The sequence below is a fragment of the Paucibacter sp. KCTC 42545 genome, from assembly GCF_001477625.1.
In the GTDB taxonomy this organism is placed as follows: Bacteria; Pseudomonadota; Gammaproteobacteria; order Burkholderiales; family Burkholderiaceae_C; genus Paucibacter_A.
The window spans coordinates 2054329-2111999 of record NZ_CP013692.1 but is presented as its reverse complement, the minus strand read 5'-3'; the positions used below and the strand labels follow the sequence as shown (position 1 = coordinate 2111999).

The window sequence follows — 57671 nt, the reverse complement described above, 5'->3', positions numbered from 1 at the left end:
CCATGAGCATCGCCCTCAGCGCAGCACCAGCCGACACGCAAACGGAGTCGGTCTTTCATCAGATCATTCAGGCCATCGGTCAGAAAAACCCGTTGCAGAAGAAGATGATTGCCGGCGTGATGGCCAATGCCGATCCGCTTTTCCATGCGCGCGTGGCCAGCTTCTCGGAGAACTTCGGCCGCCTGCTGCAAGCGCACGCGATTCCTGTCGAGAAGGTGGCGGACTGCTACACCAAGCTCTGCAAAGACATGCTGCTGGAGCAGATCAAGTTCCGCAAGACCGGACGCTACAGCTCGACCTCGTTTGCCGAGGTGGCTCAGCGCGTCTATCACTCGGAATCGGAGATGGAGGCCATGGTCTACGGCCTGGCTATCTCGCAATTCCTGTGGCGCAATCATTACGGCTTGTTTGATTTCTTCATCGACACCATCGCCCGCCTGGAAGCCAGCAAACCGGTGAACAGCTATCTGGAGATCGGACCCGGCCATGGCCTGCATCTGGTCGAGTCTCTGCGCTGCTTTAAGTCGGCCCACTTCGATGTGGTGGACATCAGCGCGATTTCACTGGCCCTGAGCCAAAAAGTGGTGCAGCAGTTTGCGCCGGGGCATGCCGTTAGCTTTCACCAGAAAGATGTCTGCGAATTCAGTGGCGCCAATGCCTACGATTTGGTCGTGATCAATGAGGTGCTGGAGCATCTGGAAGACCCGCTGGCCATGATGCGCACGATTGCCGGCTTGATCGGCGATGAAGGCCATGTCTTCCTGACCACCTGCGCCAACGCGCCCTCTGTGGATCACATCTTTTTGTACGACTCGGTCGAGGCCATGCAGGCCCAGATCGCCGAGGCTGGCCTGACCATCGTGGCAGAGAAGATCCTGCCGGTGGAAGACAAGTTCCCGCGTGAGCAGTGGAAGGAACTCAAGGTCGAGGTGAATTACGCGGCGCTGTGCAAGAAGACCCCAGCCGCGCCCCTAGGAGCCGCCCGTGTTTGAAGTCCTGCGCGAGCGGATGGAAGAAAACGCCGAGCGCATAGCCATCGTCTCGGACGGGCGGGAGTACAGCTATCGCATGCTGGCCGATGCGGTGCGCGCTGAAGAAGCGCGTTTGGCCGCAGCGAACATCGGCCCTGGCCATGTGGTGGCCTTGATTGGTGAGTTCTCTTTTGCCGCGCTGGCCTGCATGCTGGCCTTGTTTTTCCGCAAGGCCACGGTCGTGCCGCTGACGCGCGAGGCGCATGCCAAGCTGGGCAAGTATGTGGAGCAGTTGGGTGTTGATTTTCTGATCGACACCTATGCGCCGGCCGAGGCGGCGATACAGCCGGCTGCCGCCCAAGAAACGAAGGGCGCTCAGGCTAGCTCGGACTGGCGCAGCATCCTGCCTGGCGACACCGGCGGCCTGATTGTCTTCACCTCGGGCAGCACCGGCGTGCCCAAGGCTATCGTGCACAACATCGATTCGCTGTGCTATCGCTATCTGGACAAGAAGGAGCCGCTCAGCTCCATCTGCTTCCTGCTCTTCGACCATATGGGCGGCATCAACACGGTGTTGTTCCTGCTCTTCCGTGGCGGCACGGCGGTCAATGTGGCGGAGCGTCAGGTGGACATCGTCTGCCAGGCGGTGCAAAAGTACCGCTGCCAGTTGCTGCCAACCACGCCCAGCTTTTTGTCCCAACTGCTGATGTCGCGTGCCTATGCCAGCTACGACTTGTCTTCACTGCAAGTGGTCAGTTATGGCACCGAGGTGATGAGCGAGGCCGTGCTCAAGAAGATGAACGAGGTGCTGCCGGGCTGTGTGTTCAAGCAGACCTATGGCTTGTCGGAAACCGGCGTGCTGCAGATCAAGTCGCGCTCCAACGACACGCTGTGGTTCAAATTCATCGATGCCGGCGTGCAGTCCAAGGTTGAGGACCATATTCTCTGGATCAAGACTCAGTCCAATTTGCTGGGCAAGGTGCTGTTCACCGAGCAGGGTCTGAAGCTGGAGGAGAACAGCCATGAGTGGTTCTGCACCAATGATCTGGTGGAGACCGATGGTGAGTACCTGATGATTCTGGGTCGCCAGACCGACATCATCAATGTGGGTGGGCTCAAGGTCTACCCCAGCGAGGTGGAGAACTGCATCCACGAGTTGCCCTTTGTCGACGATGTCTTCGTCAAGGCCAAGAAGCACCCCATGCTGGGCCAGATCGTGGTGGCCTACATCCTGCAAAACGGCACGCTTGAAAAGGCCGAGGCCGAGCGCTTGATCAAGCGCCACTGCCTGGCTCGCATGGAAAAGTTCAAGGTGCCCAGCCAGTTCATCTTCAACTGGGAAAACTTCGTCAACGACCGGTTCAAGAAGGTGCGCAGTCCATGAAACGCACCTCGTTGGATGATCTGGGTGCTGGACTTGCGCGCCTGGGCTTGCCGCGCAACCATGTCGTCATCGTGCACAGCTCTCTGCTGACCTTTGGGCTGATCGAAGGTGGCTTGCCCGGCGTGATGCGAGTCCTGAACGAGGTGCTAGGCGAACAGACCACGCTGCTGATGCCGGCCTTCACATTTGCCTATGGCGCCAGCCGGGTCTGGGACAGCCGTACAACGCCCGCCGAGACTGGCGCATTGACCGAGTACTTCCGCAAGCGGCCCGGCGTGCTGCGCACGCTGCATCCCTTTCACTCCCTGAGCGTCAGCGGGCCGCAGGCGCAGGCCTTTGCCTGTTGCAAGCATCTGTCCTCCTTTGGCCCGGGCTCGCCTTTTGAGCAACTGGTCGAGATGGAGGCGGTCAATCTGGCGCTGGGTACCGAGTTTGTGGGCGGGGCCACCTTTTTGCATCACACCGAAGAAGTCGCAGCCGTGCCCTATCGCTTCTACAAGGAGTTTCCGGGCCAAGTTCTGGACGCCCAGGGGCAGGCGCAGCCGGATAACTTCCGCATGTACGTCCGTGAGATCACGGATGCGTATGAATACGACAACGACTGGGCCCCGGTTTGGGACCTTTTCGTCAGCCAAGGCCTGGTGCGCCAGCAGAATCTGGCCGGGGCGAATATTTTCGCCATGGACATCAAGCCTGCGCATGCGTGCTTCTTAAGCGAGCTGCAGGACCAGCCCTACTATTGCGCTATCAAGAACATCAAAGAAAGAGGATGAACAGCATGAATGAAGCCGAACTGATCGACGTGATCCTGGCCGAGCTGAAGGTAATTTGCGAAGAGAACGAAATCGATGCCGGCCCCGTGGACCGCGAAACCGTGCTCTTTGGCAGCGGTAGCATCATCGACTCGCTGGCCCTGGTGGGCCTAATCATCAAGGTGGAAGAGTTCATTTTTGAGCGCACCGGCAAGGAAGTGCAGGTGATCGACGAAGACGCCATCATCACCGAAGGCAAGACACCGTTCAGGAATGCCAGCACCCTGGCCGCCCTGGCCATCGCGAAGTCGAACTCAGCGAATGCGGCATAAAACGATTCTGATCACCGGCGCGACGCGCGGCCTGGGGTTGGCGCTAGCGCAGCATTGGGCGGCGGAGAACACCGTCATCGCCGTGGCCCGCAAGTCCTCGGAGGCTTTTGATGCCTTGGCGGCAGCAAGCTCCTCGGTGCACTTTCATGCCTGTGATTTGGCCGACGAGGCGGCAACCGTGTCGACCTTTCAGCAGATCTGCCGCTCAATGCCGCAGATCGATGTGCTGATCAATAACGCTGCCATCCTGACCTCCTTGCCTCTGGGCATCATGAAAGCCAGCGACATCGCCGGCATGATTGATGTGAACCTGAAGGCGCCGATCCTGGCCAGCAAGACGGTGTTTCGCAAAATGGTCGGCGCCAAGCGCGGCCAGATCGTCAACATCCTGTCCATGGCGCCCAAGCTCTGCGTGGTGGGCGACTCCGTCTACGCGGCCACCAAGAGCGGGCTGGAAGCGTTTTCCCGCGTGCTCAACAAGGAAGGCCATCCCTTCGGTGTGCACGTCAACAATATCGGCCTGTCCGCCTTCCCCAGCGGCATGTTGGATCAGATCGTGGGTGAGAACACCGACAAGGTGCTGGATCTGATTCCGCACAAGCAGTTCGCGCCGCTGATGGAAATCATCAATGCGATTGAGTTCTTTGAGGCCAATGGGCGCGACATCGGCGGCCAAACCTTGTACTTCGGCGGAGTCTGAGTCGTGATCATTTATCAAGCGGGCGCGCTGAGCATCCACCGCCTGCTGCTCAACGAACTCAAGACCAACTGCTACATCCTGCAGCAAGGGGATCAGGCCATTCTGGTTGATCCCACCGATCAGCCGGAGCAGATTCTGGCCTATCTGCAAGAGCACAAGCTCAAGCTGCAGTTCATGTTGAGCACCCATGCTCACTTTGACCACATCTCCGCCGCGGCCGGCATGATTGATAGCGGCTTGGTCGATACCTTGTACTTGCACGAGTTGGACCTGGACGAAGCCAAGCGCGCCCAGTCTTACTCACTGATGCTGCTCAAGCGCAAAATGCGCCCGGCCAAGGCGGCAGCCTTCAGCGAAGTGCTGATTGCGCTGCTGCTGGATTGGGGGCTGGCCATCCAGCATGTGGGCGCGCATACCAAGGGCAGTTGCATCCTTCACAGCCTGAGCCGTGACTTCATCATCACCGGCGACCTGGCCCTGCATCACAAACTGAAGATCACCTTGTTTGACAGCCGCGAAAACAAGGCCGAGTTTCTCCACTTCCTGCAAAGCACCATTCCCCAGTTTCGCCCGGATACTGTCATCCTGCCTGGGCATGGTGATCGCAGCACGGTCGAGGCAGAACTCGCCCACAACAAGAAGTGGGCGCATATTTTGCAAAGGCAGGGACATGGCAGTTAGGATTGTTGGCACCGGGAAGTACATCCCCCCGGGCTTTGAGACCACCGCCACGGTGGCCGAGCGTTTGGGCCTGTCGACCGAGGACATCCTCCACAAGACGGGTATTGAGAAGCGCCATCTTGCCGGCGATGAATCAGCCTCTTCGATGGCGCACAAGGCGCTGGAGTCCGCCATCACCAAGTCCGGAATCGCCAAGGACGAGATCGACGGCGTCATCGTCGCCACCTTCACCGGCGACTATCTCTACCCCAGCACAGCCCTCAAACTGGTGCAGACCTTGGGGCTCAAAGCCGGCATCGCCTTTGATCTGATGGCCAATTGCGCCGGCATGCAAGTGGCGATGGAGAACGCCCGCTGCCTGCTGCAGGGCAACCCATCGCTGCGCGTGATCGCTGTGGTGGGACTGGCCAAACAGTCGCCTTTTGTGGATCCGTTTGACGAAAACAGCGCCTACTTTTTTGGCGATGCGGCTTCGGTTGTGCTGCTCAGGCGCAGTGAAGCCGAGGCTGAGGCTGGTGGCTTAATGCCCAGTTACTTCACCAGCAACACCAAGAATTATGAGGTGGTGCGTTTGCGCGGCGGTGGCTCCAGCTTCCCCCACAGCCCGGCCTTGTTCGAGCAAGACAGCAAGGCGCTGTACTACGAGCACACGGGGCTGGGCGTCTGGAAAGAGGTGGTGGTGGAGCTGCCAAAAATCATCCGTCGCGCCATGGATGATTTGGGTTGGACGGTGAACGATCTGGATCTGATCCTCTTTCACCAAGCCAATCTGCGCCTGATCGAATACTGCATGGCCCGCCTGCGCGTGCCCATGAGCAAGACCATCAACAATGTGCAGCAGATCGGCAACACGGCCGAGGCCTCGCTGGGCACGGTGATGGACGAGGCTTTCGACGCGGGCTGGTTTGCGCCGGGCAAGAAGGTGTTGCTGGCCTCGGTCGGCGCCGGCTTTGTCTACACCGCCACGCCGTACTACATTCCTTGATGTTTAAGTGCTGGCCTAGTTGGCCAGCAACCAATGTCGCAAGGGCTGTGCGCCGTGCTGGCTGGCCAAGCCGGCCTCGTGTTGCCGCTGGGCGAAGGCCTGGAACTCAGCCGGGTTGCTGTGCATAAAGCCCAGTCGCTCCAAGCCCTCGCTCATGGCATAACGCGGCACGATGCGCGCGTCGATGATGCTCCACTCCAGGCGTGACAGTGGCCGGCGGTCGATCTGCAAGCTGGGAACGCCCTCGCGGATCAGATCCTGCAGGCCCGAGGTCGGCGAGTCATACCCCACGCAGACATCGCAGCCGCGGGCAAAGTCCAGCAAGCTGCCTTGGGCATGCTGCAGCAGTTCTTGCGCGGGAATGTTCAGCCGCTCGCCCACCAGGCCTATCGGTGTTTCGGCGGCGCGTACCCGTAGCTTGAACTGAATGCCGCGCGCCTTGGCCCAGCTGCGGATGTGGTCGATATCGGCGATGTACTGATTGAAGTCGACCACGCAAACCCCGTTGCCGCTGATGCCGTTGAGGATCAGGCCTAGGGTTTGAAAGGGCTTGGCCTCGACTTGAGCCAGCACCTGTGGCGCTTGCCAGGTGCCTGGGTAGCTCAGGCGGCGCGAGGGCAGCACCCGCTCCGACAAGTCCAGCACCGGGCCATCTTGCATGCCGTGGTGCAGGCAAACCGGCTTGAGCCCATCGGTCTTGAGCAAGGAGTTGTGCACCCGGGAATGCGGGATGACGGTGATCTTCATGCCGTGGTTCTGGGCAAAGCTCATCAGAGCGCCATGCACCGTGGCGTCGTGATTGGAGATCAGCAGCTGCGCCGGTGGCTTGGCGCCCAGGCGCTGCTCCAACCAGAGGTAGAACAGGCCTTGCAGGGCCAAGACTTCCCATAACGAATCGATCTGCTTGAGCAGAAAGCTGCGCTGCAGGATGTGGGGCCGCAGATGGCTGAGCAAGACTTCTTTGATCTCGACTTCCAGCGCATCGATCCGGGCCCGTCCTTCCGCACCGAGTTCAGCGGCCACGGTGGACAGGTCGATCAGACCGGTGGCCGTGTGGCCGGGCAAGGCCACGTCGTAGCGCTGCGAGCTGAGGATGCCGCAGCGCAGGCCGCTGGCATGCAGCTCTTCGCCGAAGTAGGCGGCGTCGTGGAAGCAGGTCGGCAGATGGCAGAGCAGATCAATCTCAGCCGGCAACTGGCGCAAATCCGGTAAGACAAAAGCGTCGGCACCGGGGCAGTCATAGCCATAGGCGGTATGCGGTATGCCGGCCGCCTGCAGGGCATCCACCAGGGTCAGGCCCGGCAGAAAGGAGTGCACGCCGTAGTCATGCGGGTTGCTGGGCAGCAGCACATGCCAGCTGCGCTGGGCATGGGCGGGGACCACATGTTTCCAGATGTCCCGGTAGCAGAACAGGGTGGAGAACATCTGCAGCGTGCGGTGGCTGGACCAGGCCGCGGCGCCGGCGTTGGGCGCCCAGCGGTCTAGCAAAGGTGCCAGCGCGCGGTTGAGTTGCAAGGCGGCTTGTTCGGCCTGCCTGAAAGCGCGCAGGTAGGCGTGTGCATCCAAGCCAGGTTCCAGCAGCGGCGCGGCCATGCCTTGGGCCTGGGCGTGGTTTTGCAACAAGGGGTCAGCGACCAGCACTTGCGCATCCCGCTGACTCAATAAAGTGGCCGCAATCGGCAGGTCGAATCGATTGACGACGACGACGATCTCGCTCAAATTCAGTCTCCAAAAGTGGGCGCTAAGGCCGGCTAGCAAAGCCCGCATGGGGCAGCGTCGTAGGCTGAGAACTTTTGTAGCGAGCGGCTGTCAGGCTAGGCGGACGGAGCGCAGAAACCGGAACGTACTTCCTGTACGTGAGGATTTCGAGCACCGCCCAACGACGCATGGCGGCCGCGCAGTAAAAAGTTCTCAGCCGTTCAACCGATGCAGTCCCAGGCCAAGGGCGTGCCCGGGCTCAGGTCGCGGCTGGCGCGTTTGCCGAGCACGGTGTCGTAGAACTTGGGCGCCAGGCCAAAGCCGGGGCGCACGATGCGCAGGTGCTCAGCCTGCAAGGCCTCGCCGGCCTTCACAGGCACAGCCACATAGATGGAGCGGCGGAAGGCCTTGGACTTCTCCTCGGCCTGGCTGCCGCCGTAGTTGGTTTGGCCCAGGGCAGCCCAGGCGCGTTCGGTTTCGCAGCGCAGCAGCTTGAACTCTTCGGGCTCCATCGAAAAGGCCGAGTCCACGCCGCCATCGGCACGCCGCAGGGTGAAGTGCTTTTCGATCAAGCTGGCACCCAGGGCCACGGCAGCCACGGCCGCGCCCACGCCCATGGTGTGGTCCGATAGACCGACCTCGCAGCCGAAGGTGGCGCGCATATTGGGCAGGGTGCGCAAATGGCTGTTCTCAGGCGTGGCGGGATAGGTGCTGGTGCACTTGAGCAAAATCAGGTCCTTGGCGCCGGCCCCGCGTGCGGTGCGCACGGCCTCATCGATCTCCGCCACCGAGGCCATGCCGGTGGACATGATCATGGGCTTGCCGGTGCTGGCCACCTTGGCGATCAGGGGCAGATCGGTCAGCTCGAAGGAGGCAATCTTGTAGGCGGGCACGCCCAGCTCTTCCAGAAAGTCGACCGAGGTCTCGTCAAAAGGCGTGCTGAAGCAGTGCATGCCCAGCTCCTTGGCTCTTTGCATGATGGGGCCATGCCAGTCCCAAGGCGTGTGGGCCTCGTCGTAGAGCTCATGCAGATGCCGGCCGGCCCACAGGCTGTTCTTGTCCTGGATGACGAAGTCTGGTGCGTCGACCTTCAAGGTCATGGTGTCGGCGGTATAGGTCTGCAGCTTGATCGCGTCAGCACCCGAGGCTGCGGCGGCCTCAACGATCTGCAAAGCCCTTTGCAGCGATTGATTGTGATTGCCCGACATCTCGGCAATCAGATAGGGCCTTTGGGTTTGATCAATGAGGCGTTGCGAAATCTGCATGGTGGGCCTGTGGCAATTGGCTTTCGGTTGCGCATGCTCGCACAGCTAGGTGCTCGCTCAAGAGTGAAATAGGGGGCGGGAGCCGGCCCAATACAGGCGTCCGCAAAGATAGGCGGTTTGAGCCCGGATACTCCGAACCTCGGCCATGCTTGGCCTGCCATAGGATGGCCCAGGGCGAACGCTTAAGTGGGCTCGCTTTGCCGCGACGTGGGTATTGGATGTAGGAATTGGGAACTATGAATCTTGAACTGGGTCAGCAGATGCACGCGCTTTGCCGCGAGCTGTTTCCTATCTGTCGCTCACTCACCGGCGCAGGCTTTCGCAGCTCCATGGACATCTTGCGGCGCGAACTGCCGGCTCTGACTATGCATGCGGTGCCCAGCGGCACCCAGGCCTTCGATTGGACCGTGCCGCTGGAGTGGAATATCCGCTCCGCCTGGATTGAGACACCCGACGGCAGCCGCATCTGCGATTTGGCCCAACACAATCTGCATGTGATGGGCTACTCCGAGCCGGTGGAGGCCGAGCTGTCGCTGGAGGATTTGCAGCCGCATCTGTATTCCTTGCCCGAGCAGCCGGACGCGATTCCCTACATCACCTCCTACTACAGCCGCCGCTGGGGTTTTTGCCTGACGCACAAGCAGCGAATGGCCTTGCAGCCAGGGCGCTACCGCGTGCATATCGACGCCAGCCTGGAGCCCGGCGTCTTGAACTATGGCGAGGCCTTGATCCGAGGCGAGACCGAGGAAGAGGTGCTGCTGTCCAGCTATCTCTGCCATCCCTCCATGGCCAATAACGAGCTCAGCGGCCCGGTGGTCGGCACCTATCTGGCCCGCTGGCTGCAAAGCCTGCCTCGCCGCCGCTATAGCTACCGCCTGCTCATCGTGCCTGAGACGATTGGCGCCATCACCTACCTGAGCCGCCATCTCGACGCCATGAAGAAGAATGTGGTGGCGGGCTATGTCTTGAGCTGCATGGGGGATGAGCGGGCCTATTCCTTCCTGCCCTCTCGGCGGGGCACGACCTTGGCCGACCGGGCGGCGCGCCATGTGCTGTCGCATCTGGCACCGGGCTATGCCAGCTATTCTTTCTTGGACCGAGGCAGCGATGAGCGCCAGTACTGCAGCCCCGGCGTGGACCTGCCCGTGGCCTCGGTGATGCGCAGCAAATACGCCTGCTACCCCGAGTACCACACCTCTTTGGATGATCTTGAGCTGGTGACCCCGGCCGGCCTTGCTGGTGGCTTCACCGCCGTGCAGCGCTGCATCGAGGCCATCGAAGCCGACGAGACCCTCAGCTGCAGCACTCTGTGTGAACCGCAGCTGGGCAAGCGCGGGCTCTACCCCTCGATCAGTACCAAGGAAAGTGGCAAACAGGTGGAGGCCATGATGAATCTGCTGGCTTACTGTGACGGTAGCGAGAGCCTGCTGGATGTGGCCGAGCGCATTGGCCGCCCGATTTGGGAGTTAGGCCCCGTTGTCAGCCAACTCAAACAGCATGGCTTGCTGGTCAGCGCCTGAGCCTTGCGAGCATGCCCATGCCTGAAATGAAGCAAATGCTTGAGCCTGCTGCCTTGCAGGCCTTGTTGAATGACAGCCGCCTGGACGCCAGCCTGGCACATCAGCAGCCCCAGGCTTGGGCGCAGGTGTGGGAGGGCCTAACCTATCGCTCGGTCAGCTATGCGCCAAGCTCGCTGGCTTATCAGCAAGCCTATCTGGAGGACGCCGGCTGGCAGTTGCAGGACATCAGCCTGATCCTGCAAACCGATGGCCGGCCCTGCGGCATCTTCCCGCTCGCCTTGGGTGGCCCGCCGGCTAGCGTGAGTTTGAGCGGCTTTGGCGGGCCCTTGATGGCGCCGCTGTTTGTGCAGGGCTTGTCGCCCAACACCGTCAAGAAGATCTGCGCACGTCTGCTGGAGCTGCTGCAAATGCTGGCGCAGCGCCTGGGCCAGAACAGCCTGAACCTGCAACAGGCTGTGCTGCCTGATCAAACTGCGCTGGGCTTGAGTGAGTGGTCTCAACAGCTGCTGGCGGCCGGTGCCTCGGTCACGGTCAAACATGATTTGTTTGTGGATCTGAGCCCCTCCTTGGACGAGATCCGCGCTGGCTTTCGCAAGAGCTTTCGCCCCCTGATCAACGCTGGCCTGCGCCATTGGCAGGTGGACTTGATGGACGCGGCAGCGGCAGATGTAGCGGTATGGGAGGAACTCAAGGCCTTGCATTTGGACGTGGCCGGTCGCAAGACCCGTAGCGACGACAGCTGGCAGCGCCAGTTCGCCATGATTCAGGCGGGCGAGGCCTTTATGGTCACCTTGCGCGATCCGGAGACTCACCGGCTGGTGGGTGCAGGCGTGTTCCAGATCAACCGGGATGAAGGCTTGTACGGCGTGGGGGCCTATGACCGCGCCCTGTTCGACAAGCCTCTGGGCCATGTGGTGCAACAGGTGGCGATTGAGTACCTCAAGCGCCAGGGCACCCGTTGGTATCGCCTGGGCGAGCGGCAGTTCGCCCAGGATCAGCCCACGCCCAGCGCCAAGCAGCTGTCGATCTCAGCCTTCAAGCAGGGCTTTGCCAGCCATGTGTTTGCACGGCCAGAGTTTGTCTGGCCTATGGCTTCAGGCGTTTGATGAAGCGCAGCGGCGTGGCCCCAGGGCCGTAATCGGCGCCGCGGAACAAGGCCAGGGAACTCTCATTACCGGGCAAGACCTCGGCATGGATGTTCAAGGCAATATCCGCATGCATCGCGGCCATGGCCGCTTCACCGGCTTGCAGCAGGGCGCGTCCCAGCCCCAGGCCTTGCAGCTGGGGATCCAAATAGAGCGAGACCTCGAAGGCGGGGTCCGTATCCGACGTGGGCAAGGGATCGAAGCGAATCACGCCGACCGCAAGCGAGCCCCGATAGGCCAGAAAGAGTCGACTCTGCCCGGCCGCCAGCAGGCGCTCCAGCCAGCCGCGGTGGGTGTCCAGCGGAATTTCCTCCTGTGAGCGTGAGACTTGCCGTGTGCTGGGGTGATTGCGCCAGCGCCACATGAATTCGGCATCGCTCAGCTCGGCCGCACGCAGTTGCAGCGGCGCCTGGGCTAGCATCAGCAAGCCCATCGCCACCTTGCGTGCGCCTTGGCCATCGACCAGGGCGCGGCTATTCGTCGCCAGCGTCTGGCGCAAGCTCGCATCGTCCAGCAAGCGGCGCAGGCCCTGGGCCAGTGCTGGGGCATCCAGGCCGGTGGCGGCCAGCACCGCCTGGCGGCGTTCCAACTCGGGCAGCACGGCGCGTTGGTTGTCGGCCAGGCAAAGCGTCAAGGAGGGCACACCGACGGCACAGCGCTCCCAGGCTGCACCTCCTGCGGCGCCGATTTGCACATCATGGCGGGCGTAGAAGGCGCTGAGCTCGGGCAAATCGAGGCTCAGCTGGGTTTGTGCGTCTGCGCGCACGGCTTCGCGCAAGGCGGCGAGATGGGGGTTGGCGTGGGTGGAAACGATCTCGATCGGCCCTTGGAAACCTACGCCGCTTCGGCAGGCTTGCAGGGCCGTGGGGCTGAGGTTCAGTGGGTCGGTGCCGCCCAGAAATATGCCGATGCTGCGCACCTCGGCCGCCGGCACATGGGCTTGCAGTTCGGCATAGCTTTCACCCAGCAGGGCAAAGCCGGGTCCGCAAAACCAGCGCGCGGGCGGGCGGCGTAGCCAGGGGGCATAACGGGCTTGATGGCTGGACTCGACGCAGAGGTTTTGGTCGATCAAGGCATCAGCGCTCAAGGGCCTGTCGGCCAAATCGTCGATCACTGCGATGCGGCAGCCCAAGGCTTGGCGCAGAGCCTCGTGCCAGTCGGCCGCGATACCGTAGTGGTCAACGATGAGAAGGGCGGGCGCCTCGTGCTTGAGGACTTCGATGCAGGCTTGGGCATCGGCTGCCGCGTCGGCCAAAGCGCCCGGCTGAATGACGGCCGGCAGCTGCGCCAGCAGTCGGCTTTCGATGCCGGCCGAGGCCAGCAAGGCCTGCGCGTCAACATCGCTGGCTCGGCAAAGAAACAGCGTTTGTGCCCCCAGACGCTGCAAGGCCTGGGCGAGCGAGAGGCACCGGCGCAGATGACCCAGCCCGATCTGGGAAGAGCCATCGGCGCGGAAGGCGATGCGCATCAGCGCAGCTTGAACAAGGGCACCAGGGGGGCGCAGCGCAAGAGTTCCGGCACCCGGCCGTCGCTGGCGGCTTCACCCACCATGGGCAACAGCTCGCGGTACATGGCCAGGACCTGCTCGATGTCGCCGCTGCTGTGAGCGTGGCTGAGGTTGTGGGTGCCCAGACCCAGCACGCCGCGCTGATGCTGCTCTTGCGCCAGCAGGGTTTTGATGTCGAAGATGTTGGCGCCGCGCGCTTCGCGCACGTTCAGGAAGGTCCAGCTCGGATGGCCGCTGACCGAGAACAAATCGTTCAAGTTCTGTTCATCCAGCAAGCGGCGCAAACCGGTTTGCAGCTGTTCGCCCTTGGCCGCGATGCCGGCCAAAACAGGCTCGCGCTTAAGCTTGCTCAGCGTGGCCTTGGCGGCAGCCAGGGACAGGGCTTCGCCGCCGAAGGTGAAGGAGAAGAAGATCTCCTCCATCAGCTGCATCACATCGGCGCGGCCGGCGATGGCAGAGACCGGGAAGCCATTGGCCAAGCCCTTGCCGAAAGTGGCCAGATCGGGGGTGACGCCGAACAGCTCCTGCGCGCCGCCGTTGGCGAAACGGAAGCCGGTGATGGTTTCATCAAACACAAGCAAGGCGCCATGCTTGTGGGCCAGGGCCTTGACGCCTTCCAGAAAGCCGGGCTGTGGCGCCGCCACATTCATGGGTTCCAGAATCACCGCGGCCAACTGCTCGGGGAACTGCTGGAACAAGGCCTCCAGCGAGTTCAGCTCGTTGTAGGCAAAGGCATGGGTGAGGGCGCGGGTGGCCTCGGGCACGCCGCGATGGCGGGCGGTGCTGCCGATATACCAGTCCTGCCAGCCGTGGTAGCCGCAAACCGCAATGTGGTCGCGGCCGGTGAAGGCGCGGGCCAGGCGCACGGCGCCGGAGGTGGCGTCAGAGCCGTTCTTGCCGAAGCGCACTTTCTCGGCGCAAGGCACCATGTCCACGATCAGCTCGGCCACCTCGCATTCCAGGCGGTGCGGCAGGCTGAAGATGACGCCGGAGTCCTGCAGCTGGCGGCTGACGGCGCTGTTGACCTCTGCGTCTTGATAGCCCAGGGTGACCGAGGCCAGGCTCATCACCAGGTCCAGATACTCATTGCCGTCCACATCCCAAACGCGCGCACCCTGGCCACGTTCGATGAAGAAGGGCGAGACGCCCTTGGGGTATTGGGTGCGGCTCTTGCTGAAGGTTTGGCTGCCCAGGGGGATGACGCGCTCGGCGCGCTCCAGCATGGCTTCGGAAGCGGTGAATGTACGCATGATGGCAGTCTCTTTGGAAATAGGTGTTCGGAGTCAGAGCTGGGCGGCAGCGGCTTGCAGCGCGTCATTGCGCAGGCTCTTGGCATAGCCCTCATTGCGCTGGTGCGGGTTGAGCCGCAGCAGTTCGGGCCGGGCATCCAGCAAGCGCAGAAAGTCAAACAGATCGGCGCGCAGGGCGGCACCTGCGCCGGCTTGCGCGTCCAAGGCGTCGACCAGGGCGCGCACCAGGTGCAAATCATCCAGATGGTCTACGGTCCAGCGCAGCTGGGCCAATGGAATCACGCTGCTCAGGCTGCCAATGCGCAGCTTCTGGGCTTGCGCGCGCAGCCAGGGGGTGACGTGCTCACGCTCGCTGGGCAAGCGGGCGTGTTCTGCGGCTTGCAGCAAGGCTTGGCGGGTGAAGACTTCGACATCCAGGCCATCGGGGTAGCTGGCGGGCTCGCTATTGGTGCAGTAGTCCAGCTTCTGCGCGCAGAGCTGGCTGATGACGCGGTCGATCAGGGCCGGGTCGATCAGGGGGCAGTCGCCTGTCAGGCGCACGATCAGTTCGGCGTCGCTGGCCTGGGCGGCGCCGGCAAAGCGGGTCAGCACATCGTCCAGCGGGCCACGATGAACCGCATAACCGGCTTCGCGCACGGCGGCCGCCAGCGCGTCATCGCTGGGGTCGGTGCTGGTGGCCAGCACGATCTGGTCGATGAGCGTGGCGCGTTTGACGCGCTCCAGCATGAACAAAATCATCGGCATGCCGGCTAGCGGCATCAAGACCTTGCCAGGCAGGCGGCTGCTGGACAGACGGGCTTGCACAATCGCCAGGCATGAAGGGCGCGGATTCATTGAACTCATGGTTTGGGCCACAGGCGGGGGTCGTAGGCTTCGGGCAGGGCGCAGGCCAGGTGAGGGCGATGCAGGGGCCGGGCTTGCTGCCAGGCGCCGGCGATGTCTTGCCATTGCGCCAAGCTCTCTACGCCGACCACGCAGCTGTGCACCTGGGGCAGGGCCTTCACGAGGCCTAGCGCGGCCACGGTGGGAGATAGGTCTTGGGCTTGGCAGTCGTTTTGCCAGGCATGCAGAAATGGCGCGGCGGCCGGTACGCGTTGGGCCCCGCGTTCAGGCGCCAGCAGCAGGCCTTGCAAAAAGGCTGAGCGCACATGCAGCTCAACGCCCTTCAGCTGCTCGGCCTGCGGGCCTTGCAGGGTTTGCTGAAGGCGTTGATCGAGGGCATTGGCCGGCAGCTGGGCGATGCTGATGTCGTGGCGCTGACGTAGCGTCAGCAACTCTTCCGGTCCGTAGCAGGAGACACCAAGGCGAATGCCGCTGCCCTTGAGCTGCTGCTCGGCCTGTTCCCAAAGTGCTGGGCCGCCTGCGGCCAAAAGGTCAGCGGCGCTGTGGAACAGCAGGGCATTCAGGCGTTCGCCCAGGCGTTGGCGGGATTGCTCAATGCTCATCTGCACGGCAGCCAAAGCTTGGGCTTGCGAGAGCCCGCTCAGCGGCCTGATCTTGCTGATGATGCGAAAGTCCAGCGTGCCGCACAGGCGGGCCAGCCGGGCTTCGATATCGCCGTAAGCCGCGGCCGTGTCCAGCGTGCGCACGCCTTGCTGCCAGGCGGCGGCCAAGATGCGTTCGACCTCAGCCTCAGCCACGGTCTGGCCGCTGCCGACCGCGCCATAGGCGAGGCCAAATTGCACAGTACCTAGTGCCAGTTCCATGGCCTGACTCATCGCGCCAGCAAATGACGCAGCGTGGCGACGACGCGATCCTGATCAGCCTCCGTCATGGCAGGGAACAGGGGCAGGGAGATGCAGTGGGCGTAATAGGCCTCGGCCAGCGGGAAGTCGCCCGGCTTGAAACCCAGGGCTTGGTAATAGGGCTGGGTGTGGATGGGGATGTAGTGCACCTGCACGCCAAAGCCTTGCTCGCGCAGGGCAGCAAAGAGCTGAGCCCGCGTGATGGGGCAGCGCTGGGCATCCAGCTCGACGGCATACAAATGCCAGGCCGATTGCCGGTCGGCAAAGCGTGGTGGCAGGCGCAGCGGCAAATCCTTGAGCAACAGGTCATAGCGTGCCGCCAAGGCTTCGCGTGCGGCTTGCATCTGGGGCAGGCGGCGCAGTTGTGAGCGGCCGAGGGCAGCTTGCAACTCCGTCATGCGGTAGTTGTAGCCCAGCGCCTGCTGCTCATAAAGCCAGGCGCCTTCGGGCGGCTGGGTCATGGCGGCGGCTTCGCGCACCATGCCGTGCGAACGCAGGCCTTGCAGGGCCTGGGCCAGCTGTGGGTCACGGCAGGTGAGCATGCCGCCTTCGGCCGTGGTCACTACCTTGACGGCGTGAAAGCTGAAGACCGAGATATCGGCCCAGTCCGAACCCATGGGCCGGCCGTGCTGGCTGGCGCCGGTGGCGTGGGAGGCGTCTTGCAGCAGCTTGAAGCCGTAGCGATCAGCCAGGGCCCGCAGGGCTGGCCAGTCGCAAGGCAGGCCGGCAAAGTCCACCGGGATCACCACATCGGGCAGGCGGCCAGCAATCTGGGCTTGGGCCAGCTTGCTGCTCAGGGCTTCGATGCCCATTTGGCGGCTGAAGGGGTCGATGTCGACGAAGTCAACACTGGCGCCACAGTACCGTGCGCAATTGGCCGAGGCCAAAAAGCTGTTCGGTGTCGTCCAGACCAAGGACTGCGGGCCCACCCCCAACGCAAGGCAGGCAATGTGCAGGCCGGCGGTGGCATTGCTAACGGCAATGGCGTCCGGCACTTGGTGCACGGCGGCGAATTCGGCCTCGAAGGCGGGCAGCTCTGGGCCTTGCGTCAGGAAGTCGGAGCGCAGCACCGCGCAGACCGCGGCGATGTCTTCTTCGCTGATCTGCTGGCGGCTGTAAGGGATGGAAACTGTCATGGCCGAATTTAGATCAAGCGAGCTTCGGGCACATGCTCCATGATCAGCTCACGCAACTGGGCCACGCTGAGGAAATCGGGGTTGCTGCCGCTGTCATAGGCAAAGCCGGCGGGCACGCGCTCGGCGCCGGTCTTCTTGCAGTACTGCTCAATGCTGTACTCGCAGTTGGAGGGCAGGATGGCGTAGTAACGGCCCAGATCAACGGTTTGATAGCTGTCGCTGCCGGTGATCATCTCTTCGTGGATCTTCTCGCCGGGGCGAATGCCCACAATCTCCTGGCGGCAGTCGGGCGCCACGGCGGTGGCCACATCGCCAATGCGATAAGAAGGAATCTTGGGCACAAAGATCTCGCCGCCTTCGGCGTTCTGCAAGGCCCACAAGACCATCTCCACCCCGTCTTGCAAGGAGATATTGAAGCGGGTCATATTGGGGTCGGTGATGGGCAAGACGCCGCTGGCGCGCTTATCCACGAAGAAAGGGATCACCGAACCCCGGCTGCCCATCACATTGCCGTAGCGCACGACCGAGTAGCGGGTGGGGCGATGGCCGCGGATATTGTTGGCGGCGATGAAGAGCTTGTCCGAGCACAGCTTGGTGGCGCCGTAGAGATTGATGGGCGCAGCGGCCTTGTCGGTGGACAGGGCGACGACCCGCTCGACGTTTTGGTCCATGCAGGCTTCGATCAAATTCTGCGCACCCAGGATATTGGTCTTGATGCACTCAAAGGGGTTGTACTCAGCCGCCGGCACCTGCTTGAGCGCAGCGGCGTGGATGACGATGTCAATGCCTTCAAGCGCGCGGCGCAGCCGGGACTCGTCACGCACATCACCCAGGAAATAGCGAATGCTGGGGAACTCCCGCTCGCTGAAGCGCTGGGCCATCTCAAACTGCTTGAGCTCGTCGCGCGAGAACACCACCACCCTCCGGACATCGGGATAGCGCTTGAACACCGTGTCGACAAATGCCTTGCCGAAGGAACCGGTAGCGCCGGTGATGAGGATGGATTTGCCGTTGAGCATGGTGTGCCGAAGGTTGGTTGAAGGGTGCCCAGGGTGAACCACAGGCTTGTTGTGACTTTCGCCGCACTTGAGGGTGCTTGATCCCTGAAAAAAGCGCAGGCGGGTGGTCTATTTTGCAGCCCAGGGAACTTGGGGCAGAGTGGCCTTGCAAGGGGCGTGGCCCAGCAAAGAATTGCAGGGCAGGGATTGCCCCGGAATTCTGGCCATCGCAGGGCGCCCGCAGCTGTTAGCGTTCAGGCATTCTTGTTTTCAAGTCCAAGCCATGCCGTCGACCTCCTCTTGCTCCATCCATGCCCATGCCCTGGTCGAGAGCCCGCATATCGGCGCGGGGACACGGGTCTGGGCCTTTGTGCACATCCTGCCGGGCGCGCGCATCGGGCGGGACGCCAATATCTGTGACCATGTCTTCATCGAGAACGATGTGGAGGTGGGCGACCGGGTGACGATCAAGTGCGGCGTGCAACTCTGGGACGGGGTGCGCATCGAGGACGATGTCTTCATCGGCCCCAATGTGACCTTCAGCAACGATGCCTTCCCGCGCAGCAAGCAGCGGCCCGAGCAGTTTGTGCAGACCCGCGTGCGCAAGGGGGCCAGCTTGGGCTCCAATGCGACCGTGAGGCCAGGTGTCACCATTGGCGCTCATGCCATGGTGCAGGACGGCGCGGTGGTGACTCGTGATGTGCCGGCCAATGCCATCGTGGCGGGTAATCCCGCTCATGTCATCGGTTATGTGGATACCTTGCATCCGGCGGTGCAAGCCACGCAGCCCTCGGCAACACGGCCTGGCCAGGTGCCTGAGCGCTTGCAGGTGGCGGGCGCCTCGCTGGTGCAACTGCCGCAAGCGGTGGACATGCGAGGCTCGCTTTGCGTGGGGGAGATCGGCAAGCAACTGCCCTTCACGCCGCAGCGCTTTTTCATGGTCTATGACGTGCCCAGCCGCGAGGTGCGGGGCGAGCATGCGCACAAGCTCTGCCATCAGTTCCTGGTTTGTGTGAAGGGCAGCCTCAGCGTGGTGCTGGACGATGGCGAGCGCCGCGACGAGTTGCTGCTGGACAACCCCCGCCTGGGCTTACACATCCCGCCCATGGTCTGGGGCATACAGTACCGCTTCAGCGCCGACGCCGTCCTGCTGGTGCTGGCCTCGGACCCCTATGACGCTCAAGATTACATCCGCAGCTATGACGACTACCTCGCCGCCATTCAACGTGCCTGAAGCTGCAGTGCCTGAAGCTGCCGTGGCCGAGGCGCCCATCCCCTTCCTGAATTTGCAGCCCGCTTACCAAGTCGCGCAGGCCGAGATTGATGCCGCACTGCTGCGGGTAGCCCGTAGCGGCTGGTTCTTGTTGGGGCGGGAATTGCAGAGCTTCGAGGCGGCCTATGCGCAAAGCGTGGGCGCGGAAGGCTGTGTGGGCGTGGCCAATGGTCTGGATGCGCTGGCTTTGGCCCTGCAAGCCCTGGGCGTTGGGCCAGGCGATGAGGTCATCGTGCCCGCCAATACCTATATCGCCACCTGGTTGGCGGTCAGCCAATGTGGCGCCCGCCCGGTGCCAGTGGAGCCTGACCCGCTCAGCTACAACATCGACCCCGCCCGTATCGAGGCGGCCATCACGCCGCGCAGCAAGGTCATCCTGCCGGTGCATCTCTACGGCTTGCCAGCCGAGATGGATGAGATCTTGCAGATCGCCCGGCGCCATGGCCTCAAGGTGCTGGACGATTGCGCCCAAGCCCATGGGGCGATGGTTCGGGGCCGCGCCGTTGGCAGCCTGGCGGATTTGTCGGCCTGGAGCTTTTATCCTGGCAAAAACCTCGGGGCTTTTGGTGACGGTGGCGGTGTGACCGGCGCGGACCCGGCCTTGCTGGATCAGATCCGGGTGCTGCGCAACTACGGCTCGCGGGTCAAGTATCACAACGAGGTCAAGGGCCGTAACTCGCGGCTGGACGAAATCCAGGCCGCCGTGCTGTCTGCCAAGCTGCCGCATCTGCAGGCTCAGACCGAAGAGCGGCGCCGCATTGCTACACGTTTGCTCGATGGCTTGGCGGGTCTGCCCCTGCAACTGCCAACACCACCGGCCGCGCATCTGGAGTCGGCCTGGCATTTGTTTGTCGTCAGGCATGAGGCACGCGACCGCCTGCAGGCCGAACTCGCCCGCCAAGGTGTGGGCAGCCTGATTCACTACCCGGTGCCGCCGCATCTGCAGCCGGCCTATGCCGAACTAGGCTATGCCGCGGGTGACTTCCCCATCAGCGAGGCCATGCACCGTGAGGTGTTGAGCTTGCCGCTGTGGCCCGGCATGAGCGAGGCGCAGATCGATCGCGTGATTCGCGTCGTACGGGCCAGCGTTTAAGCCTCTTCGCTTTTCACCCAAGGTGCCGGCGCCGGGCCCCGGCTGCGCGCCGGATTGCCCACCCAAAGCTCGCCCGGCGGCACATCGCGTGTGACCACGCTACCGGCGCCAATCATGGCGCCAGCCCCGATACGCACCCCGCCCAGAATGGTGGCATTGGCCCCGATGGAGGCGCCACGCTCCAGCGTGATGGTTTGAAACTCGGCCGGGTACTGGCGTGAGCGCGGTGTGCGGTCATTGGTGAAAGTGGCGTTGGGGCCGATGAAGACATCGTCCTCCACCCGCAGGCCGTCCCATAACTGCACGCCGCTCTTGACGGTGACCCGATCCCCGATCACGACCTCGTTTTCAATCAACACCTGCGCGTTGATATTGCAGTCCGCGCCGATGCGGGCACCTGCCAGCACCACGCAAAACTGCCAGATGCGGGTGCGCGGGCCGATATGGGGGCTGGCCACATCGGCCAGGGCGTGAATCTTGGGGGCGTCGTTCTGTTCGCTCATATGGCTAGCATACCCATGCCTGCCTGCATTTCCGGCGAAGCCTGTGTTGCGCTTAGATCAGCGGCAACCAGGGGTCGCCATCTTCATGGGCGGGTCGGCGGTGTGCAAGCGCCTGACGCAGAAGGGTGTCTGGATCCGCCGCCTGGGCCTGCGCGGTCGGGGCCGCCTGGCTCAGTGAGGCCGGCAGGCTTTGATCGGCAGCCACCAATAGATCCTGCAGATTGGGCAGCGGGGTGTTTGCGTTGGCCGCCCCAGGCTGGGCGGCATCGTGCTCGCCATGAGTGGCGATCTCCTGGGCCAGCGGCACATCCCCGGGCGTGTTTTTGGCGAACCAGACATCGGCCATGAGCTTCTGGCTGCCGTCGGCCAAGGTGTAGCCGGACACCAGGCCGATCAGATTGCCCGCATCCATTTGGCTACTCTTTTGGGCATGCAAGTCCAGCGAGACGATGTTCAGCTCAGACAGGTTGAGCAGCTCTGCCGCTGCGCTCAAGCCATCGCGGTTGCGGTCTACCCAGACGCGCAGGTCGGCGAAGGCCGCGTCGTGTGTGTCCAGCACTCCGTCACCATTGCTGTCCAGGCTGCGCATGGCGGCATAGCCGTCGCCCGCGCGTTTGCCATCGGCCAAATGCACGCCGCTGCCGAAGAGCTCGGCGCCGTTGTCGATCTGCCCGTTGTGGTTGCGGTCCATCACCAACAAACCGTCCTTGCCATCGGTCCAGCCCCATTGCTGGCTCTTGCCGGTGGCATTGAGGTCGAACTGCACGCCTTGGGCGGCGGCGGTGGTGTGAACGCCATTGCCGTCCAGATCCAAGACGATGGGTGTGGCCGCAAACAAGGCGTCCACCTGGTTGGCGCTCATGGCCGCGATTTGCTCGGTGCTGAAGGCGTGCACCTGCTGCATATTCAGGCTGGCGATGTCCTGCGATTCCAGGCCCTGGATCTGCTCCGTCAGCAGTGCGTGAATCTGAGCCGTGCTCCAGGCGCGCAGCTGGGCCGAGCTGAGGGCGGCGATGTCCTCGGTTTCCAGCGCGCGGATTTGATCGGTGCTCAGCGCGGCGATGCTGCGGGAATTCAGCCCGGCGATCTGCCAAGTCTGCAAGGCGGCTATGTCTTCGGTCTCCAGGGAGCGAATTTGCTTGCTGCTGAGGCCGTTCAACTGCTGGGTCAGCAGGGCGCCGAACTGATCCGTGGTGAAGGCATTGAGTTGGTTGGTGCTGAGTGACTGCAAGACGGAGGTGCTCAGCGCCACGATGTCTTCGGTCTCGATGGCGGCCAATTGGGCGAGCTTGAATCCGCCCGCTTGGCGGCTGCTCAGGGCACTCATCTGCGCCTGACTCAGCTCAGCAATGGCTTCGGTGCTGAAGGCGCCGAGTTGCAAGCTGCTGAAGGCGCGCAGGGATTCGCTCAGCATGGCGTGCATATCGCTGCCTGCCAGCAAAGAGATGTTTTCGGTGCTCAGGCGCGCCAGTTGCGCGCTGCTGAGGGCGGCAATTTGCTCGGAGCCCAAGGCATCAAAGGCCTCGGTGCTCAAGCCGTTGAGGGCCAGGGAGGACAGTGAGCGAATCTGCAGCGTGCTCAGGCCCTCGACCTGCGCGCCGCTCAAGCTGGCGATTTGCACGGTGCTCATGCCAGCAAGCGCGCCGGTGCTTAAGGCCTGCAGCTGCAAGGGGCTCAGTGCCGTGATGTCCTCGCTGGCGAGGCCGCGAATTTGTGCGCTGCTCAGCAGACTCAGCTGTTCGCTGGCCAGCAGGGCAAATTGCTCGCTGGCCAGCATGCTGAGTTGGCGCGAACCCAGGCCGCGAATCTGGTCGGATTCCAAACTGTGGAGTTGTTGCTGGGAAAACAGCTGCAGCTCCTCGCTGCTAAGGGCGCGCAGCTGAGCCGTGCTCAAGGCCGCGATCTGCTCCGTGGCCAGTGCCAGCACCGCCTCGCTGGACAAATTGCCCACCGCCAAGGTGCTGATGGCGCGGATCTGTTCGCTGCTCAGGGCCTGGACCTGCGCGCCATTAAGTGCATGCACCTGGCTGCTGTTCAAGGCCTGGATGGACTTGCTGCTGAGCAAGCCCATGCCTTCCGCCGACAGCAGGGCGATGTCGGCGCTGTTCAGCCCGGCCATCTGATTGGCCTGCAAAACACCCACTTGTTGCGCCGTGAGGGTGGCCACCTGATCACTTTGCAAGGCATCCAATCCGGCGGTGGACCAGCCGCGCAAGGCATTGCTGCTGATGGCGGCAATGTCCACGAGTTCAATGCTGGCGATCTGGGCCGAACTCAAACCATTGAGCTGGGTCGAGCCCATCACCGCCCATTGCGCTTCGGTCAGCGCCACCAAGTCATTGGTTTCCAGGCTGCGCAGCTGCTCGCTATTGAGTGATTGCAGTTGCTGGCTGTTGAGTGAGGCGAACTGCTCGCTATTGAGCTGGCGCAGCTGGACGCTGCTCAAGCCGCGCAAGGCCTGGCTGCTGATGGCGGCCAGGCCATCTGCGCTGATGGCTGTCAGTTGTGCGCTGTCGAGAAAGCGCAGCTGATCGGCGTTCAGGGCGGCGAATTGCTGGGGCAGCAGCTGGGCGATCTCATCCGTGCTGATGGCAGCCAGCTGCACCGAGCCCAGCGTGGCGAGCTGGGCACTGTTGAGCTGCACCAGTTCCGCCGCGCCAAAGGCCGCGAACTGAGCGGTTGACAGAGCGCGCAAGGCGGCCGTGGACATGGCGGCCAGATCGTCGGCCACGATGGCCATGATTTGATCCGAACTGAGCAGGGCGAGTTGTGAGGTGCCCAGGCCCGCGACCTGCGCGCTGTTGAGCCCGGTCAGCTGATCCAGCGTCATGGCGGCAAGTTGCTTCGCCGACAGGGCTCGCACGCCGCGCGCCCCCAGGGCGGCCACATCGGCCAGCTCCATGGCGGCGACTTGTTGGGTGCTCAGGCCCATCAGCTGCTTATCACTCAAGACGCTGAATTGCTCGCTCAGCATGACCTGGATGGCGTCGGTGCTGAGTTGGCCCAGCTGCTGGCTGCTCAGCGCAGCAATTTGGGCGGTAGTCAGGGTCGCCGCCTGGCTCAGGTCGATATTGGCCAGTTGGCTGGAGGTGAGTCCCCGGATGGCGGCGGTGCTGATGGCCAACAAGGCATCAACCGGCAGGGCCCACATCTCGTCGGTACCCACCTTGGCCAATTGCTGTGAGCTCATCAAGGCCATCTGGCGCGAGCTGATGGCACCCCATTGGTCAACGGTCAAGGCATCGACCTGGGCGGCCGACAAAGCTCGCAGCCCGGCGCTGCTCAAGGCATTGAGGGACTGCATGCTCAGCTCGTCAATGCGCTCAGGGCTCAGGCCTGCCACCTGCTGTGAACCCAGGGCCGCCCATTGCTCGGTACCCAGGGCGATGAGCTGATCGATGCGCAGCGCTGCGATTTGCTCCGAACTCAGCGCCATCAACTGGCGTGAACTCAGCATTTGCACCTGAGCCTCGGTCAACTGGTGCAGCTGGGTGGCTTGCAAGCCTCGAATAGCACCACTGCTGAAGGCCTGCAAGGCTTCGCTGCCGATCTGCACGAACTGCTCGGAGCTCAGTCCAGCAATCTGGGCCGAGCTCAGAATCGCAGCTTGGCTGCTGCTCAGCACGCGCAAGAGATTAGGATCCAGCGAATGCAGTTGCTCCCCGGTGAGCGACTTGAAAGCGGCGGTTGACAGCGCGGCAAAGTCGTCGGTCTCCAGATGGGCCAGTTGATTGGCGCTGAGCGCTTGCAATTGCTTGGAGCTGAGCGCAGCCATCTGCAAGGTGCTCATCAGATTGAGCTGCTCGGTACTGAGCCACTGAATTTGATCGGTGCTCAGTGATCGAATTTGTACGGTGGACAGGCTTTGCCACTGATCGCTGCTCAGTGCGCTCAGCTGGGTGCTGCGCAAGGATTGCAGGGCCGTCGTGCTCAGGCTGCGCAGATCCTCGGTCTCCATCAGGCTCAGCTGCTTGCTGCTCAGCGCGGAGACTTGGGCCGAACTCAATGCCGCGATCTGGGCGGTGACCAGGGCCTGCAGCTGATCGCTGGCCAAGGCATTGAGTGTATTGCCGCTGAGTGCGCGTATGCCGGCGCTGCTGATGGCGGCCACGTCTTCGGTTTCCAGGGCGCCGATCTGACGGCTGCTCAGGGCCACGAGCTGGGCGGAGCTGAGGCTGCGGAACTGCTGGGTGCTCATGGCCATCAGGTCCGCGCTGTCCAGCACCGCAAACTGACGGGAGCTGAATGAGGCGATCTGGCGGGTGGCCAGCGAGCCTACTTGATCGCTGACCAGGCCTTGCAAGGCACTGAGCGTCAGGCCACGGATCGCGCCGGTGGACAAGCCGGGCAAGGCATCGCTGGTCAGCATTTGCAGCTGATCCGACTTGAGCCCCATGGCTTGGGCGGAGGTCAGCACGCCGAGTTGGGCGCCGCTGAGCCCGCCGAGCTGGTCCGACTGCAGCACGCCCAGCTGCTTGGCGCTAAAGCCCTGCAAGGCCTTGGTGCCCAGCTGCTCAAAATCGCTGGTGGTGAGCACGCCCAGTTGGCTGGTGCTGAGGCTTTTGAGTTGCGCCGTGCTCAGGGCAGGGATTTGATCGCTGCTCAGGGCGTCGATGCCAGCGCTACCCAGGCTGCTGATCTGACCGGTGCTCAGGGCTCGAATTTGGCCGCTGGCGAAGGTCTGCAGCAGCTCAGCCGGCAGTTCGCGCAAGGTGGCGCCGCTGATGGCTCGGATGGCCGCGGAGGACAGGTTTTGCAAGGCTTCCGGCGCCAAGGTGGCGAGCAGTGTCGCCTTCAGCGCACTGCCGTGGCTGCCGTTGAGACTGCCGATTTGGTCCACCGTCAAGGCGGTGATTTGTTCGGGCGCCAGGGAGCTCAGTTGGCCACCGGAGAGGCTGGAAATGAACTTGGTGCTCAGTTCGCTGAGCTCGTTGGGTGCGATTACCGCCAACAGGCTGGTGGACATGCCCTTGAGCTGAGCGGGATTGAGCTGCACCAACTGGTCCACGCCCAAGACCTCAAATTGCTCGGCACGTATGCCCGGAAATTGTTTGGACTGCAGGCTGCCGACCTGCTCGGGCAGCAGCTGAGAAAACTGGTCCAGGGTCAATGCGCCCAACTGGGCCGTATTGAGCGCCTTGAAGACGGTGGGGGTGAGGGCTTGCAGCTGTTCGACTGAAAAGGCCGACATCAAGCTGGCGGGCAAAGATTTGAACGCCCCCGCCTTCAAGGACAGGGCCTGCTCATAACTCAGCGCCGCAATATGGTCAGGGGTGAACTGCGCCCACACAGCCGGACTGAGCTTGGCGAGGGCCTGCGTGCTCATTTGAGCAAGCTCTTCGGGGCTCGGTGGTGTGGGGACGGAGGTGGCCATGGCTGTTCTGCTTGATCAGGCTGGAGCCGGCAGCAGCATTGCAAAAGGACAAGGGTTCAAACCCAGCGGCGCGCTCGCCCTGGGGTAGGCGCGACGCTTGGCTGGGATATTAGGTGGCGGCGCTTGGCTCTCGTTCAAACAGGGCCTCACAAAGTGGACAAACCGGATGCATCGTTCACGATGCATCCGGATTTGTCGTCGATCAAACTCAGATCAGAGGCAGGTGGCGACTCAGGTCGTCGTCATCGCCTGGGTTCTTGTGCTTGATCAGCGCTGGGCCGTCGATGGCCTGATGCGTCAGCTTGTCGGCACTTGGCGCTCCTGGCAGTGGCACCTCGGCGGGCGGCACCAGCACATCGCTGAGCTGCAGCTTGGCTCCGTCGCTGCCCGTCACGGCCGTGGGCGCCGTGGTCGTGGCCGCTTGGCTGGAGTCGCGGCTGAACCAGACGTCGGCCATATCGTGCGTCTTGCCATCCGTCGCCTGATAACCCGAGACCAGGCCCACCAGATTGCCGTTGTTGACCGCCGTCGAGGTCTGGGCATGCAGATCCAGGTTGGCAATATGCAGGGAGTCCAGGGACTTCAGCTCGCCGGCCTGGGTGATGCCGTCGTGGTTGCCATCCACCCAAACCTGCAGCTGGGCAAAGTCCTTGTCCTTGGCATCCAGCTTGCCGTCATGGTTGCTGTCCATCGCGGCCATCGCGGCGTAGCCATCCTTGGCGTGTGAGCCATCGGCCAGGCGGGTGCCTTCGCCGAAGAGCTCGCGGCCGTCATTGATCTTGCCGTCGCCGTTGATATCGCGCACCAGCAGGCCGTCATTGCCGCCCACCCAGCCCCACTTCTGCCAGACACCCATGCCCAAGAGGTCGTAAGTAACGCCCTTGTCGGCAGAGATGGTCTCCACACCGTTGCCGTCCAGGTCAAGGATGATGGGCGAGACCTGGGCCGCGACCAGTGCATTGAGCTGATCGCTGCTCATGGCGTTGATCGCCTCGGTGGCGAAGGAGGTCGCCTGCGTCATCGAGAGCTTGCTGATATCCGACGCATCCAGTCCGGCAATCTGCTCGCTGATCAGCGAGTGGATCTGCTCCGTCGTGAAGGTAGAGAACTGGGCCGAGGTCAAGGCCTTGATGTCATCAGTTTGCAGAGCCTGGATCTGGTCGCTGGTGAAGCCACGCAGAGCCGCTGTGCTGAAGTAGCTGATGTCGCTGCTGTCGAAGGCGCGAATCTCTTCCGAGCTCAGCGTGTGCAGTTGCTCAGAGTTGATCGCGGCCAGCTGTGCGCTGCTCATCGCCGTCAGCTGATCCGAGTGCAGGGCGGAGAACTGGTCGGTGGCGATGGCGCGGATTTGTGCCGTGCTCAAGGCCTGCACGTCCTCCGATTCCATGACCCGGAAGTGTTCACTCGTCATGCCGCGGATTTGCGTGGTGCTCAGAGACGCAATTTGTGCAGTGCTGAGGCCCTCGATCTGATCGGTGATGAAGGCGGCCAGCTGGTCCGATCCGAATCCGCGCAGGGCACTGGTGCTCAGCTGGCTCAGGTCTGCGGTTTCCAGCGCTCGCACCTGGTCGGAGCCAAGTACAGACAGTTGGGCCGAGCTGAGTAGCTTGAACTGGTCGGTGGCCAGTGCCTTCAGGTCAGCCGTTTCCATACCGGCAAACTGAGCCGTGCTGAGCGCTTGGATCTGCGCCGAGGTCAGCTGGCCGATCTGGTCGGAGGCCAGAGCATTCAACTGATCGGTACCCAGTGAGCGGATCTGAGCCGTCGTCAGGGCACGCAGGTCGGCGGTTTCCAAGCTGGCAAGCTGATCAGTGCCCAGGCCCTTCAGTTGCTGAGTGGTCAGCGACTGGATCTGGTTCGAGCCCAAGGCGTTGATCTGGTCAGACACCAGGGCACGGATGCCGTCCGAACCCAGGCCACGCAGGGCGGCCGTGCTCAGCAGGGCAAAGTCTTCGGTCTCCAGCTTGTTGAGCTGATCCGAGGCCAGGGCGCCGATCTGAGCGGAGCTAAGGATCTTGGCCTGATCGGTGGTCAGGGCCTTCAGGTCGGCCGACTCCATACCAGCGAACTGGGCCGTCGTCAGGGCTTGCACCTGCAGCGTGGTCAGCTGAGCGATCTGGTCCGTGCCCAAAGCATTGAACTGATCGGTGGCCAAGGAGCGGATCTGCGCCGTGGTCAAGGCACGCAGATCAGCGGTTTCCAGCGAGGCGACTTGATCGGTGCCCAGCCCCTTGAGTTGCTGAGTGGTCAGCGACTGGATCTGGTTCGAGCCCAGGGCGTTGATCTGGTCAGACACCAGGGCACGGATGCCGTCCGAACCCAAGCCACGCAAGGCGGCCGTGCTCAGCAAGGCGAAGTCTTCGGTCTCCAGCTTGTTGAGCTGATCCGATGCCAGGGCGCCGATTTGAGCGGAGCTGAGGATCTTGGCCTGGTCGGTGGCCAGGGCCTTCAGGTCGGCCGATTCCATCCCGGCCATCTGGGCCGTCGTCAGGGACTGGATCTGAGCTGTGGTCAGCTGGCTGATCTGATCGGTGCCCATGGCGTTGAGCTGCTCGGTGGCCAGGGAACGGATCTGTGCCGTGGTCAAGGCGCGCAGATCGGCGGTTTCCATCGCAGCGACCTGATCGGTGCCCAGGCCATTGAGTTGCTGGGTCGTCAGCGACTGGATCTGGGCCGAGCCCAAGGCATTGATCTGGTCAGACACCAGGGCACGGATGCCGTCGGACGTCAGGCCACGCAGGGCTGCCGTGGTCAGCAGGGCAAAGTCTTCGGTCTCCAGCTTGTTGAGCTGATCCGAAGCCAGGGCGCCGATTTGAGCCGAGCTGAGCAGCTTGGCTTGGTCGGTGGCCAGGGCCTTCAGGTCGGCCGACTCCATGCCGGCAAACTGAGCCGTCGTCAGGGCTTGGATCTGCACACTGGTGAGCTGTGCTATCTGATCGGTGCCCAGGGCATTGATTTGATCCGTGCCGAGGGAGCGCAGCTGTGCCGTGGTCAGGGCGCGCAGATCGGCCGTTTCCATCGAGGCGATCTGATCGGTGCCCAAGCCGTTGAGTTGCTGGGTTGTCAGCGACTGGATCTGTGCTGTGCCCAGAGCATTGATTTGGTCAGACACCAGGGCACGGATGCCGTCGGAGGTCAGGCCACGCAGGGCTGCCGTGGTCAGCAGGGCAAAGTCTTCGGTCTCCAGCTTGTTGAGCTGATCCGAGGCCAGTGCGCCGATCTGAGCGGAGCTGAGGATCTTGGCATGGTCGGTGGCCAGGGCCTTCAGGTCGGCCGACTCCATGCCAGCGAACTGGGCCGTCGTCAGGGCTTGCACCTGCAGGGTGGTCAGCTGAGCGATTTGATCAGTGCCCAAGGCATTGAATTGATCGGTGGCCAAGGAGCGGATCTGAGCCGTCGTCAGGGCACGCAAATCAGCGGTTTCCAAGGAGGCGACCTGATCGGTCCCCAGACCCTTGAGTTGCTGAGTGGTCAGCGACTGGATCTGGTTCGAGCCCAGGGCATTGATCTGATCAGACACCAGGGCGCGGATGCCGTCGGAGGTCAGGCCACGCAGGGCGGCTGTGCTCAGCAGGGCGAAGTCTTCGGTCTCCAGCTTGTTGAGCTGATCCGAGGCCAGGGCGCCGATCTGAGCGGAGCTGAGGATCTTGGCCTGGTCGGTGGCCAGGGCCTTCAGGTCGGCCGACTCCATGCCGGCCATCTGTGCGGTCGTCAGGGACTGGATCTGAGCGGTGGTCAGCTGGCTGATCTGGTCGGTGCCCAGGGCGTTGAGTTGGTCGGTGCCGAGGGAGCGGATCTGCGCCGTGGTCAAAGCGCGCAGATCGGCGGTCTCCATCGAGGCGATCTGATCGGTGCCCAGACCCTTGAGTTGCTGAGTGGTCAGCGACTGGATCTGGTTCGAACCCAGGGCATTGATCTGATCAGACACCAGGGCACGGATGCCGTCCGAACCCAGGCCACGCAGGGCGGCCGTGGTCAGCAGGGCAAAGTCTTCAGTCTCCAGCTTGTTGAGCTGATCCGAGGCCAGGGCGCCGATCTGAGCCGAGCTGAGCAGCTTGGCTTGGTCGGTGGCCAGGGCCTTCAGATCGGCCGACTCCATGCCGGCGAACTGAGCCGTCGTCAGGGCTTGGATCTGCGCACTGGTCAGCTGAGCAATTTGATCGGTGCCCAGGGCGTTGATCTGGTCGGTGCCCAGGGAGCGGATCTGCGCCGTGGTCAAGGCGCGCAGATCGGCGGTTTCCATTGCGGCGATCTGATCGGTGCCCAGACCGTCGAGTTGCCGGGTCGTCAGCGACTGGATCTGAGCTGAGCCCAGGGCATTGATCTGGTCGGACACCAGGGCACGGATGCCGTCCGAACCCAAGCCACGCAGGGCGGCGGTGGTCAGCAGGGCAAAGTCTTCGGTCTCCAGCTTGTTGAGCTGATCCGAGGCCAGGGCGCCGATCTGAGCGGAGCTGAGGATCTTGGCATGGTCGGTGGCCAGAGCCTTCAGGTCGGCCGACTCCATGCCAGCGAACTGGGCGGTCGTCAGGGCTTGCACCTGCAGGGTGGTCAGCTGAGCGATCTGGTCCGTGCCCAAGGCATTGAACTGATCGGTGGCCAAGGAGCGGATCTGTGCCGTCGTCAATGCACGCAGATCAGCGGTTTCCAGCGAGGCGACTTGATCAGTCCCCAGACCCTTGAGTTGCTGAGTGGTCAGCGCCTGGATCTGGTTCGAGCCCAAGGCATTGATCTGGTCAGACACCAGGGCACGGATGCCGTCCGAACCCAGGCCACGCAGGGCGGCGGTGCTCAGCAGGGCGAAGTCTTCGGTTTCCAGCTTGTTGAGCTGATCCGACGCCAAGGCGCCGATCTGAGCGGAGCTGAGGATCTTGGCCTGGTCGGTGGCCAGAGCCTTCAGGTCGGCCGACTCCATACCAGCGAACTGGGCCGTTGTCAGGGCTTGCACCTGCAGGGTGGTCAGCTGAGCGATCTGATCAGTGCCCAAGGCATTGAACTGATCGGTGGCCAGGGAGCGGATCTGCGCCGTGGTCAAGGCACGCAGATCAGCGGTTTCCAGTGAGGCGACCTGATCGGTGCCCAGACCCTTGAGTTGCTGAGTGGTCAGCGACTGGATCTGGTTCGAGCCCAGGGCATTGATCTGATCAGACACCAAGGCACGGATGCCGTCCGAACCCAGACCACGCAAGGCGGCGGTGGTCAGCAGGGCGAAGTCTTCGGTCTCCAGCTTGTTGAGCTGATCCGAGGCCAGGGCGCCGATTTGAGCGGAGCTGAGGATCTTGGCCTGGTCGGTGGCCAGGGCCTTCAGGTCGGCCGACTCCATGCCGGCGAACTGAGCCGTCGTCAGGGCTTGGATCTGCGCACTGGTGAGCTGAGCAATCTGGTCGGTGCCCAGTGCGTTGATCTGGTCGGTACCCAGGGAGCGGATCTGCGCCGTGGTCAAGGCGCGCAGATCGGCGGTTTCCATCGCGGCGATCTGATCGGTGCCCAGGCCGTCGAGTTGCCGGGTCGTCAGCGACTGGATCTGGTTCGAGCCCAAAGCATTGATCTGGTCAGACACCAGGGCACGGATGCCGTCCGAACCCAAGCCACGCAGGGCGGCCGTGGTCAGCAGGGCGAAGTCTTCGGTCTCCAGCTTGTTGAGCTGATCCGAAGCCAGGGCGCCGATCTGAGCGGAGCTGAGGATCTTGGCATGGTCGGTAGCCAAGGCCTTCAGGTCGGCTGACTCCATGCCAGCGAACTGGGCCGTCGTCAGGGCTTGCACTTGCAGGGTGGTCAGCTGAGCGATCTGGTCAGTGCCCAAGGCATTGAACTGATCGGTGGCCAGGGAGCGGATCTGCGCCGTGGTCAAGGCACGCAGATCAGCGGTCTCCAGCGAGGCGGCCTGATCGGTCCCCAGACCCTTGAGTTGCTGAGTGGTCAGCGACTGGATCTGGTTCGAGCCCAGGGCATTGATCTGATCAGACACCAGGGCACGGATGCCGTCCGAACCCAGGCCACGCAGGGCGGCCGTGGTCAGCAATGCGAAGTCCTCGGTCTCCATCTTGCTGAGCTGGTCAGAAGCCAGTGCGGCGATTTGGGCCGAACTCAGCACCTTGGCCTGTTCAGTGGTCAGGGCACGGATATCGGTGGTTTCGATTCCGGCGGCCTGTGTTGTCGTGATGGCCTGGATCTGAGTGGTCGTCAGTTGGCCGATCTGGTCGGTGCCCAAGGCATTGAGTTGGTCGGTGCCCAAGGAGCGCAGCTGACCCGTGGTCAGCGCACGCAGATCGGCGCTTTCCATCGAGGCGATCTGATCGGTGCCCAGACCGTCGAGTTGACGGGTTGTCAGTGACTGGATCTGGTTCGAGCCCAGGGCATTGATCTGATCAGACACCAGGGCACGGATGCCGTCGGACGTCAGGCCCCGCAATGCAGCGGTGCTCAGCAGGGCGAAGTCTTCGGTCTCCAGCTTGTTGAGCTGGTCGGAAGCCAGGGCGCCGATCTGAGCGGAGCTGAGGATCTTGGCCTGGTCGGTGGCCAGGGCCTTCAGGTCGGCCGACTCCATGCCGGCCATTTGTGCGGTCGTCAGGGCCTGGATCTGAGCTGTGGTCAGCTGGCTGATCTGGTCGGTGCCCAGGGCGTTGATCTGGTCGGTGCCGAGGGAACGGATCTGCGCCGTGGTCAAAGCGCGCAGATCGGCGGTTTCCATCGCGGCGATCTGGTCGGTGCCCAGACCCTTGAGTTGCTGAGTGGTCAGCGACTGGATCTGCGCTGAGCCCAGGGCATTGATCTGGTCAGACACCAAAGCACGGATGCCGTCGGAGCTCAGGCCTCGCAGGGCGGCCGTGGTCAGCAGCGCGAAGTCTTCGGTCTCCAGCTTGTTGAGCTGATCCGAGGCCAGGGCGCCGATCTGAGCGGAGCTGAGCAGCTTGGCTTGGTCGGTGGCCAGGGCCTTCAGGTCGGCCGACTCCATGCCGGCGACCTGGGCGGTCGTCAGGGCTTGGATCTGCGCACTGGTCAGCTGAGCAATTTGATCGGTGCCCAGGGCGTTGATCTGGTCGGTACCCAGGGAGCGAATCTGTACCGTGGTCAAGGCGCGCAGATCGGCGGTCTCCATCGCGGCGATCTGATCGGTGCCCAGGCCGTCGAGTTGCCGGGTTGTCAGGGACTGGATCTGAGCTGAGCCCAAAGCATTGATCTGGTCAGACACCAGGGCACGGATACCGTCCGAACCCAAGCCACGCAGGGCGGCCGTGGTCAGCAGGGCGAAGTCTTCGGTCTCCAGCTTGTTGAGCTGATCCGAAGCCAGGGCGCCGATCTGAGCGGAGCTGAGGATCTTGGCGTGATCGGTGGCCAAGGCCTTCAGGTCGGCCGATTCCATGCCGGCGAACTGGGCCGTCGTCAGGGCTTGCACCTGCAGGGTGGTCAGCTGACCGATCTGGTCAGTGCCCAGGGCATTGAATTGGTCGGTCGCCAAAGAGCGGATCTGTGCCGTGGTCAACGCGCGCAGATCGGCGGTTTCCATCGAGCCGACCTGATCGGTTCCCAAGCCCTTGAGTTGCTGGGTCGTCAGCGACTGGATCTGGTTCGAGCCCAGGGAGTTGATCTGGTCAGACACCAGGGCACGGATACCGTCGGAAGTCAGGCCACGCAGGGCGGCCGTGCTCAGCAGGGCGAAGTCTTCGGTCTCCAGCTTGTTGAGCTGATCCGAGGCCAGCGCGCCGATCTGAGCGGAGCTGAGCAGCTTGGCTTGATCGGTGGCCAGGGCCTTCAGGTCGGCCGATTCCATGCCGGCGAGTTGAGCCGTCGTCAGGGATTGGATCTGTGCGTTGGTCAGCTGGCCAATCTGATCGGTGCCCAGCGCATTGAACTGATCGGTGCCGAGGGAGCGCAGCTGCACGGTGGTCAGCGCGCGCAGATCGGCGGTTTCCATCGAGGCAACTTGATCGGTACCCAGACCCTTGAGCTGCTGGGTCGTCAGGGATTGGATCTGAGCCGAGCCCAAAGCGTTGATCTGGTCAGACACCAGGGCACGGATGCCGTCGGACGTCAGGCCACGCAGGGCGGCCGTGCTCAGCAGGGCAAAGTCTTCGGTCTCCAGCTTGTTGAGTTGGTCCGAAGCCAGGGCGCCGACTTGCGCGGAACTGAGGATCTTGGCTTGGTCGGTGGCCAGGGCTTTCAGGTCGGCCGACTCCATGCCAGCGAGCTGGGTGGTGTTAAGCGACTGGACCTGTGTCGTGGTCAACTGGGCGATCTGGTCGGTGCCCAGTGCGTTGAATTGATCGGTGGCCAAGGACCGAATCTGCGCCGTCGTCAGGGCACGCAAATCCTCGGTTTCCAGTTTGGCAACCTGGTCGGTTCCCATGCCCTTGAGCTGTTGGGTCGTGAGGGCTTGAATCTGATTGGTCAGCAGGGCGTTGATCTGGTCGGTGCCAAATGCGCCCAGGGAATCACTGGTGACGCCTCGCAGTGCTGAGGTGCTCAGCTTGGCGACGTCTTCGGTCTCGATCTTTGAAAGCTGATCCGAGGTCAGGGCGCCGAGCTGCTTGGAGTTGATGACCTTGAAAACCTCGGTCCCCAAGGCTTTCAGGTCCTGCGACTCCAAAGCGGCCATGTGTTCAGTGACAAAGGCACTGACCTGCTTAGTGGTCAGTGCCTGTGCTTGCTCACTGGTCATGCCCTTGATCTGATTCGCGCTGAAGGCCTGTATGGCCGCCGTGCTGAATTTAGCGAAATCCTCGGTCTCGAAGAAGCTGATCTGCTCCGAGCTGAGTGACTTGATCGCCAAGGTGGACAAGCTGGCCGTCTGCTCGGTCGTCAGCGCTTTCAGCTGATCAGACGTAAATGCTGCCCAGTCTTCTGAAGTCAGCTTGCGCAGAGTCGCCGTGGTCAGACCATCAATTTGGTCGGTGGAAAGGCTTGTGATGATCGAGGGCATGAGCTTTACCTCAGGTGGGCGTGACTGTTCGGGGCTGGTGAATTCAAGACTGAACTTGGAGGCTCACCGGATCGTTTCGCTACAGTCACGTGAATGCTTTGGGCTTGGCGCTCGGCGTCGAAACGAAGGGCGCCACGCTCAGGTACAGAACTGAAAACTGTCTGTGGTTCCAGGGTTTGGGCTCAATATGGGCTTGGGCTCTGGGGCGATATCTGCAAACTTCGGCACAAGGCTGCCAATCTTTAGCAACCATGGCTTCACATGCAGGGCTTTCGCTCAGACATGTGCTGATTGGGTACTTTTTGCTTAAAGCCTGGTTCTGGTCGCATAACTTCAAAATGACACAGTCAGGCATCTCAGCAAATCTCTGTCGGCATGCTAGGTGTCTGGCAAGCAGGCATTGGATGGAAAAGCTGCCCAAACGTGCAGCTTTTGGCAGGATGGCTGGGCGCGAGTTCTCGCTGTAATGCTCAATATCGGCGTCAAGCCTGTTGGGCACACTCGCCATGCAAGTCACCACCCTGATTCCTGCTTACAAGACCAAGTACATCGTTGAGTTGTTGACGGGGCTGATGACGCAGACGCTCAAGCCGCAAAAAGTCATCGTTTCGGACGACAGCCCGGATGGCGTATTCGGTGCCTTGTTGCAGTCACCGCAAATGGAGTTGGCGCGGCGCAAGCTGCAGATCGAAGTGCATACCGGCCCGCGCGCCGGTGCCTACGAAAACTTCAAGCACTTGCTGCGCTTGTGGGACGGGTCGACCGAGCTGGTCCACCTCTTGTTGGACGACGACATCCTCTACCCCGACTTCTATCTGCGCCACCTGATGGCGCACGCCAGTTGCCGCAGCCCCAGCAGCATCAGTGCCCGCTGGTGCACCAATGAGCGAGGCCAGCCGGTGGAGGGCATGCCCATCCCGAAGAATGTCTGGTTTTCTAACGACCGTATCGTCTTGTTGGAAGCGTCCTTGCTGTTCTCCAGCACCTTGCCCGATTGCACCAATTGGTTGGGGGAGTTCTCCAACTGCGTGATGCGCAAGGAGGCTGCCGATTTGCTTTTCAGCCCGCAATTTGCAGGCGTCTCCTATGAAGGCCTGTGGGATTTGGGTGCATTTTTGGCGGCCAGCCTGATCGGGCCGGTGGCCTATATCCAAGACCGGTTGGGTGCGTTCCGGGCGGGCGGCGAGGGCCACTCCGCGCAGTTGCTGGGCAAGCATATGAAAGCCGCTCATCTGGCCTACGCAGCCTTGAGCCTGGGGGCGGTGCGGCTGGAGCGGCTCAGCCCTGACAGCGCGCGCAAGGGTTACGCCGGCCTGCATCAGGCGCTGCTGGACCGTTACACCGCCGAGCCCGATGTGGCGCCCTTCATCCCGGTGCTGGGGCGCCTGGCTGCGGGCGAAGCTGAGGCCGAGGCGGAGTTCTTGCTCCTGTGGGAGCAATTCCTGCGCAGCCACAAGTTTTGATTCAGCGCCCAGCGTTCGAGAACTATTCGCCAGAAAGCCAGCCATGAGTCTTGTTGCCTCTGAAGCCCAAACCCTGCCGGTGGTGGTGGTGTCCTACAACAGCGTGGACTTGCTGCGCAATCTATTGAGCTCCTTTCGGAGCTTCTATCCCAATCCGGTCCATGTGGTGGATGGCTCAGAGCCTGGCCCGCTGGCCGACATTCGCACCATGCTGGTCGAGTTTGAGGGCGTGACTCTGCATGCGCAGGAGTTCAACATCCACCATGGCCCGGGCATGGCCTGGGCCATCAGTCAGTTGGACCTGGGCCCCCGCGCCTTGTTTCTGGATAGCGATATCGTGGTCCTGAAACCGGGCTTTATTGAGGACTTGCTGTCCCATCTGCAGCCCGAGGACTATGGCGTGGGCGGCGTGGCCTATGTCAATCGCGAGGGTTTTGATATTCCCTATGCCTACGGGGCAGTGCCTTATCTGCACCCGCCGTGCATGCTGTGCAATATCGAGGTGATGAAACAGTGGCCGCTGCCCATCAAGCATGGCGCGCCCATGGTGGCGCCCATGTTGGCCTTGCATGATGCGGGGCGCTCGCATCTGCTGCGGCATCTGGACTGGACGTTCAACGACGTCACCCCCGATACCCGCAAGCTCTATTTGGATCACATCGGCCGTGGCACGGTCACCGCTACCCAGGGCTACCACTTGGAAGAGTGGATGGCTGAAGCGCAGGCGCGAGCCCAGCAAAAGCTGGCACAAGCTCAAGGCGCCGCGCCAACCGGCTACAACCCCGATTTGCTACCCATGATTCCGGCCGGCGCGCGGCGCATTTTGGAGGTGGGTTGCAGCACCGGTGCGCTGGCGCATGCCCTGAAATTGCAAAGGCCGGATGTGCACATCCTTGGCTTGGAGCTTGATCCCAAGGCGGCCCAAGTGGCACGTGGGCATTGCAACGAGGTCTTGAATTTGGACATCGAAGCCGCCGATGAGGCCTTGTTCCGCGACTTCGCTGACCGCGACTGCTGGATTTTTGGCGATGTGCTGGAGCATTTGCGTGACCCCTGGCGAGTGCTGAGCCAGATTCGCAAGGTCATGCCGGCGGGCGCTTGCGTGGTGGCGAGCATTCCCAATGTGCAGCATTGGAGCCTGCAAGGGCGCCTAGCCGTGGGGGATTTTCGTTATGAGGCTGATGGTTTACTGGACCGCACCCATTTGCGCTGGTTCACCCGCATCACCTTGTTTGAGCTGTTTCAGTCGGCTGGTTTGAGGGTGGAGGCCGGCGTGCCGCGCATTTTCAATGAGCCGGGGCGGGAGCCTGTGCTGGCGGCCATCCGGCAGATGGCCTTGGCCATGGGCCGTGACCCGGAAGGGGCAGTGCGGGATGCGCTGCCCTTGCAATACGTGGTGCGTGCCGTCGCAATCTGAAGTTAGTCGCCCGCGCCTGATGCGGGCGTGCCGTGGGTGGCTGCGGCGAGGCCGTTGTCGAAATGCATGCGCATGAGTCGCGCCGCGTCCTCGCTGCGGCGTTCGACCAGTGCGGCGATCAGCATTTCGTGCTCCTGCAGCGAATCTTGGATTCGCCCTTGCTTGAACAAGGAGTGATGGCGGTTGAGCTTCATCACTCGGCGCAGGTCGGTGACGATTTGCTGGCGCCAGCGATTGCCTTCAATTTCTAGGATGCGCAGGTGAAAGCGCTCATTGGTCGCGAAAAAGGCCTCGTGATGCTCTGCTTGGTCCACCAGGGTTTTGTGCAGGGCCTGTAGCTCTTGCATTTGCTCCGCGCTCGCCAGTTGGCAAACGCGTGCCGTGGCATCGCTTTCCAGCAGGGCCAGCAACTGGTAGGCCTCGCGCACATCGCGCTCTGACATTTCGGTCACATAGGCGCCGCGCCGCACCTTCATCGTCACCAGGCCTTCAGCCGCCAAGACTTTCAGGGCTTCGCGCAGCGGTGTTCGGCTGATGCCGAGGTCGCGGCAAATCTTGAGTTCATCAATCCAATGGCCGGGCTCGAGTTCGCGGCTGAAGATTTGCGCGCGCAGGCGTTCGGCCACCTCTTGGTAGAGGGCTCGCGGTGCCAGAGCTTGGGGTGTGGCCATTGGATTTGTCAGAGTTCAGTCATTTTTGAATTTATAATTATGAATGAAAGTTCGACAGCGTAGTTGAACGACCGGAGCCTCCCATGTCAGATTCACGTTCATCAGTTCCCGCCTCAGCTGCAGCAGCGCCCAAGTCAACGGCGCCCGTCAACTCGCCTTCGGCGGCTGGCGAATTTGCTGCAGCCGATCTGGCGCAGTGGCACAAGGCCGCTGCCAAGTCGGCCCCCGGCGGCAATGTGGATGCTTTGAACTGGCATACGCCGGAAGGCTTGGTGGTCAAGCCCCTGTACACGGCCGAGGACACGGCGGAACTACCCCACGCCAATACCTTGCCCGGCTTCGAGCCCTTTTTGCGCGGCCCGCAAGCCACCATGTATGCGGTGCGCCCCTGGACCATCCGCCAGTACGCCGGTTTCTCTACTGCGGAGGAAAGCAATGCCTTCTACCGCAAGGCCTTGGCGGCGGGCGGGCAGGGCGTGTCGGTGGCCTTCGACTTGGCGACCCACCGCGGCTACGACAGCGATCACCCGCGCGTGACCGGTGACGTCGGCAAGGCCGGCGTGGCGATTGATTCGGCCGAAGACATGAAGATCTTGTTCGACGGCATTCCGCTCGACAAGGTTTCGGTGTCCATGACCATGAATGGCGCCGTGCTGCCAGTGTTGGCCGGCTATGTGGTGGCGGCCGAGGAGCAGGGCGTTTCGCAAGATCAGCTGAGTGGCACGATCCAGAACGACATCCTCAAGGAGTTCATGGTTCGCAACACTTATATCTACCCGCCCGAGCCGTCGATGAAGATCATCGGCGACATCATCGAGTACACGGCCCAGCACATGCCGAAGTTCAACTCGATCTCGATCTCGGGCTATCACATGCAAGAGGCGGGCGCCAATCAAGCTTTGGAGCTGGCCTTCACCCTGGCCGATGGCAAGGAATATGTGAAGACCGCTATTGCCAAGGGCATGGATGTGGATGACTTTGCCGGCCGCCTGAGCTTCTTCTGGGCCGTGGGCATGAACTTCTATCTGGAGATCGCAAAGATGCGGGCCGCGCGCCTGCTGTGGTGCCGAATCATGAAGGGCTTTGATGCCAAGAAGCCCAAGAGCCTGATGCTGCGCACCCACAGCCAGACTTCGGGCTGGTCGCTGACCGAGCAAGACCCCTACAACAATGTGGTGCGCACCACCATCGAGGCGATGGCTGCGGTGTTTGGCGGCACGCAATCGCTGCACACCAATTCGCTGGACGAAGCGATTGCGCTGCCCACCGAGTTTTCCTCGCGCATCGCCCGCAACACCCAGCTGATCATCCAGGAAGAAACGCACATCACCAGCGTCATCGACCCCTGGGCCGGTAGCTACATGATGGAGAAGCTGACGCAGGACATGGCCGACAAGGCCTGGTCCATCATCGAAGAGGTCGAGGCCATGGGCGGCATGGTCAAGGCGGTGGACAGCGGCTGGGCCAAGCTCAAGATCGAGGCCAGCGCGGCGGAGAAGCAAGCTCGCATCGACTCCGGCAAAGACGTGATTGTTGGCGTCAACAAATACAAGCTGGCCAAGGAAGATCCGATCGAAATTCTTGATGTGGACAATGTGCGCGTGCGCGATGGCCAGATCACCCGCCTGAAGCAGATTCGCGCCACCCGCGATGCGGCGGCGGTGCAGGCCGCCTTGGCGGCGCTGACGGAGTCGGCCCGCACCGGCCAAGGCAATCTGCTGGACTTGGCCATCAAGGCCACGCGATTGCGCGCCACCGTGGGTGAGATCAGCGATGCGCTGGAAGCCGAGTTCGGCCGCCACCGCGCGGATACTCAGAAGGTCAGTGGTGTCTATGCCGCCGCTTACGACTCGGCCGAAGGTTGGGCCAAGCTGCAAGACGAGATCAAGGCTTTTGCTGAAGGCCAAGGCCGCCGCCCCCGCGTGATGATTGCCAAGCTGGGCCAGGACGGCCATGACCGCGGCGCCAAGGTGGTGGCCAGTGCCTATGCCGACCTGGGCTTCGATGTGGACATCGGCCCGCTGTTCCAGACGCCCGAGGAATGCGCCCGCCAAGCGATCGAGAATGATGTGCACGCCGTTGGCGTGTCGACCTTGGCGGCAGGGCACAAGACCTTGGTGCCCGCCATCATCGCGGCGCTGAAAGAGCAGGGCGCGGACGACATCATCGTCTTCGTTGGCGGCGTCATCCCGGCGCAGGATTACGAGTTCTTGTACCAGTCCGGCGTCAAGGGCATTTACGGCCCGGGCACGCCCATCCCGGCGAGTGCCAAAGACGTGCTGGAGCAAATTCGCCAGGCGGTGGCCGCTTGAGCCCTGCGCCAGCATCGCTGAAATGGCGGCTGGAGCCGGTGGTCGAGGCCGACTTTGAGTCGCTGCTGGCCCTGCGCATCGCCGCCTTGCAGGAAAGCCTGGAACGGCTGGGCCGCTTTGACCCGGCGCGGGCGCGGGCGCGCTTCCAGGCCGGCTTCGAGCCCGCTTTCATGCAGCACATCGTCAGTGCCGAGTCCGGTCAGAGGCTGGGCTTCTTCACCGTCAAGCCGCGCCCCGAGGGTCAGGTCTTGCGTTTGGAACATCTCTACCTCAGTCCAGCAGCTCAAGGACATGGCGCCGGTAGCTGGGTGATGGAACAAATCAAGCGCCAAGCGCGCCTGAGCGCTTGTGAGATCAGCCTTGGCGCACTCAAGCTGAGCCGCGCGAATGACTTCTACCAGGCCCACGGCTTTCAGCAAGTGGCCGAGCAGGAGTTCGATGTGGAGTACCGCTGGAACCCGGCCATGGAGTTGCGCGCATGAATCTGGCGGCGGACTTGCAATCAGCCTCAAACCCGGTCCAGCGCCGTGCCATGGCCAAGGCCATCACCTTGCTGGAGTCGACCCGCGCGGACCATCGCTTGCAGGCCGATGCCTTGCTGACCGAGATCTTGCCGCTCACCGGCCGCGCCTTCCGCCTGGGCATTTCCGGCGTGCCGGGTGTGGGCAAAAGCACCTTCATCGAAGCGCTTGGCCTCTTCTTGATCGAGCGCGGCCTGCGCGTGGCGGTGCTGGCGGTGGATCCCTCCAGCACCGTGTCCGGCGGCTCCATCTTGGGTGACAAGACCCGCATGGAGCGGCTTTCCATGCAGCCCCAAGCTTATATCCGCCCCAGCCCCAGTAGCGGCACCCTGGGCGGCGTGGCCGAGAAAACGCGCGAGGCCATGCTGGTTTGTGAGGCGGCGGGCTATGACGTCGTCATCGTCGAAACCGTGGGCGTGGGCCAGAGCGAAACCGCCGTGGCCGGCATGACGGATATGTATGTGCTCCTGCAATTGCCCAATGCGGGCGATGACTTGCAGGCCATCAAAAAAGGCGTGATGGAATTGGCCGACTTGGTGGTGATCAACAAGGCCGATCTCGATGCGCTGGCCGCCACCCGGGCGCGTGCCCACATCAGCAGCAATCTGCGTGTGCATGCCATGCATGGCCATGGTCATGATTCTGCGGAGCAAGCGCCGGCCTGGTATCCCCAGGTGATGCAACTCAGCGCTTTGAAAGCCCAAGGGCTGGAAGAATTTTGGGCGGCGGTGTGCCGCTACCGCAGCCTGCAAGAGGCCAATGGCGCTTTGGCTGAGAAGCGCCGCCAGCAGGCCCTGGCCTGGATGTGGGAACGCATCCAAGCCGGCTTGCAACAACAGTTTTCTACCCACACCGCCGTGCAAGCGGCCCTGGCACCTAGCATTGAACAAGTGCTGGCCGGCCAACTCGCGCCCAGTACGGCGGCGCGTCAACTACTCGCTCATTTCTCTGGAGACAAGCATGCATGACATCCAACAAAGGCTAGAAGAAAAGCGCGCCCTGGCCCGCCTGGGCGGCGGCGAGAAGCGCATTGCGGCCCAACATGCCAAGGGCAAGCTGACGGCGCGCGAGCGGCTGGAACTGCTGTTCGACGAAGGTACCTTCGAAGAATGGGATATGTTTGTCGAGCACCGCTGCGTGGACTTCGGCATGGCCGACAACAAGATCCCCGGCGACGGCGTGGTGACCGGCTACGGCATGATCAACGGCCGCCTGGCCTTTAGCTTCAGCCAGGACTTCACCGTCTTCGGCGGCGCGCTGAGCGAATCGCATGCCGAGAAGATCTGCAAGGTGATGGACCAGGCCATGAAGGTTGGTGCCCCGGTGATCGGCTTGAACGACTCGGGCGGTGCGCGCATCCAGGAAGGCGTGGCCTCCTTGGGCGGCTATGCCGATGTCTTCCAGCGCAATGTGCTGGCCTCGGGCGTGATTCCGCAGATCAGCATGATCATGGGCCCCTGCGCTGGTGGCGCGGTGTACAGCCCGGCGATGACGGACTTCATCTTCATGGTGAAGGACTCCAGCTATATGTTCGTCACCGGCCCCGAGGTGGTGAAGACCGTCACCCATGAGGAAGTGACCGCCGAGGAGTTGGGCGGCGCGGCAACGCACACATCCAAGAGCGGCGTGGCCGATCTGGCTTTCGACAACGATGTCGAGGCGATTCTGATGCTGCGGCGCTTCTTCAACTATCTGCCGCTGAACAACCGCGAGAAGGCCCCCACCCGTCAGGGCTTCAACGGCGGCGACCCGGCTGGCCGCTTGGACTATTCGCTGGACACCTTGGTGCCCGACAACGCCAACAAGCCCTACGACATGAAGGAGCTTTTGCTCAAGGTCGTGGACGACGGCGATTTCTTCGAACTGCAGCCCGAGTACGCCAAGAACATCCTCACCGGTTTCGCCCGCATGGAAGGCCAAACGGTGGGCATCGTCGCCAATCAGCCCCTGGTGCTGGCTGGCTGCCTGGACATCAAGAGCAGCATCAAGGCCGCCCGCTTTGTGCGTTTTTGCGATGCCTTCAATATTCCCGTCATCACCTTCGTCGATGTGCCCGGCTTCATGCCCGGCACGAGCCAAGAGTACGGCGGCATCATCAAGCATGGCGCCAAGCTGCTTTATGCCTATGCCGAATGCACGGTGCCCAAGGTCACCGTGATCACCCGCAAGGCCTACGGCGGCGCTTACGATGTGATGAGCTCCAAGCACCTGCGTGGCGACGTCAACTTTGCCTGGCCTAACGCTGAAATCGCGGTGATGGGTGCCAAGGGCGCGGTGGAGATCATCTTCCGCGAAGACAAGGGCGATCCCGCCAAACTGGCCGCCAAGGAAGCCGAGTACAAGGCCCGCTTTGCCAACCCCTTTGTGGCTGGCGCACGCGGCTTCATCGACGATGTGATCCAGCCGCATGAGACGCGCAAGCGCATCTGCCGCAGCTTGGCCATGTTGAAGGACAAGAAGCTGGAAAACCCGTGGCGCAAGCACGGCAATATGCCGCTGTGATGGGCCGCCCTATGCGTGCCAAGGTCTTTTTGAAGGCGCTGCTGGCGGCAGGCTTGGCTTCTGCCGGCTTGGCGCAGGCGGTGCAAGCGCAGGTTCCTAACCTCATGCCTTTGGGAGGCGCCACGCCCAGCCGGGCCAAGCCTTGTGTGGCCATGCATGCGCTGCCGCTGGAGCAGTCCTTGCTGATCGCGCCGGCGGCCCTGGGCGATGCGGCTGCACGCCAGAGCCTGGATTCGGCAGCGCAGGCGCAAGGCGTCTTGGTGCGCGACCTCGATCAGGCTTTGAGTGCGGCCAAACCCCTGGCAGAACAAGGCGAGTGGAGCGAGGCCAAGAGCCGCGCCGTGGCCGCCGAAGGCTTTGCCGCTTGCGCCCGGCGCATTTATGGCGAGAGCGTGCTGACGCGGATCGCGGCCTGCGAGTTTGATTTATCGACCTTGCCGGTGATCTTGCTCTACCGCGTCGATGGCCAAAGCCGCGCCGCAGCCGCCGCCGATTTGAAGCGGGCCGGCGGCTTGGACGACGAGGGTGAGCAGGCCCGCCGCGCGCCCTTGATGCTGTCCTTCACCTACCAGGGCGCAGGCCCGGTGGTGGGGCAAAGCCGCGCCTGGATCGACCGCCGCGTGGCCGATTGGACCGAACAATGTCTGGCCGGCCGCTTGCTGCTGCCCAAGTAGACGATCAAAAAATTTAGTTTGGAGACTGACAATGTTGACCAAGTTCCTCATGACCCATCGCGGTGCTCGCGCCGCAGGCGAGTTCACCCCGGGAGAGCAGCATGTTTAAGAAAATCCTGATCGCGAACCGCGGGGAGATCGCCTGCCGGGTGATCAAGACGGCCCAGAAAATGGGCATCAAGACGGTGGCGGTTTACTCCGAGGCGGACCGCGATGCCCGCCATGTGGAGCTGGCCGACGAGGCCGTGCTGCTTGGCCCAGCGCCTTCGCGCGAGTCCTATCTGGTGGCCGACAAGATCATTGCGGCGGCCAAGAGCACCGGCGCTGAAGCCATCCACCCCGGCTACGGTTTCCTGAGCGAAAACGAAGAGTTCGCCCGCCGTGTGGAAGAAGAAGGCTTGGTCTTCATCGGCCCCAAGGCCCATTCCATCGCGGCGATGGGCGACAAGATTGCTTCCAAGAAGCTGGCCGGCGCGGCCCAGGTCAACACCATTCCCGGCCACAACGAGCCGATTCTGGCGGCCGAAGATGCCGTCAAGATCGCGCAAGGCATTGGCTACCCGGTGATGATCAAGGCCAGCGCAGGCGGTGGTGGCAAGGGCTTGCGGGTGGCCTTCAACGACAAGGAATGCTTCGAGGGCTTCACCAGCTGCCGCAACGAGGCGCGCAATAGCTTTGGCGACGACCGCGTCTTCATGGAGAAGTTCGTCGAAGAGCCGCGCCATATCGAGATTCAGGTGCTGGGCGACTCGCAGGGCAATGTGCTTTACCTCTGGGAGCGTGAATGCTCCATCCAGCGCCGCCATCAGAAGGTGATCGAAGAGGCGCCGTCGCCCTTTATTTCCGAAGCCACCCGCAAGGCCATGGGCGAGCAGGCCGTGGCCTTGGCTAAAGCCGTGAAGTACCAGAGCGCAGGTACGGTGGAGTTCGTGGTCGGCAAGGACCAGAGCTTTTACTTTCTGGAGATGAACACCCGCTTGCAGGTAGAGCATCCGGTGACGGAGTGCATCACCGGCCTGGACCTGGTGGAGCAGATGATTCGCGTGGCGGCTGGCGAAGCGCTGGCCTTCAAGCAAGAAGACCTGCGCCGTGATGGCTGGGCGATTGAATGCCGCATCAATGCCGAAGACCCGTTCCGCAACTTCCTGCCTTCCACCGGCCGTTTGGTGAGCTATCTGCCGCCGCCCACCAGCTTGGAGGCCGCCACCACGCCGCCGCGTGACCGGCCCTTGCCGGATGGCGTGCGAGTGGATACCGGCGTCTACGAAGGCGGCGAGATCCCGATGTTCTACGACTCGATGATCGCCAAGCTGATCGTGCACGGCAAGGATCGCCTGGACGCCATTGCCAAGATGCGCGAGGCACTCAATGGCTTTGTGATTCGCGGCATCTCCAGCAACATCCCCTTCCAGTCGGCGCTGCTGGCGCATCCGGACTTCGTCTCGGGCAACTTCAACACCGGCTTCATCGCCCAGCACTATGCCGACGGCTTCCGCGCCGAGGATGTGCCGCATGAGGACCCCTTGTTCCTGGTGGCCTTGGCGGCCTTCATTCGCCGCAAGGCCAATGAGCGCGCCGCCGGCATCAGCGGGCAATTGGCTGGCCATGAAATGCAGTTGGACAGCGACTACGTCGCCATCGTTCACCAAGGCCAGGGTCAGGTCTTGCGCTATGAGGTGCATGTGTCGGAATACCTTGGCTTGGCGGGCCAAGCCACCATCCGGATTGGTGAGCAGAGCTACAAGATCGAATGCCGCTCGCGCCTGAGCGAGATCCGCCTCAGCGGCTTGGTCAATGGCAAGCCTTTCTTTGCCCAGGCTGAACGCGGCACGACCAAGAACCCCTTGGCCTATCGCATCAGCCACAACGGCTTGTCCATCAAGGTCACGGTGTTGTCGCCACGCGCGGCAGAGCTGCATGCCTTGATGCCTTACAAGGCGCCACCGGACACCAGCAAGTTCTTGCTCTCGCCCATGCCGGGGCTGCTGGCCCAGGTGACGGTGCAGCCGGGCCAGGTGGTGCAGGCGGGTGAGCGCCTGGCCATCATCGAAGCCATGAAGATGGAAAACATCTTGCTGGCGACACAGGATGTGAAGGTTGCTGAAGTACTGGCCAAGCCGGGCGAAAGCTTGTCGGTGGATCAACCGATTCTGAGGTTCGAGTGATGAGCACGAGCAAGCCTTACAAGATTCTCGGCATCCAGCAAATCGCCATCGGCGGCCCGGATAAGGCCGCATTGCGCAAGCTGTGGGTGGATGTGCTGGGCCTCACTGTCACCGGCAACTTCGTGTCCGAACGCGAGAACGTCGACGAAGACATCTGCACCATTGGCAGCGGGCCGCACAAGGTGGAGGTTGACCTGATGCAGCCTCTGGACCCCGAGAAAAAGCCCGCCGTGCACAGCACGCCGCTGAACCATGTTGGCCTGTGGGTGGATGACCTGCCCAAGGCGGTGGCGTGGATGAGCGCCAACGGTGTTCGTTTTGCGCCTGGAGGCATCCGCCCTGGCGCAGCGGGCTACGACATCTGCTTCATCCACCCCAAGAGCAGCGCCGAGTTCCCGATTGGCGGGGAGGGCGTGTTGATCGAGTTGGTGCAGGCGCCGCCGGACGTTGTGGCGGCCTTGTCCTGAAACGGGTCGCGCTGCATGGGCAGGGCCTTGACCTGGCTTGTGTGGCTCCGACTCGGTTGGCCTCAGAGCCCTGAACTAAAGCGCGCCGTGATGGCGTGCTCCAGGGCCGCTGAGTGCCCGAACCAATCCAGCATGATGGCGCGGTAGGCGGGGGTGTTGCGCTGTTTGCGCAGCACCTTGTCCACCTGATCCCGCAACTCTTCACCCCAGGGTGTCTTGGGCACGGCGACGTGGGCATAAAGATAGTCGGCGTTTTCGACAATTGGCACACTGACCAGTGGCTCAGCTGGCGGATTGCTCAACTCAAGAAATCTCAGTTCGGCGCCGTAGCCGATGGTGGCGTCAATGCGCTTGCGGGCCACTATCTCGGCCAGATTGCGGTAATGCGTGGATTGTTGAGTGAAGACGCCCTTGGGGTCATGCTGCTTGTCCGCCACGATGTTGGAAATGGCCTCGCCGTAAAAGCGCCTGCCGGCCACGCCAATCACCTTGCCGCTTTGCAAAAAGCGCCGCAGGCTGATCTGCGGGGCGGAGCGCCAGATGACTTGCCAGTCGGCGCGGCGCAGCGTTAATTCCAGCGGCGGAACCACCAGGCTGGTGATGCTGTAGTGCACCAGTTCAAAGTCGGCAGGGTTTTTGAGGTAGGTGGTGATGGCCAGGTGTCGGCCGGACTTAAACCCCTCGGTGATGCGCAATATCGGCACATGAGCGGTCTGGTGCCGGTAGTCAGGCAGGCCGTCGATGAGGGTTTGATTGACGCGATCGCCAATTCCCTTGCCCTTCAGTGGGCCGGACTGAATGAAGTAGGGCTCGAAGTTCTCGACCACCCAGGTCACGTCCCGCTCGTCGCCGGTGCCGGCCTGGCCCCAGCTGGGCAACGCTGACGCCCCGCCCAGGCCGGCCAGCATGAGCTTGCGTCGCGCTATGGGCATGGCCCGACTTTCAGTGGATGAACTCGACGAGAAATCATGTCAGGCCGGCGTGCTGTGCGCACGCGCTCGGGGGTTGATATCGCAAACCGAATTCAGCTTTTCCCTGCATGCTGGTCCTGGCTCACTCAGCGCGAGCCTACGCCGGGTTGATGGTAGTCGAATCCCGAAATACCTGATTCCTGCCACTTTTTCCTCCTGAGGCCTTTGCACGCTCGGCTGAATTGCATCCCGCCGCGCGGCCGTGACTGCTTGGCGAGCGCAGGGCTGTTTGCGCTTCTCGATATGCCTTGCTGAGGAGTCGGTGAGGGTGTGGGCGCTGATCGAATTGCAGCGGAATTGGAATATCAACCCTTCGCGGTGCGAGAATGGTCTATTGTTTTCTGACGCAGCGCATCATTTGCGCGAAGGTTTATTCTCCTCACTATGCGGCTTGACCTGACCACCCTCAACCTTGTCTTGGCGATTGAGCAAACCCGCTCCATCACCAAGGGCGCGGCGCGCGAGCATTTGGCGCTCGCGGCGGCCAGCAAGCGGGTATCGGACCTGGAAGCGCGCCTGGGTGTGCAGCTGTTTGAGCGCCGCGCTCGTGGCGTGGAGCCCACCGAGGCCTGCCGCGCTTTGGTGCGTCATATCCGCAGCCTGCATGCATCTTTGCACGCGCTGGAAAGCGAAGTGGTGGAGTTCGCCCGCGGCATCAAAGGGCATTTGCGCATTGCCGCCAATAGCGGCGCGATTGCCGAATGCCTGCCCGCTGATTTGGCCGCCTTCTCGCAAGCGCACCCGCAAATTCGCATCAGCCTGGAAGATCAAACCAGCGCCGAGGTGCAGGCGGCGGTGGCCGAAGGGCGTGCCGATGTCGGCATCTTCACGCCGCCCTTGCTGGACAACCGCTTGCAGCATTGGCTGTACCGGGAAGCGCGCTTGGCCGTCTTGGTGCCGCAGGACCATGAATTGGCGAACCGCGAGGCGGTGAATTTCTCCGACCTGCTGGACTTTGATTTGATCGGCTTGCACGCCGGCGCCAGCGCCCAGGAATTGATGCGCGAACAGGCGCAAGCACGCGGCCGCACGCTCAAGGCGCGCCTGCAAGTGCGCGGCTTTGATGCCATCGCCCAGTTGGTGGAAGCGGGCCTGGGCGTGGCGGTCTTGCCCGAAGGCCCGGCCGAACGATTTTCCCGCGTCTTCAAGCTGCGCCTGCTGCGCCTGGACGAAAGCTGGGCCGCCCGCGAATACCGCTTGGGCGTGGCCCAGCAAGAGCGCATGCCGGCCGTGCTGCAGCGCTTTGTTGATGCGCTGTGCCCCCAATCCAAAACAAGCTCCGAGCATTGACCCTTCAGAAAAAGGAAGAAGTCCCCATGACTGCGAACCACAATCCGCGCACGCTTTACGACAAGCTCTGGGATGAGCATGTTGTGCACGTCGAAGAAGACGGCACCACCGTGCTCTACATCGACCGCCATCTGCTGCATGAAGTCACCAGCCCACAGGCTTTTGAAGGCCTGGATCTGGCGGCGCGCAAGGTCTGGCGCGTCTCGGCCAATCTGGCGGTGAGTGACCACAATGTGCCCACCACCGACCGCAGTGGCGGCATCAGCGACCCGGTGTCCAAGTTGCAGGTCGACACCCTGGACCAGAACTGCGACCGCTTCGGCCTGACCCAGTTCAAGATGAACGATCTGCGCCAAGGCATCGTCCACGTCATTGGCCCGGAGCAGGGCGCTACCTTGCCTGGCATGACCGTTGTCTGCGGTGACAGCCACACCTCCACCCACGGCGCATTCGGCGCGCTGGCGCATGGCATCGGCACTTCCGAGGTGGAGCATGTGCTGGCGACCCAGACCTTGCTGGCCAAAAAGGCCAAGAATATGTTGATCCGCGTCGAGGGTCAGGTCGCACCCGGCGTGGGCGCCAAAGACATCGTGCTGGCCATCATCGGCAAGATCGGCACGGCTGGCGGCACCGGCTACACCATCGAGTTCGGCGGCTCGGCCATCCGCGCGCTGAGCATGGAAGGCCGCATGACGGTCTGCAATATGGCCATCGAGGCCGGCGCGCGCGCGGGCTTGATCGGCGTAGACGACACCACGCTCAACTACGTGGTCGGCCGCCCCTTCACGCCCACCGGCGTCGAGTTGGCGCAGGCCATGACTTACTGGCGCGAGCTGCACACGGATGCCGGCGCCAAGTTTGACGCGGTGGTTGAACTCAATGCCGCTGAGATTCAGCCCCAGGTCACCTGGGGCACTTCACCCGAGATGGTGCTGTCCATCAATGACCGCGTGCCCGATCCCGACAAGGAAAAGGACGCCGTCAAGCGCGGCGCCATCGAGCGCGCCCTGCAGTACATGGCGCTGCAGCCGAACAAGGCGATTGCCGACATTCACATCGACAAGGTTTTCATCGGCTCTTGCACCAATAGCCGCATCGAAGACATGCGTGAAGCCGCCGCTGTGGTGCGCAAGCTGGGCGGCAAGATCGCGGCCAACGTCAAGCTGGCCATGGTGGTGCCAGGCTCCGGCCTGGTGAAGGCGCAAGCCGAGTCCGAAGGGCTGGATCAGGTTTTCAAGGCCGCAGGCTTTGAGTGGCGTGAACCGGGTTGCAGTATGTGCTTGGCCATGAATGCCGACCGCTTGGAGCCGGGCGAGCGCTGCGCCTCGACCAGCAATCGCAACTTCGAAGGCCGTCAAGGCGCCGGTGGTCGCACCCATTTGGTCAGCCCGGCCATGGCCGCTGCGGCCGCCATGCGCGGCCATTTCGTTGACGTCAGCAAGTCCTGATCAGGAGCCTCACAACATCATGGAAAAGTTCACCCTGCACAAGGGCCTGGTGGCCCCGATGGATCGCGACAACGTCGACACCGATGCCATCATCCCTAAGCAATTCCTCAAGTCGATCAAGCGCTCGGGCTTTGGCCCCAATTTGTTCGATGAGTGGCGCTATCTTGATGCTGGCGAACCCGGTCAAGACCCCGCCACCCGCAAACCTAACCCAGACTTCGTGCTGAATCAACCGCGCTACCAAGGCGCTTCGGTGCTGCTGGCGCGCAGCAATTTCGGCTGCGGCTCCAGCCGTGAGCATGCGCCTTGGGCGCTGGAGCAGTACGGCTTTCGCGTCATCATCGCGCCCAGCTTTGCCGACATCTTCTTCAACAACTGCTTCAAGAACGGCGTGCTGCCGATCCAGTTGCCTGAGAGCGTCGTGGCCAAGCTGTTTGACGAAGTGGCGGCCTTCCCGGGCTATCAGCTGACGGTGGACTTGCCGCGCCAGGTGGTGATCCTGGCCGACGGCAGCGAAGTGCCCTTCGAGGTGCAAGCCTTCCGCAAGTTCTGCCTGCTCAACGGCTTTGACGATATCGGCCTGACGCTGCGCCACGCGGACAAGATCCGCAGCTATGAGGCCGAGCGCTTGGCAGCCAAGCCCTGGTTGGCCAATCAATTGGCCGGTTGATAAGACATCTGACGGGAATCAAGAAAATGAAAATTGCAGTTTTGCCGGGTGACGGCATTGGCACCGAAATCGTCGCCGAGGCGGTCAAGGTCCTGAAGGTCCTGGATCTGCCGCTGGAGTTGGAACACGCCGACGTGGGCGGCGCGGCCTTTGAGTCCAGCGGCCATCCGCTGCCCGACGCGACGCTTCAACTGGCCAAAGATGCCGATGCCATTCTGTTTGGCGCCGTCGGTGACTGGAAATACGACAAGCTCGATCGCCCGCTGCGCCCTGAGCAAGCGATTCTGGGCCTGCGCAAGCATCTGGGTCTGTTTGCCAACTTCCGTCCGGCCATTTGCTACCCCGAGCTGACGCATGCCTCGAGCCTGAAGCCCGAGTTGGTGGCTGGCCTGGACATCCTGATCATTCGTGAGCTGACCGGTGACATCTATTTCGGCCAGCCGCGCGGCCGCCGCACGGCGGTGGATGGTCATTTCCCCGGTAGCGAAGAAGCCTTCGACACCATGCGCTACTCGCGCCCGGAGATCGAGCGCATCGCCCACGTGGCTTTCCAGGCCGCCCGCAAGCGCGGCAAGCGCGTCACCAGCGTCGACAAGGCCAATGTGCTGGAGACCTTCCAGTTCTGGAAAGACGTGATGATCGAGATCGGCGCCCAGTACCCGGACGTGGAACTCGACCATATGTATGTGGACAACGCCGCCATGCAGTTGGTCAAGGCGCCCAAGCGCTTTGACGTGCTGGTGACCGGCAATATGTTCGGCGACATCCTCTCGGACGCAGCGGCCATGCTGACCGGCTCCATCGGCATGCTGCCCTCGGCCTCGTTGGACAAGAACAACAAAGGCCTGTACGAACCGAGCCACGGCAGCGCGCCGGACATCGCAGGCAAGGGCGTGGCCAATCCTTTGGCTACAATTCTCTCTGCTGCCATGATGCTCAAATTTTCCCTCAACCAACCAGTTGCCGCCGCTCGTATTGAGTCGGCTGTGGCCGCTGTATTGGCCCAAGGTCTGCGCACGCCAGACATTTGGAGCGAGGGCACCCAGAAGGTGGGCACGCGCGAGATGGGTGATGCGGTTGTCGCTGCGATCACCATGACCAAAACCATTAAGGGCTAGTTCAGCTCCGGTTTGTCTCGCCCCTACCCCTCAGGCGAACAAGCCGGGGGGAGCAAAGTTCCAAGTTAACAGGACTTTCAAAAATACTGCTGCAGCGAAGCCAAGAGTCGAAGACAGTACTTGCTGTACTGCCGTGCACTTGAGAAACGCTGCAGCGCTTTGGCGAGAGTTGGACTGAATCTTTAGGGCGATAGAGGTAATCAAGATGACAACACTGGTTGGACTGGTAGGCTGGCGCGGCATGGTGGGCTCGGTGCTCATGGATCGCATGAGCGCTGAGCGCGATTTCGATTTGATCGAGCCGCTGTTCTTCAGCACATCGAATGCCGGCGGCGCCGCTCCCGCGCAAGCCAAGAACGAGACCAAGCTGCAGAACGCGTTTGATATCGAGCAGCTCAAGCGCTGCGACATCATCATCACCGCGCAGGGTGGCGACTACACCAGCGAGGTCTTCCCCAAGCTGCGCGCTGCCGGCTGGGACGGCCATTGGATTGACGCTGCGTCCACGCTGCGCATGGAGTCCGATGCCGTCATCATCCTGGACCCCGTCAATATGCCGGTGATACAGCAAGCCTTGGACAAGGGCGGCAAGAACTGGGTCGGCGGCAACTGCACCGTGTCCTGCATGTTGATGGGCGTGGGCGCGCTCTACAAGGCCGGCTTGGTCGAGTGGATGAGCACCCAGACTTACCAGGCCGCTTCGGGCGGTGGCGCGCAGCATATGCGCGAGCTGCTGACGCAGTACGGAACGCTGAATGCGTCGGTGCGCGGTCTGCTGGACGATCCCAAGAGCGCCATTCTCGAAATCGATCGCCAGGTCATTGCGACTCAGCGTGGACTAAGTGCCGCCGAGACGGCCAATTTCGGCGTGCCGCTGGGCGGCTCGCTGATCCCCTGGATTGACAAAGACTTGGGCAATGGCATGTCCAAGGAAGAGTGGAAGGGCATGGCCGAGACCAACAAGATTCTGGGTCAGGGTGAGGGCTTCGCTGCCCCTGCCATCCCCGTGGACGGTTTCTGCGTGCGCGTCGGTGCGATGCGCTGCCACAGCCAGGCGCTGACCTTCAAGCTCAAGGGCGATGTGCCCCTGGCTGACATCGAGGCCATGATCGCCGCCGACAACGAATGGGTCAAAGTGGTGCCCAATACCCGCGAGGCGACGGTGAAAGACCTGACCCCAGTGGCCGTCACCGGCACCATGACGATCCCGGTCGGCCGCTTGCGCAAGCTGGCCATGGGCCCTGAGTATCTGGGTGCCTTCACCATTGGCGACCAGTTGCTGTGGGGTGCTGCCGAGCCGCTGCGCCGCATGCTGCGCATTCTGCTGGCGCGCTGAGTCAGCGCGGCGAAGTGCTTGGCAGGCGCCTGCTTGCAAGCACTTTTACAAAGAGTCACAGACCGCGGCCGGGCATTTGCTCGGCCGTTGTCTGTATACGACAGGCGGTGTCCAGTGCCTTGAACTGCCGGGCCTCCTGAGGGCTTATGCGGCTTTACCTGAGCTTGCTTGCGTATATGCTTGCCCCTGTTAGGAATTTCAGTGGCACGCGAGGGCGATGCCGCGCCAAGGGATGGCACCGTGAGCGCTGTTCAATACAAAGAAATGATCATCAATGAAGCGAGCGGGCGCCCGGGAGGACCCGCTTTCTTGCTTTGGGGGATGCCTTGAAACAAAGTCGCAGCGCAATGAATGAAGCCACGGGCCAAGCGCCCAGCCGCTTGACCCAAGGGCTCTTGCAGCCCGGCCTTTTTGCCTTCTCCCGTATCGCTGCGGCGACTTTGCTTTTGCTCAGCGCCCAAGCGGGTGCTGTGGGCTTGGGGCGTTTGACGGTGCAATCCGCTTTGGGCGAAACGCTAAAAGCCGAGATCGATGTCACCAGCCTCAGCGCCGAAGAAGCCAGCACCCTCAAGGTCAAGGTCGCTTCGCCCGATGCCTACCGTGCTACCGGGGTGGAATACAACAGCGTCTTGACCGGCACCCAGGTGCAGGTGAGCCGCCGTGACGGCCGCACCTACCTGCGCGTCAGCAGTGACCGCGCGGTGCAAGAGCCCTTTGTGGACGTGATTCTTGAGCTGAACTGGGCCACCGGCCGCTTGGTGCGCGAATACACCTTGCTGTTCGATCCGCCAGTGAATGCCCCGCGCCCCGGCGCCGCACCTGCGCCGGTGGCGCCTGCAGTGATTGCCGCCGCCCCTCAGCCATCTGGCGCTGTGAGTGATGCTGTGGCCGTGCCGACGCCGTCCGCTTCGTCCACGATTGCCCCCAGGCCTTCGCCCGCGCCGAGCCCAGCGACCCCTGCAGCCACGCGTGCCAAAGCTGAAGCCAAGCCCGAACCCAAGCCGCGCGCCGAAGCACCGCAGTCGGCCTCTGAATATCGCGTCAAGCCCGGCGATGTGCTGTACCGCATCGCCGCCAAAACACAGCCGCAAGGCGTTTCTCTGGATCAAATGCTGGTGGGCTTGTACCGCAGCAATCCAGAAGCTTTTGTTGACGGCAATATGAATCGCCTGAAGGTCGGCGCTGTCATGCAAGTGCCGAGCAGCGACAGCCTGAGCGACCTGAGCACCGCGCAAGCTAGGCAAGTGATCCGTGCGCAGAGCACGGACTTCAATGCCTACCGCCAACAACTGGGTACGGCTGCGCCAGCGCTGCAGCAAGAGCAGAACGAGCGCGCCGCCAAGGGCCAGGTGCAAGCAGCGGTAGATGACAAGAAAGCATCTGCAGCGGCCAAACCCGACAAGCTGACGCTGAGCAAGGCCGCCAGCGCGGCCGAGGCGCAGAGCGCCGCTAACGCCAAATTGGCTCAGGCCTCCAAAGAGACTGAGAAGAAGGATGCCAGCGCCCGCATGGCTGAGCTGACCCGCAATGTGGAAGAGCTGAAAAAGCTCTCCAGCGCGGCTAAGCCAGCGCCTGCAACTGCACCCGCGGCATCGACGGCGCCAGCGATGCCTGCGGCACCTGCCGTGGTGGCAGCACCCGTTCCGGCTGCGCCGCAAGCCAGTGCTGCGCCTGCTGTGGCTGCTGCAGAACCAGCAAGCAAGCCGGCCTCAGCCGCAAGGCCCGTGCTGGCCGCTGCCTCGGCTGCCAGCATGCCCGCCATGCCAGCACCGGTCAGCAGCCCCGCCGAGCCGAGCTTCCTGGAAGACTTGCTTGAGAGCCCCCTGGTGCTGCCGATCGCCGGTGCCCTGGTGGCCGCGCTCGGCGCCTTCGGTCTGTATCGCTTGCGTGGCCGCAAGGCTGCCAGCAAGCCGGACACTGGCTTCCAAGAGAGCCGTGCGCAACCGGATTCATTCTTCGGCGCCTCGGGCGGCGCACGGGTGGATACGCGTGAAGCGACCGGTTCATCGATGAACTATTCGCTCAGCCAGTTGGATGCGATCGGCGACGTCGATCCGGTGGCCGAGGCCGATGTTTACCTGGCCTACGGCCGTGACCTGCAAGCCGAGGAAATCCTCAAGGAAGCCCTGCGCGCCAATCCCGAGCGCTTGGCGATCCGCCTCAAGCTGCTGGAGGTCTATGCCAAGCGCCGCGATACCAAGGGCTTTGAGCAACTGGCCATTCAGCTGTTTGCCGAGACCCATGGCCTGGGTGATGACTGGGCCAAGGCGCAAGAGCTGGGCCGTCAGATTGACCCGGACAATCCGTTGTACCAGCCCGGTGGCGCGCCCACGCAGACCGATGATGGCCGCGATATTCATCCCGAGCCGATGGATGCCAGCACCATGCCGCATACGGTCAGTGCCGCCGCCCATCTGGCAACTGCGCCACTGGCCAGCAGCGCAGCAGCCGATTCCGGCCCGATGAGCGGCTTTGATCTGGATCTTGATCTGGACCTCGGCGGCCCGAGCGCTGCGCCTGCTTCGGCCATGGCCGCTACGCAAGCCATGGCCACCTCGGTGGAGCAAGCGCCTTTGTCAATGGATTTTGACCTGTCGGATCCTGAACCCACCACGGTGCAAAGTGATGGCAAGGCGGATCTGGAGTTTGATTTGGATCTGCCTGATCTGGGTGAGCATGCCAGCGCACCCGCATCGGCCCCTGCTGCCCCTGCGACTGACGGCGCGCTGGACTTCGATATGTCGTCCATCGACCTGAGCCTGGATGACAGCAAACCTGCAGCGATTCCGGCTGCCGAGTCTTCGAGCCTGGACGATGATCTGCCGGCCGACTTCGCCGCCATGCTGAATCAGCCGGGTGAGGTGGTTGAAGCCGCGGAAGCGCCGCAGGAGCCCGTTGCTCATGTGATCGAGGAGTTGCCCGATGACGATGGTGATCCGCTGATGCGCCAGCTGGAATTGGCTGACGAATTCCGCCAGATCGGTGACACCGAAGGCGCGCGCGAAGTGCTGCAGGAACTGATCGGCAAGGCCAGTGGTCTGCTGAAGGAAAAGGCCCAGTCCATGCTCAACGAGTTGCGTTAAGTTAAGCTGCTCGACTTGAACCCAAAAGGCGCTCGCAACCGGGGCGCCTTTTTTCATGGCGGCAAGGCTTGCTACTCAAGAAGCCAAGCAGCCAAATAGCCAATAGGCAAATGAGGATGGACGGCATGCGCGTTGCGCTGGGAGTGAGTTACCGCGGTCAGGCCTATCACGGCTGGCAAAGCCAGGTGGATGGGCAAACGGTTCAGGATGTGCTGGAAGCCGCCCTGAGCGAATTCGCGGCCACGCCGATCCGCAGCATTTGCGCCGGCCGCACGGATACCGGGGTGCATGGCCTCAACCAAGTGGTGCATTTCGATACCGAGATCAGCCG

Annotated in this window: 40 protein-coding genes and 1 other RNA gene (1 of these 41 running past the window's edge); 27 read left to right on the top strand and 14 right to left on the bottom strand. The window is 62.6% G+C overall.

The features are described 5' to 3' along the window. The first annotated feature begins 2 nt into the window (after window positions 1-2). The 7 genes from AT984_RS09270 to AT984_RS09240 are packed head-to-tail and all read left to right on the top strand — an operon-like array spanning window position 3 to window position 5805. Window positions 3-992: a class I SAM-dependent methyltransferase gene (locus AT984_RS09270; protein WP_058719852.1), complete on the top strand. Its 990-nt coding sequence runs from the start codon at window positions 3-5 to the stop codon at window positions 990-992. Beyond that, on the top strand, window positions 985-2355 hold the full coding sequence (locus AT984_RS09265; RefSeq protein ID WP_156421962.1) for a class I adenylate-forming enzyme family protein: 1371 nt from the start codon (window positions 985-987) through the stop codon (window positions 2353-2355). Before AT984_RS09270 ends, AT984_RS09265 begins: the two co-directional genes overlap by 8 nt. Next, on the top strand, window positions 2352-3128 hold the full coding sequence (locus AT984_RS09260; protein ID WP_058719850.1) for an AAC(3) family N-acetyltransferase: 777 nt from the start codon (window positions 2352-2354) through the stop codon (window positions 3126-3128). Before AT984_RS09265 ends, AT984_RS09260 begins: the two co-directional genes overlap by 4 nt. A gap of 5 nt (window positions 3129-3133) precedes the next feature. Next, a complete protein-coding gene (locus AT984_RS09255) occupies window positions 3134-3439 on the top strand; it encodes a hypothetical protein (protein WP_156421961.1) in 306 nt (101 codons plus the stop codon). After that, on the top strand, window positions 3429-4139 hold the full coding sequence (locus AT984_RS09250; RefSeq protein WP_058719848.1) for an SDR family NAD(P)-dependent oxidoreductase: 711 nt from the start codon (window positions 3429-3431) through the stop codon (window positions 4137-4139). The genes AT984_RS09255 and AT984_RS09250 overlap by 11 nt, the downstream gene beginning before the upstream one ends. 3 nt (window positions 4140-4142) lie before the next feature. Beyond that, window positions 4143-4820 carry an MBL fold metallo-hydrolase gene (locus AT984_RS09245; protein WP_058719847.1) on the top strand — a complete coding sequence of 226 codons (678 nt, stop codon included), beginning with the start codon at window positions 4143-4145 and terminating at the stop codon, window positions 4818-4820. After that, window positions 4810-5805 carry a 3-oxoacyl-ACP synthase III family protein gene (locus AT984_RS09240; RefSeq protein WP_058719846.1) on the top strand — a complete coding sequence of 332 codons (996 nt, stop codon included), beginning with the start codon at window positions 4810-4812 and terminating at the stop codon, window positions 5803-5805. Before AT984_RS09245 ends, AT984_RS09240 begins: the two co-directional genes overlap by 11 nt. Window positions 5806-5820: 15 nt before the next feature. Here the strand turns inward: AT984_RS09240 and AT984_RS09235 are convergent, their stop codons facing one another. From AT984_RS09235 to pseI, 3 genes are all read right to left on the bottom strand, one after another. Beyond that, window positions 5821-7524 carry a hypothetical protein gene (locus AT984_RS09235; RefSeq protein WP_058719845.1) on the bottom strand — a complete coding sequence of 568 codons (1704 nt, stop codon included), beginning with the start codon at window positions 7522-7524 and terminating at the stop codon, window positions 5821-5823. A 62-nt stretch (window positions 7525-7586) separates the two neighbouring features. Continuing rightward, a non-coding RNA gene (locus AT984_RS22470) (sX9 sRNA) lies at window positions 7587-7663 on the bottom strand. A gap of 61 nt (window positions 7664-7724) precedes the next feature. Beyond that, entirely contained in the window at window positions 7725-8768 is a 1044-nt protein-coding gene (gene pseI / locus AT984_RS09230) for a pseudaminic acid synthase (protein ID WP_058719844.1), read from the bottom strand. 236 nt (window positions 8769-9004) lie between these two features. On the opposite strand from pseI, the gene AT984_RS09225 reads away from it, so the two are divergent. Together AT984_RS09225 and AT984_RS09220 are read left to right on the top strand one after the other, a co-directional pair. Beyond that, window positions 9005-10288 carry a DUF4910 domain-containing protein gene (locus AT984_RS09225; RefSeq protein ID WP_058719843.1) on the top strand — a complete coding sequence of 428 codons (1284 nt, stop codon included), beginning with the start codon at window positions 9005-9007 and terminating at the stop codon, window positions 10286-10288. A gap of 11 nt (window positions 10289-10299) precedes the next feature. Continuing rightward, complete coding sequence (locus tag AT984_RS09220; protein ID WP_058719842.1) at window positions 10300-11394, top strand: FemAB family protein; 1095 nt, start codon at window positions 10300-10302, stop codon at window positions 11392-11394. Here the strand turns inward: AT984_RS09220 and pseG are convergent. The 6 genes from pseG to pseB are packed head-to-tail and all read right to left on the bottom strand — an operon-like array spanning window position 11375 to window position 18090. After that, complete coding sequence (gene pseG, locus AT984_RS09215; RefSeq protein WP_058719841.1) at window positions 11375-12901, bottom strand: UDP-2,4-diacetamido-2,4,6-trideoxy-beta-L-altropyranose hydrolase; 1527 nt, start codon at window positions 12899-12901, stop codon at window positions 11375-11377. The two genes, AT984_RS09220 and pseG, sit on opposite strands and share 20 nt — an antisense overlap. Further along, window positions 12901-14190: an aminotransferase class III-fold pyridoxal phosphate-dependent enzyme gene (locus tag AT984_RS09210; protein ID WP_156421960.1), complete on the bottom strand. Its 1290-nt coding sequence runs from the start codon at window positions 14188-14190 to the stop codon at window positions 12901-12903. Before AT984_RS09210 ends, pseG begins: the two co-directional genes overlap by 1 nt. Window positions 14191-14223: 33 nt before the next feature. Next, the gene (locus AT984_RS09205) at window positions 14224-15033 is read right to left on the bottom strand and encodes a cytidylyltransferase domain-containing protein (RefSeq protein ID WP_231741618.1); all 810 of its coding nucleotides are present in this window, start codon (window positions 15031-15033) and stop codon (window positions 14224-14226) included. Continuing rightward, window positions 15030-15896: an aldo/keto reductase gene (locus AT984_RS09200; protein WP_197418290.1), complete on the bottom strand. Its 867-nt coding sequence runs from the start codon at window positions 15894-15896 to the stop codon at window positions 15030-15032. Before AT984_RS09200 ends, AT984_RS09205 begins: the two co-directional genes overlap by 4 nt. A gap of 8 nt (window positions 15897-15904) precedes the next feature. Then, window positions 15905-17071: a UDP-4-amino-4,6-dideoxy-N-acetyl-beta-L-altrosamine transaminase gene (gene pseC / locus AT984_RS09195; protein WP_058719837.1), complete on the bottom strand. Its 1167-nt coding sequence runs from the start codon at window positions 17069-17071 to the stop codon at window positions 15905-15907. Window positions 17072-17079: 8 nt separating this feature from the next. Next, entirely contained in the window at window positions 17080-18090 is a 1011-nt protein-coding gene (gene pseB / locus AT984_RS09190) for a UDP-N-acetylglucosamine 4,6-dehydratase (inverting) (RefSeq protein WP_058719836.1), read from the bottom strand. Between the two features lie 262 nt (window positions 18091-18352). Between pseB and AT984_RS09185 the strand changes: the two genes are divergently transcribed. Continuing rightward, complete coding sequence (locus tag AT984_RS09185; RefSeq protein WP_058719835.1) at window positions 18353-19303, top strand: WxcM-like domain-containing protein; 951 nt, start codon at window positions 18353-18355, stop codon at window positions 19301-19303. Beyond that, window positions 19269-20435: a DegT/DnrJ/EryC1/StrS family aminotransferase gene (locus AT984_RS09180; RefSeq protein WP_082679905.1), complete on the top strand. Its 1167-nt coding sequence runs from the start codon at window positions 19269-19271 to the stop codon at window positions 20433-20435. The genes AT984_RS09185 and AT984_RS09180 overlap by 35 nt, the downstream gene beginning before the upstream one ends. Here the strand turns inward: AT984_RS09180 and AT984_RS23770 are convergent. The 3 genes from AT984_RS23770 to AT984_RS09165 form a co-directional block, all read right to left on the bottom strand. Beyond that, entirely contained in the window at window positions 20432-20938 is a 507-nt protein-coding gene (locus AT984_RS23770; protein WP_058719834.1) for an acyltransferase, read from the bottom strand. The genes AT984_RS09180 and AT984_RS23770 overlap by 4 nt on opposite strands. A 52-nt stretch (window positions 20939-20990) precedes the next feature. Next, window positions 20991-26312, bottom strand: a complete 5322-nt coding sequence (locus AT984_RS09170; RefSeq protein ID WP_156421959.1) for a hypothetical protein — start codon at window positions 26310-26312, stop codon at window positions 20991-20993. 208 nt (window positions 26313-26520) lie between these two features. Beyond that, window positions 26521-35232, bottom strand: a complete 8712-nt coding sequence (locus tag AT984_RS09165; protein ID WP_058719832.1) for a hypothetical protein — start codon at window positions 35230-35232, stop codon at window positions 26521-26523. A 506-nt stretch (window positions 35233-35738) separates the two neighbouring features. On the opposite strand from AT984_RS09165, the gene AT984_RS09160 reads away from it, so the two are divergent. After that, window positions 35739-36695 (top strand): glycosyltransferase family A protein, encoded by a 957-nt coding sequence (locus AT984_RS09160; RefSeq protein WP_156421958.1) that lies wholly within the window; start codon window positions 35739-35741, stop codon window positions 36693-36695. Window positions 36696-36738: 43 nt separating this feature from the next. Beyond that, complete coding sequence (locus tag AT984_RS09155; protein ID WP_058719830.1) at window positions 36739-38112, top strand: methyltransferase; 1374 nt, start codon at window positions 36739-36741, stop codon at window positions 38110-38112. 2 nt (window positions 38113-38114) lie between these two features. Here AT984_RS09155 and AT984_RS09150 read toward each other — a convergent pair whose 3' ends face one another. Continuing rightward, window positions 38115-38783 (bottom strand): GntR family transcriptional regulator, encoded by a 669-nt coding sequence (locus tag AT984_RS09150; protein WP_058719829.1) that lies wholly within the window; start codon window positions 38781-38783, stop codon window positions 38115-38117. Window positions 38784-38866: 83 nt separating this feature from the next. Between AT984_RS09150 and scpA the strand changes: the two genes are divergently transcribed. The 7 genes from scpA (at window position 38867) to AT984_RS09115 (ending at window position 47424) form a co-directional block, all read left to right on the top strand. Beyond that, a complete protein-coding gene (gene scpA, locus AT984_RS09145; RefSeq protein WP_082679903.1) occupies window positions 38867-41095 on the top strand; it encodes a methylmalonyl-CoA mutase in 2229 nt (742 codons plus the stop codon). Next, a complete protein-coding gene (locus AT984_RS09140; RefSeq protein ID WP_231741617.1) occupies window positions 41092-41577 on the top strand; it encodes a GNAT family N-acetyltransferase in 486 nt (161 codons plus the stop codon). Before scpA ends, AT984_RS09140 begins: the two co-directional genes overlap by 4 nt. Next, window positions 41574-42584, top strand: a complete 1011-nt coding sequence (gene meaB, locus AT984_RS09135) for a methylmalonyl Co-A mutase-associated GTPase MeaB (protein WP_058719828.1) — start codon at window positions 41574-41576, stop codon at window positions 42582-42584. The genes AT984_RS09140 and meaB overlap by 4 nt, the downstream gene beginning before the upstream one ends. Next, window positions 42577-44118: an acyl-CoA carboxylase subunit beta gene (locus AT984_RS09130; RefSeq protein ID WP_058719827.1), complete on the top strand. Its 1542-nt coding sequence runs from the start codon at window positions 42577-42579 to the stop codon at window positions 44116-44118. The genes meaB and AT984_RS09130 overlap by 8 nt, the downstream gene beginning before the upstream one ends. Continuing rightward, window positions 44088-44792 carry a hypothetical protein gene (locus AT984_RS09125; protein ID WP_058719826.1) on the top strand — a complete coding sequence of 235 codons (705 nt, stop codon included), beginning with the start codon at window positions 44088-44090 and terminating at the stop codon, window positions 44790-44792. The genes AT984_RS09130 and AT984_RS09125 overlap by 31 nt, the downstream gene beginning before the upstream one ends. 101 nt (window positions 44793-44893) lie before the next feature. Further along, window positions 44894-46957, top strand: coding sequence for an acetyl-CoA carboxylase biotin carboxylase subunit (locus AT984_RS09120; protein WP_058719825.1), 2064 nt, complete (start codon window positions 44894-44896; stop codon window positions 46955-46957). Then, a complete protein-coding gene (locus AT984_RS09115; protein ID WP_058719824.1) occupies window positions 46957-47424 on the top strand; it encodes a VOC family protein in 468 nt (155 codons plus the stop codon). The genes AT984_RS09120 and AT984_RS09115 overlap by 1 nt, the downstream gene beginning before the upstream one ends. 62 nt (window positions 47425-47486) lie before the next feature. On the opposite strand, the gene AT984_RS09110 is transcribed toward AT984_RS09115, so the two are convergent. Then, window positions 47487-48356 (bottom strand): hypothetical protein, encoded by an 870-nt coding sequence (locus AT984_RS09110; protein WP_156421957.1) that lies wholly within the window; start codon window positions 48354-48356, stop codon window positions 47487-47489. Between the two features lie 423 nt (window positions 48357-48779). Here AT984_RS09110 and AT984_RS09105 point away from each other — a divergent pair, with 423 nt between their 5' ends. From AT984_RS09105 to truA, 7 genes are all read left to right on the top strand, one after another. Continuing rightward, on the top strand, window positions 48780-49685 hold the full coding sequence (locus AT984_RS09105) for a LysR family transcriptional regulator (protein ID WP_058719822.1): 906 nt from the start codon (window positions 48780-48782) through the stop codon (window positions 49683-49685). Between the two features lie 26 nt (window positions 49686-49711). Next, complete coding sequence (gene leuC, locus AT984_RS09100) at window positions 49712-51133, top strand: 3-isopropylmalate dehydratase large subunit (protein WP_058719821.1); 1422 nt, start codon at window positions 49712-49714, stop codon at window positions 51131-51133. Window positions 51134-51152: 19 nt separating this feature from the next. Further along, window positions 51153-51803 (top strand): 3-isopropylmalate dehydratase small subunit, encoded by a 651-nt coding sequence (gene leuD, locus AT984_RS09095; protein WP_058719820.1) that lies wholly within the window; start codon window positions 51153-51155, stop codon window positions 51801-51803. Between the two features lie 26 nt (window positions 51804-51829). Continuing rightward, window positions 51830-52921, top strand: coding sequence for a 3-isopropylmalate dehydrogenase (leuB, locus tag AT984_RS09090; protein ID WP_058719819.1), 1092 nt, complete (start codon window positions 51830-51832; stop codon window positions 52919-52921). Window positions 52922-53126: 205 nt separating this feature from the next. Next, complete coding sequence (gene asd / locus AT984_RS09085) at window positions 53127-54257, top strand: aspartate-semialdehyde dehydrogenase (protein WP_058719818.1); 1131 nt, start codon at window positions 53127-53129, stop codon at window positions 54255-54257. Between the two features lie 347 nt (window positions 54258-54604). Beyond that, on the top strand, window positions 54605-57340 hold the full coding sequence (locus AT984_RS09080; protein ID WP_082679902.1) for a FimV/HubP family polar landmark protein: 2736 nt from the start codon (window positions 54605-54607) through the stop codon (window positions 57338-57340). 125 nt (window positions 57341-57465) lie between these two features. Beyond that, window positions 57466-57671 carry the 5' end (the start) of a tRNA pseudouridine(38-40) synthase TruA gene (gene truA / locus AT984_RS09075; protein ID WP_058722196.1) on the top strand. 580 nt of this gene lie beyond the right edge of the window, so the window shows 206 of its 786 coding nt (coding positions 1-206); it begins with the start codon at window positions 57466-57468; its stop codon lies off the right edge, out of view.

Bases quoted from the DNA above. Each gene is read 5' to 3' on its own strand.
- AT984_RS09270 (WP_058719852.1), top strand. From the start codon at position 3: ATGAGCATCGCCCTCAGCGCAGCACCAGCCGACACGCAAACGGAGTCG.
- AT984_RS09260 (WP_058719850.1), top strand. From the start codon at position 2,352: ATGAAACGCACCTCGTTGGATGATCTGGGTGCTGGACTTGCGCGCCTG.
- AT984_RS09255 (WP_156421961.1), top strand. From the start codon at position 3,134: ATGAATGAAGCCGAACTGATCGACGTGATCCTGGCCGAGCTGAAGGTA.
- AT984_RS09250 (WP_058719848.1), top strand. From the start codon at position 3,429: ATGCGGCATAAAACGATTCTGATCACCGGCGCGACGCGCGGCCTGGGG.
- AT984_RS09240 (WP_058719846.1), top strand. From the start codon at position 4,810: ATGGCAGTTAGGATTGTTGGCACCGGGAAGTACATCCCCCCGGGCTTT.
- pseI (WP_058719844.1), bottom strand. From the start codon at position 8,768: ATGCAGATTTCGCAACGCCTCATTGATCAAACCCAAAGGCCCTATCTG.
- AT984_RS09225 (WP_058719843.1), top strand. From the start codon at position 9,005: ATGAATCTTGAACTGGGTCAGCAGATGCACGCGCTTTGCCGCGAGCTG.
- AT984_RS09220 (WP_058719842.1), top strand. From the start codon at position 10,300: ATGCCCATGCCTGAAATGAAGCAAATGCTTGAGCCTGCTGCCTTGCAG.
- pseG (WP_058719841.1), bottom strand. From the start codon at position 12,901: ATGCGCATCGCCTTCCGCGCCGATGGCTCTTCCCAGATCGGGCTGGGT.
- AT984_RS09210 (WP_156421960.1), bottom strand. From the start codon at position 14,190: ATGCGTACATTCACCGCTTCCGAAGCCATGCTGGAGCGCGCCGAGCGC.
- AT984_RS09205 (WP_231741618.1), bottom strand. From the start codon at position 15,033: ATGAGTTCAATGAATCCGCGCCCTTCATGCCTGGCGATTGTGCAAGCC.
- AT984_RS09200 (WP_197418290.1), bottom strand. From the start codon at position 15,896: ATGGAACTGGCACTAGGTACTGTGCAATTTGGCCTCGCCTATGGCGCG.
- pseC (WP_058719837.1), bottom strand. From the start codon at position 17,071: ATGACAGTTTCCATCCCTTACAGCCGCCAGCAGATCAGCGAAGAAGAC.
- pseB (WP_058719836.1), bottom strand. From the start codon at position 18,090: ATGCTCAACGGCAAATCCATCCTCATCACCGGCGCTACCGGTTCCTTC.
- AT984_RS09185 (WP_058719835.1), top strand. From the start codon at position 18,353: ATGCCGTCGACCTCCTCTTGCTCCATCCATGCCCATGCCCTGGTCGAG.
- AT984_RS09180 (WP_082679905.1), top strand. From the start codon at position 19,269: ATGACGACTACCTCGCCGCCATTCAACGTGCCTGAAGCTGCAGTGCCT.
- AT984_RS23770 (WP_058719834.1), bottom strand. From the start codon at position 20,938: ATGAGCGAACAGAACGACGCCCCCAAGATTCACGCCCTGGCCGATGTG.
- AT984_RS09170 (WP_156421959.1), bottom strand. From the start codon at position 26,312: ATGGCCACCTCCGTCCCCACACCACCGAGCCCCGAAGAGCTTGCTCAA.
- AT984_RS09165 (WP_058719832.1), bottom strand. From the start codon at position 35,232: ATGCCCTCGATCATCACAAGCCTTTCCACCGACCAAATTGATGGTCTG.
- AT984_RS09160 (WP_156421958.1), top strand. From the start codon at position 35,739: ATGCAAGTCACCACCCTGATTCCTGCTTACAAGACCAAGTACATCGTT.
- AT984_RS09155 (WP_058719830.1), top strand. From the start codon at position 36,739: ATGAGTCTTGTTGCCTCTGAAGCCCAAACCCTGCCGGTGGTGGTGGTG.
- AT984_RS09150 (WP_058719829.1), bottom strand. From the start codon at position 38,783: ATGGCCACACCCCAAGCTCTGGCACCGCGAGCCCTCTACCAAGAGGTG.
- scpA (WP_082679903.1), top strand. From the start codon at position 38,867: ATGTCAGATTCACGTTCATCAGTTCCCGCCTCAGCTGCAGCAGCGCCC.
- meaB (WP_058719828.1), top strand. From the start codon at position 41,574: ATGAATCTGGCGGCGGACTTGCAATCAGCCTCAAACCCGGTCCAGCGC.
- AT984_RS09130 (WP_058719827.1), top strand. From the start codon at position 42,577: ATGCATGACATCCAACAAAGGCTAGAAGAAAAGCGCGCCCTGGCCCGC.
- AT984_RS09120 (WP_058719825.1), top strand. From the start codon at position 44,894: ATGTTTAAGAAAATCCTGATCGCGAACCGCGGGGAGATCGCCTGCCGG.
- AT984_RS09115 (WP_058719824.1), top strand. From the start codon at position 46,957: ATGAGCACGAGCAAGCCTTACAAGATTCTCGGCATCCAGCAAATCGCC.
- AT984_RS09110 (WP_156421957.1), bottom strand. From the start codon at position 48,356: ATGCCCATAGCGCGACGCAAGCTCATGCTGGCCGGCCTGGGCGGGGCG.
- AT984_RS09105 (WP_058719822.1), top strand. From the start codon at position 48,780: ATGCGGCTTGACCTGACCACCCTCAACCTTGTCTTGGCGATTGAGCAA.
- leuC (WP_058719821.1), top strand. From the start codon at position 49,712: ATGACTGCGAACCACAATCCGCGCACGCTTTACGACAAGCTCTGGGAT.
- leuD (WP_058719820.1), top strand. From the start codon at position 51,153: ATGGAAAAGTTCACCCTGCACAAGGGCCTGGTGGCCCCGATGGATCGC.
- leuB (WP_058719819.1), top strand. From the start codon at position 51,830: ATGAAAATTGCAGTTTTGCCGGGTGACGGCATTGGCACCGAAATCGTC.
- asd (WP_058719818.1), top strand. From the start codon at position 53,127: ATGACAACACTGGTTGGACTGGTAGGCTGGCGCGGCATGGTGGGCTCG.
- AT984_RS09080 (WP_082679902.1), top strand. From the start codon at position 54,605: ATGAATGAAGCCACGGGCCAAGCGCCCAGCCGCTTGACCCAAGGGCTC.